The sequence below is a fragment of the Streptomyces sp. x-80 genome (assembly GCF_046549095.1).
In the GTDB taxonomy this organism is placed as follows: Bacteria; Actinomycetota; Actinomycetes; order Streptomycetales; family Streptomycetaceae; genus Streptomyces; species Streptomyces celluloflavus.
In genome coordinates this window covers 111,615-169,285 of the sequence record NZ_JAJPWM010000017.1, presented here as the reverse complement: position 1 = coordinate 169,285, position 57,671 = coordinate 111,615, and the positions used below count along the sequence as shown (strand labels likewise).

The window sequence follows — 57,671 nt, the reverse complement described above, 5'->3', positions numbered from 1 at the left end:
CGGGCCTTTCGGGTGTGGACGACGGTACGGCGCGGGCTGAGCGCGGTGCGCGGCCCGGGTGAACGCGCGGAAGAGGGTGGGAGCCGGTCACGCCGAGGCCGGTCGCCCCGGCGCGGTGCCGTTACGGCGGCGTCGAGGTCATTCACGCGCACCGCACCACACCACACCACACCACCAGATCATAAACTATCGAAATATTTACGATCGTTTTCAATGGATCGTCGGCCGGTGCGGTGTCGCGATCGGCGCGGCGTCCTGGCCTCACCCGCTACGCGCTGGTGCGCACCGCGTACGGCACACGGCACACGGCACACAGCGGCAGCCGGTCCAGTCCGCCCAGAATTCGTCAGGCACGGCGGCGGACTCCGCGGCCCGTTCGATCTGCGGCAGATGGCCGGGGCAGATGGCCGGTGCGGGCGAACAGGTGGGTGCGGGCCCGGGGGGGGCGGTCGCCGCGTTGGTGAGGTGGGTAACGGGCAGGATGCGGTCCTGGGCGCCCCGGACGACGAGGGTGGGGATGTCGAGCGCCTCAAGTGCGGCCAGCAGGCTCCCGCGCCAGTCGGCGCGCACCCCGCTCAACGAACCGAAGGCACGGGCCACTTGGCGCATCGCCTTTGCCGCGTCCGGTCGCCGGGCCCGTTCCCGGGCCAGCGCGATGCGTAGGGGGTGGCGAAGGCCGGGTGGCGGAAGAGGGAGCGCTCCGTCGTCCGCGCGCCGTACTCGTCGGGGCGCAGCAGGAGCCGCCAGAGCACCGGCAGGTCGAGGGCGCGCAGCATCCAGGTGACCTCACGGCCGATTCCGGCACTGTCGGCCAGAGCCGGCGAGGTCACCCGGGCGGGGTCGTGGACGGCGAGCCGCATCGCGACGGCGCCGCCCGGCGAACTGCCCACCACGTGCGCGGGAGCGGTGACCCCGAGCCGGTCCAGGGTCTCCGCGACATGCTCGGCCAACGCCCCGAGCCGGAGGTCCGGCAGGGGCTGGGACCGGCCGGAACCGGCCAGGCCGGAACCGGCCAGGTCGGGGGCGAACAGCCGCCGCGCGGACAGCGTGAGCGTGCGGCGCAGCGGCTACCAGCCCTCCAGGCTGCGGCCGATGCCGTGCGGCAGGACCACCGGCCGCCCGGTGCCCGTGGCCCGGTAGCGGACGCGGTACCCGTCCACGTCCACGAATGCCGCGAAGGACTCACTCGTCACGGCCGGCCTCCGCCACCTCGGCGATCGCACCGTCGTGGCCCGCCCCGGTACCGACGAGGGTGGGCACCTCACGGGCCGGACCGGCGAAGAACCGCTCGGCGGGCGCTTCCGGTCCGGGAGCCGGGAGCCGTCCTTCCGGGGCACGGGTTCCGCGCCCCGGAAGGAACCTCGGCGGGTACGGACTCCCCCGCGGTGCCGTCAGCCCAAGAGGCCCCCGTCGTCGTACTGGCCCATCCACCAGCCGTTCCGGCAGACCCGGCCCTCGGGGTCGATGTCTCCCTCGGCGTAGTTGCCGCTGCCGGTGGTCTCGCCGTTCGGACCGTGGAACCAACTGGTGTAGTAGTACCGGCAACCGGCTGCGGCCGTACCAGGGGCCGCCTGCGCCGCCGGGACGAAGGACAGGGCGGCACCGGCCGCACACGCCACGGCCAGCGCGGCACGTGTGAACACTCGCACGCGAATCACCTCTCGTTGGCGGGCACGCGTCACGCACCCGGGGGAAGCAATGTTCCGTGGATGCCGGGAAGTTATGGGGGAAAGCCCTTCAAATCACCTGAAGGCAGGTGTCTCTTTCCCCGGCGGAAGATGCTTCTCCGGATGCGTCCCGGCGCCGCGGATGACGGGGAAGGCGGGCGGCGAACGGAGCGGAACGGCGCGGGGCGGGGCGGTTTACGGGCGGTTCCGGTACGCGGCGGACGGCTGTCCCCATGGGACGTATGTCCCGGGCTGCCCCGGGGTCGGCCGGCGCCCCGCCGTCCACCGGTACACCGGCCGTCCTTCGCCGCGTCACCCGTCCTGCGGCGGGCCCGCCGTGTCGAGGGCCGTGCCCACCTGGTCGGCGAGGGTCACCGCGACGAGGCGAGCCGGCAGTGGGGGCACCGAGCCCGGTGTGGGGGTGAGCATGAACCGGCCGTAGTAGCGGCCGCGGGCGCTCGCCCGCAGTTCGATCTCACCCGGGGGCCAGCCGGTGTGGTCGAGGTCCCAGCGTCTGCGGCCGACGGCCACGCCGCCGTCCTGCTCCAGGCGCGGCGGCCGGCCCATCAGCGTGCCGTACTCGAAGCGGCAGCCGCGCAGCAGGAGCAGTCCGGTCAGTTCCTGTCGTACGTGGTCGACCACCGCGTCGGGCGAGGCCGCGGTCCGGGCCAGGGCGGCGGTGTCGTGGACGCGTGCCAGGTGCGCCGCATCGGTCACCGTGATCACCTTCAGCCGCCGTTCCCTGGCGGCCAGCTGCGAGACGATCAGCCCGACGATCAGGAGCAGCACGGCGGTCGCGACATCGACCGCGTCGGTGATGGCGAACCGCTGGTACGGGCGGGTGAGGAAGAAGTCGAACCACACCGTGGCCGACAGCGCCGCGAGTGCGCCCGCGACACGGTTGCCGGCGGCCGCCACCGCGACCACCACCACGACGAGTATCAGCGCCGCGTTGGTGTCCGAGAGGTCCGTACGGAAGGGCACGAGTGCGAGCGCGACCAGGAACGGGCCCACGAGCGCGGCGAGCACCGCGATCCGGTCCCGCAGCGGGTATCCGGTCCATCCGGTCACACACGCCACCTCTCCACCTCTCCATCTCTTCGGATCGGTCCGTCGGCGTACTGCTCCGTCTTCGCTCTGGGTACCACGGCCGCGGGGCGCACGCGCGGCGGAAGGGGCGGCCCGGCGGCGGGAGAGACGGTGCCGGTAACGGTGGCGGTAACGGTGGCGGAGCGGACGGCGGTGGGGCGGCGGGCCGGTGGCGGGACGACGTATCCGCGTGGCGTCTCGGCATCAGCCCAAGGCCCCCGCTTCCGGGCTGCGCACGGTTCCGGCGGTGCTCGGCACGCGCCCTCCATCGGCCCGTACGGATACGTCGTCCGCCCCGTGTTGCCCAGTCTGGGACGGACGTGTCCGACTCCGGGACGCTTTGACGCCGTGCTGACGCGGATGACGGCGGTCTTGACGGAGCGGTGACGGGGGCCGGACGACGCTCGTCCGGCGCGCGCCGGACGACGCCCGAAACGCGCGCGGAACGACCCCCGTAACGCGCGCGGAACGACCCCCGTAACGCGCGCCCCGGACTACCGGTCGCCGCCGGTGGCCCGCCAGACGACCGGCTGCGCGCCCTGCCCCTTGCCCTGGAAGACGACGGTGACCGGGCGGTCGCCCCTCGGCAGCAGGTGGATGGAGCATTCGGTGACGGTGGCCCGCGGCCGCACCATCCGGTGCGGGACGGACTCGGGGCACTGGCCGACCCCGGGGCCGCCGATGTCCAGCAGCAGCATCTTCTTCGCTTCCCGGCCACCGGCGCTCCGCAGCACCACGCCGTCCTTCATGCTCGGCAGCAGGTCGTACTTGCCGTTGTTGCGGTACTCGATCGTGACGTAGTACGGGACCATCTTCTTGGTCTCCGCACTCAGGTCGAAGCGGCCCAGATCGGCCAGTGTCCCGGTCCGTACGCCCTTCGGCGTGATGTGCACGGGGACAGAGTGGTCGTAGGTGTCCTGCGTGACGGAGTCGGCGGGCCGGCCGGCGGGGAGCACCCCGGCGGTATTCCCCTCGGCGGCGACGCCGTCGATGTCCCAGAGGAAGGTGTCGCCCCCGTCGTCCTTGTAGGAGACGGTCGCCACCTGCCGGTCCTTGGGCAGCATGAAGATCTGGCAGAGCGCCGCGGTCTCACCGGCGGCCAGCTGCGCCCGGCCGCTCTCGCGGCACTCGTCGGGCTGGCCCGAGCTGGTGGCCAGCGGATTGGTCCGGAAGAGGGAGACCGGCTGCCCGGCCCGCCCGTCCACACCGTTGACCGAGAAGTTGCCCGCCGGGTCCATCTTGCTCACCGGAGCCTTGCCGGTGTTGGTGTACGAGAAGGTGAGGTAGTACGGCACCATCCCCTTGAGGTCGTCGTCCAGCCTGACGTTCTCAAGGTTGGCCGCGTCGCCCCGGGCCAGCCGGGTGGGCGTGACCCGCAGCGGGTGCGCCTGATGGCCGGAGTCGGTCCAGGTGACCGCACGCGGCGTGGGCGGCAGCGGCAGTGGCTCGGCGGCCACGACGGAGGCGGATGCCCCGGGGGACGCCTTCCCTCCGGTGGCCGCACCGGCACACCCCGCGGCCAGCAGCATGACCACACCCGCACCCACGGCACCCGTTGTTCGCCTGCGCACCCGCACCATTCCCCCGTTGATCCCGGACCGCTGTTCCGGGTCCCTGTTCTCGGACCGTTGTTCTCGGACCGCTGTTCTCGGCCCGTCCGTGCCCCGCTCCGGGCAGGCCCGACAGACTAACCGGCCGGGGGCGGAGCGCCCGGCGCCGCCCCCGGTCGCGCACCGGCGCCTCCACCAGCCCCCGCCTGCCCCCACCTGCGATGACTCCGCCATGGCGGACGGACCGCCGGGAAGACGTACGGCAGCCGTGAAGTCGTACGGCACCTCTTCAGGACGTACGCGTCGCCTTCAGCGAGTACATGAGGGGGATGCGGGGACGGTCGGCGGGGAGGCGGTAATAGCCGTCGGCGCCGCGGCGCAGGTCGGCGAAGCGCTGGAAGAGCGTCACGTCGTGCTCGTGCAGGAAGTCGATGCGCAGCCCGGCGGCGGCCAGGGCGGTGACGACGTCGCCGAGGGTGTGCGTCCATTCGACGCTGCGGTTGTGGACCGTGGGCGCGTCGATATCCGTGTAGGTACCGGAGGTCTCGTCCACCCAGGCGTCGTGGCGGAAGTAGTCGTGGGTGATGCGCGATCCCGTCCCGTCGTCGAGGGCGTCGCACAGCGGGTGGAATTCGGCGAGGTAGAGGAAGCCGCCGGGGGCGACGAGGGAGGCGGCCGTCGCCGCCCAGCGGCCCAGGTCCGGGAGCCAGTTCAGCGCGCCGATGCCGGTGTAGACGATGTCGTAGGAGGTGTCGGGGACGGCCTCGACGGCGTCGTAGACATCGGCGGTGACGAAGGACGCGCGGTCGGGGCCGTAGCCGAGTTCGGCGGCCAGTTCGCGCGCGGTCTCTGTCGCCCGTTCGGAGAAGTCCAGGCCGACGACGCGGGTGGCGCCGCGGTGGGCCCAGGAGAGGGTGTCCTGGCCGAAGTGACACTGGAGGTGGAGGAGGCTCCGGCCGGTGACGTCGCCGACCTCCGCCGCCTCGAAGTCCCGGATGACGTCCCGGCTGTCGCGGAAGCCCGCCTGGTCGTAGAAGTCGCTCAGGGTGTGGATGGCGACGCGTTCGTCCCACCTCGCACGGTTGGCCTCGCGCCAGTCGTCGGGTCCCGTATGTGCACGCATGCCGCGAAGTTATCCACAGGCTCACGGCCTCGCCAACGGAATTACGGCGGCCAGGCGCAGAATGGGGCCATGACTGACGAGACCAAGGGCTCCGACCACGCCATCGCCCGCGACCCCGGCCACACCACCACTCCGGCCCCTTCCCACAACTCGACCGGCCCGGCCGGATCAGCGGGAGCCGGCATGCCGGACTGGGAGAAGCGGTTCCGCGCCCCGCGGATCGGGCTGCCGGACTGGGCCGAGGACGCCCCGGACCGGTCCCTGTTCCTCTCGAATGCCACGGGCACCTACGAGCTGTACGCGTGGGACCGGGCGACCGGCGGTCAGCGGCAGGCCACGGACCGGCCGAACGGCACGACGGACGGCACGCTGTCGCCGGACGGCGAATGGATCTGGTGGTTCGCGGACACCGACGGGGACGAGTTCGGCGTCTGGATGCGGCAGCCGTTCGCGGGCGGCGCGGATGAGCCCGCCACCCCGGGGCTGGCCGCCTCGTACGCGAGCGGGCTGGCGATCGGCCGGGACGGCACGACGGTCGTCGGGCGCTCCACGGACGAGGAGGGCTCGACGATCCATGTCGTACGGCCCGGGGAGCCACCGGTGGAGATCTACCGCCACCGCGAGTCGGCGGGCGTCGGCGACCTCTCCCACGACAGCACCCTGATCGCCATCGAGCACACCGAGCACGGCGACGCGATGCACTCCGCGATCCGCGTCGTCCGCCCGGACGGTTCGACGGTCGCGGAGCTGGACGACACCAAGGGCGGCACCGAGGAGCTGGGCCTGTCGGTGATGGGCTTCGCACCGGTGGACGGTGACACCCGGATGCTGGTGGGCCATCAGCGGCGGGGCCGCTGGGAGCCGATGCTCTGGGATCCGCTGACGGGTGTGGAGACGGCGCTGGCGATCGAGCTGCCCGGTGATGTGGCCGCGGACTGGTATCCGGACGGTTCGGCGCTGCTGGTGGAGCACGAGTACCAGGCCCGCAGCGAGCTGTGGCGCTACCAGCTGGGCGGGGCCGGTGACGCGGCCGGCCCGCTGCTGACCCGGGTCGAGACCCCGGCGGGCACGGTCTCGGGCGCGACGGCCCGGCCGGACGGGACGGTGGAGTTCCTGTGGTCCTCGGCGGCGCAGCCGTCCGAGGTCCGCTCGACGAGCGGCGCGGTCGTCCTGGACCCGCCCGGGATGAAGGCGCCCGCTTCGGTACCGGTGACGGACGTCTGGGTGGACGGCCCCGGCGGGCGTATCCACGCCCTGGTGCAGCAGCCGGCCGGCGAGGGGCCGTTCCCGACGGTCTTCGACATCCACGGCGGCCCGACCTGGCACGACAGCGACGCGTTCGCCTCGGCCCCGGCGGCCTGGGTGGACCACGGCTTCGCGGTCGTCCGCGTCAACTACCGCGGCTCCACCGGTTACGGCCGCGCCTGGACGGATGCGCTCAAGCACCGCGTCGGGCTGATCGAGCTGGAGGACATCGCCGCGGTGCGCGCCTGGGCGGTCTCCTCCGGGCTGGCCGATCCCGGGCGGCTGGTGCTGGCGGGCGGTTCGTGGGGCGGCTATCTGACACTGCTGGGGCTCGGTACGCAGCCGGAGGCGTGGGCCGTCGGTCTGGCGGCGGTCCCGGTCGCGGACTACGTCACGGCGTACCACGACGAGATGGAGGCCCTCAAGGCGATGGACCGGACGCTGCTGGGCGGCACGCCGGAGGAGGTACCTGAGCGTTTCGAGGCGTCCTCGCCGCTGACGTACGTGGACGCGGTGCGGGCCCCGGTCTACATCTCCGCGGGCGTCAACGACCCGCGCTGCCCGATCCAGCAGGTGGAGAACTACGTCCAGCGGCTGGCCCGGCGCGCCCACCCGCACGAGGTCTACCGCTACGACGCCGGGCACGGCTCCCTCGTCGTGGAGGAGCGCATCAAGCAGGTCCGCCTGGAACTCGACTTCGCGCGACGGCACGTGGGCGGCCCGGGGGCCTGACCCGCACCGGGCGCCGGGCCGGCGCCCGGCCGGGAGCGGCCGTCCCCGGCCGGGCGGCCGCTCGGCCGTCCGTGGCCCCGCGCGGCGGCCGGACGGTCGCCCGGCGGGACGTACCGGCTCAGACGTGCGGCACCGGTGTGCTCTCGTCCGCTGCCCGCGCGCCCGCGTCCGGTTCCTCCGCCGCCGGCGTCCCCGGTGTCTCGTCCGCCGGCACGATGCCCAGTGCCGCGTCCCTGGCGGCCTCGGCCTCGCGGCGGAAGAGGCGGAACCACATGAAGACGACGAAGCCCGCGAAGACGAACCACTCGCCGGTGTAGCCGAGGTTCTGGAACGCCTTCAGGTCCAGCCCGGTGCCCTGGGCGGCAGCCGGCGGGACGGCGCGCAGCGGGGCCTGGGTGTCGGTGAGCGTGATCCACGCGTCGTAGACGTCGTACGGCACGATGTTCACCAGCGACGCCGCGCTGATCATGCCGAGCTGGCCCGGCGGCAGTCCGCCGTCGGCGTGCACCCCGGTGCTGCCCTGGTTCTCGGACGCCTGGAGCGCCCCGGTGACCGTCACCTCGCCCTTCGGCGGGGCGGGCACCTTCGCCGCGTCGGCCCGGTTGCCCGGGTCGCCGGGCAGCCAGCCCCGGACGACCGGGAGGGCCTTGCCGTGGTCCGTCCGCAGCAGGGTCAGGACGTAGAAGCCCTGCCGCTTGCCCTGCTTGTCCTCCACCGTACGGCCCGGTACGAGGAGTTGGTGGTCCGCGTCGTAGCGCCCGCGGGCGCCGGCCTGGTGCCCGGAGGTGACGGTGTCGACCGGCAGCAGGCTGTCCAGCGGGCGGGCGGCCGCGGCCTTGGCGTCGGCGGCGCGGACCTCCTGCTGCTGGTGGGTATCGACGCGCGCCTCGAAGCGGCTCAGCTGCCAGCTGCCCATGAAGATGCAGAAGGGGATCGCCAGTACGGCGAAGACGTTGATTCCCCACCACCGCGGGGTCAGCAGGAACCGGTACACGCCTTCAAAGGTACGGGGCCACGACGGCGGCGCCACACCGCCCCCTCCCCGGCACCGCCCCGGCCACCGGGCGGGCCGGCCGTCACTTCGCCGCCAGCACCCCGGTGCGGTACACCGTGCCCGCGCAGGCGTCCGGGATCTTGGCATCGGCCGCCGCGGGCTCGCCCGCCTCGGGCGTATGGCTGAGGAGGACGGCGCCGGGCACCGCGCCGCCGTCGCCGGGTCCGTCGCTGCCGCCCGCCTGGCCGCCGCCGTCGCCCGCGACGGAGGAGGCGGCCGGGGTCTCCCCGGCCGCCTTCGAGGGGACGGGAGTCGGCGAGGGACCAGGGTTGACGCAGCCGGTGGTGGAGCCGCCGGACTCCGGGATCCAGGCGAACTTGATCTCGTACGCCTCGCCCGGTTTGAGGACCAGCTTGCCGGGGGCGGTGGCCGGATCGGGCAGGCCGGAGGCGTCGTCGCCCGAGGTGTGGTCGACGATATGGACGCGGTCGGGCTTGGTGGCGCCCTGGGCGACCAGGCCGACCGCGCCGCCGCCGTCGACCGTGCAGGCGCTCCCGGAGGTGTTGACGACGCGGAACGCGCCGTAGACGCGGCCCGCCGAGTCCGCCGCGCCGACCGTGCCAGTGCCGTTGCCGAGCTGCTGGCGTCCGCAGACGGGCGAGCTGACGTCCATGGTCGCGTGCGGATCGGGGGTACCGGCGCCCGCCTCGTGGCCCTGGCCGTCCCGCTCCTTCGCCGCGCCCTTCTCCTCGGGCGCGCCGGCGTCCGGCTTCCGGCCGTCCTTGCCGGCCGGCCGCGTCCCCGTCTGCTCGGTGCCCTCGCCGTGCGCGCCTTCGAGGCCGCCGTGCGCGCGCTGGCTGCTGGCGGCGTTGGCGGGCCGGTCCTCGGGGCCGTCGCCGAGACTCACCACATGCACCATGGCGGGGATCGACGTACCGCCGAGCAGCAGCGCGGCGGCGGCGCCGACGACGAGATGCCGACGGCGCTGGCGCCGGGCCGGTACCGCGCGGCGCAGCCGGTCCAGCGCGTCGGCGGCGGGCTCCAGCTCGCCGACGCGGGACTGCAACAGCCGCCGCAGCTCGTCCTCGCCGCCGAAGCCGCTGCCGTCCCCGCCGCCGAAGCCATCGCCGCCCCGGCCGCCGTCGCCCCGGCCACCGTTCCCGGCCCCGCCGTCCCGGCCGCTTCCGCCGCCCGTTGCGGCACCGCTCGCCGCACCACCGGCACCCTCGCCGACAGCGATGTCATCCCCGGGCCCGGCACCCGGCCGGCGGCCGGCCGACCCGTCCGACGGGTCCTGCCGACGGCCATTGGCCGCGTCTCCCGCGCCCTGAACCTCACGCGCCACGTACAGCCCACGCACCTCACCCGACGCACCGCGCAGACCGGGTGCGCCACGTCGCGCTCCCCGCTCGCCCAGCGCGCCACACTCACTCGACGCACCACGCCCACCCGGCGTACCGCGCTCACTCAGCTCACCCGCATCACGCGAGATACCTGTACCCAGCGGCCTCAAAGAGTCGAACGGATCAGAGCCTCCCGAGGCGCCCCACGAGGCCCCCCGCGCCACACCCGAGCCGCTCTCCCCATGGGCACCCCCATAGCTCCCATGGAATCCATAGCCCTCATGGGTCCTACGGGCCTCCCGGTCCCCCTGAAGCCCGTGGGCGCCCTGGCTCCCCCAGCCGCCACGACCGCCCCGGCCCGCCCGCGGCTCACGCCCCTCACCCCGGCCGGGCCCGTCACCGCGGCCGAACCAGTCACTCCGGTGAGACGGGTCGTGCGGGTCGTACGGGCCGAACGTCTTGCCACTCATGCCGGAGCCTCCATCGCGACGCGGAGCGCCGCGATGCCCCGCGACCCGTACGCCTTGACCGAGCCGAGCGAGATCCCCAGCGTCTGGGCGACCTGCGCCTCGGTCATATCGGCGAAGTAACGCAGCACCAGCACCTCACGCTGCCGTCGTTGCAGACCGCGCATCGCCTGGATGAGCTGGTCCCGCTCCAGCAGGTCGTACGCGCCTTCCTCGGCGCTCGCCATGTCGGGCATCGGCTTGGAGAGCAGCTTGAGGCCGAGGATGCGGCGGCGCAGCGCGGAGCGCGAGAGGTTGACGACGGTCTGCCGCAGGTAGGCGAGGGTCTTCTCGGGGTCGCGCACCCGCCCGCGGGCGGAGTGCACACGGATGAAGGCTTCCTGTACGACGTCCTCGCAGGAGGCGGTGTCGTCGAGGAGCAGTGCGGCGAGACCGAGCAGTGAACGGTAGTGCGCGCGGTAGGTCTCGGTGAGATGGTCGACTGTGGTGCCCGCTGCCATCGCCTCGTCAGTGTCCCCACGCTGAGAAGGAATCTGCGCGGGACGCGTGGCGGACCAGGGAGCGATCACCGGCATACCCCCGGGCGCCCGGGAGCGCGGCGGGCGCACTGCCGCGCCGGCTGTCCCCCCTGGGGCGATGCTGAATCCGAGTACCTCTGCCACGCTTGTTGGACACGCTTCCCCCCATCAGGGTTGTACGCGCAAGGCACCGCCTTTGACGGTGCATCAAATGCCCTCATGCGTACCAGCTCTTCCCCAATGCCCCATTTATCCCGACGCATCTGCCCCGGTATCCAGGGGCATCTGAAGCGATCCCGAACACCCCGGACCGTCCTTGCGGAGTGGCCACAAAGACGCTCCCCGTCCGACTGCCGGTTGCAGTACGACGGGGAGCGAATGGTCGAACAGACCATCGGCCCAGATCAAGTGGTTTGGACCGACAACTCGCTCACGGGATCTTCACACGTCCCTCAAAGTATGTCCTAAGCAGTCAAGTCCGCGACGGTCAATTCCGCCAAGTCACGCGCGCCCCCGCACCGGCTGCCCGAGCGCGCCGCCGGAGCCGGACGGCCGGGCCGAAGGCCGCACCGGACCACGGCCGGACACCCACCCCAACCCGGAGGAAACCCCTTTACCCGCCCAGTTCTCCCGCGACCAACTCACCGATCTGCGCCGTATTCAGCGCCGCCCCCTTGCGCAAGTTGTCGCCGCTCACGAACAGTTCGAGCGCCCGCGGGTCGTCCAGCGACCGCCGGACCCGCCCGACCCACGTCGGATCCGTCCCCACCACGTCGGAAGGTGTCGGGAACTCGCCCCCCGCCGGGTCGTCGCTGACCACCACGCCGGGCGCCGCGGCCAGGATCTCGTGCGCACCGGCGACGGTGACCTCGTTCTCGAACCGCGCGTGCACGGTCAGCGAGTGGGTGGTGAGCACCGGCACCCGGACACAGGTCGCGGTGACCGGCAGCCCCGGCAGTCCCAGGATCTTGCGCGACTCGTTACGGACCTTGAGCTCCTCGGAGGACCAGCCGCCCTCCTGGAGCGAACCCGCCCACGGCACGACATTGAGCGCGATCGGCGCCGGGAACGGCCCCAGCGTGTCGCCGACCACCCGCCGCACATCGCCGGGCGTCGTGCCCAGCTCCGTACCGGACACGGCCGCCAGCTGCGCCCGCAGGGTGTCGATCCCGGCCTGCCCCGCACCCGAGACCGCCTGGTACGAGGAGACGATCAGCTCGCTCAGGCCGTACTCGGCGTGCAGCGCGCCCAGTGCGACGATCATCGAGAGCGTCGTGCAGTTCGGGTTCGCGATGATGCCGCGCGGGCGCACCCGCGCCGCGTGCGCGTTGACCTCGGGCACCACGAGGGGCACGTCCGGGTCCATCCGGAACGCTGCGGAGTTGTCCACGACCACCGCGCCCTTGGACACCGCGACCGGCGCCCACCGCGCGGAGATCTCGTCCGGGACGTCGAACATCGCGACGTCGATGCCGTCGAAGGCGTCCTCGTCGAGCGCGATGACCTCGGTCTGCGCGCCCCGTACGGTCAGCTTGCGGCCGGCCGAACGGGGGGAGGCGATCAGCCGGATCTCGCCCCAGATGTCGGCCCGCTCGGACAGGATGCCGAGCAGCACCGAGCCGACGGCACCGGTGGCACCGACGACGGCGAGATGCGGCTTACGGGCCGTACGGGCGTCCGCCCCCGCGGTGACCGCATGGGACGGACGGCCCGCCTCGGCCGGAATCATCGTCCGGTGCCGCCATAGACCACGGCCTCGTCGCTCTCCGAGTCGAGACCGAAGGCGCTGTGCACGGCCTGCACTGCCTCCTTGACGTCATCGGCGCGGGTGACGACCGAGATGCGGATCTCGGAGGTCGAGATGAGCTCGATGTTCACGCCCGCGTTCGACAGCGCCTCGAAGAACGTCGCCGTCACGCCCGGGTTGGTCTTCATACCCGCGCCGACCAGCGAGATCTTGGCGATCTGGTCGTCGTAGCGCAGCGAGTCGAAACCGACCGCCGCACGGGTCTTCTCCAGCGCGGCGACGGCCTTGCGGCCCTCGTCCTTCGGCAGCGTGAACGAAATGTCGGTCAGACCCGTGGCCGCGGCCGAGACGTTCTGGACGACCATGTCGATATTGACCTCGGAGTCCGCGATCGCCCGGAAGATGCGCGCGGCCTCGCCCGGCTTGTCCGGGACTCCGACAACCGTGACCTTCGCCTCGGAGGTGTCGTGCGCGACGCCCGAGATGATCGCCTGCTCCATCGGCTGGTCCCCTTGCGGTTCGTTGCTGACCCACGTGCCCTTCAGCCCCGAGAAGGAGGAGCGGACGTGGATCGGGATGTTGTATCGGCGTGCGTACTCGACGCAGCGGTGCAGCAGCACCTTGGAACCGGAGCTGGCCAGCTCCAGCATGTCCTCGAAGGAGATCCAGTCGATCTTCCGGGCCCTCTTCACGACCCGCGGGTCGGCGGTGAAGACACCGTCCACATCGGTGTAGATCTCACAGACATCGGCGTCCAGGGCGGCCGCCAGCGCGACGGCGGTGGTGTCCGACCCGCCGCGCCCCAGCGTCGTGATGTCCTTCTTGTCCTGGGACACGCCCTGGAAGCCGGCGACGATGGCGATATTGCCCTCGTCGACGGAGGTCTTGATACGGCCGGGCGTGACATCGATGATCCGTGCCTTGTTGTGCACGGAGTCGGTGATGACACCCGCCTGGCTGCCGGTGAAGGACTGCGCCTCGTGGCCGAGGTTTTTGATCGCCATCGCCAGCAGGGCCATGGAGATCCGCTCTCCGGCGGTCAGCAGCATGTCGAACTCGCGCCCCGATGGAATCGGGGACACTTCCTGAGCGAGATCGATCAGCTCGTCCGTCGTGTCGCCCATCGCCGAAACCACGACGACCACTTGGTGGCCGTTCTTCTTGGCTTCGACGACTCGCTTGGCAACGCGCTTGATGCCCTCGGCATCCGCAACGGATGAGCCGCCGTACTTCTGCACGACAAGGCCCACGTGCGCTCCTCGCAACTGTCTCTTCGGGAGTTTCCTCCCGGACCCCCGGAAATGGGGGTACTGCGGTCGGCTCAGTCTACCGAGCAGGCGGATCCCGCCTCGCCGATACCACATCATGAGACACGGGACTCACTCTGCGGTCGCACCGGTCACGGCGGTCGCTACGGCCGGTGGGGCCGCTGCGGCCAGTGCGGTCACGGCTGTCCCGGTGACCGACGTGATCGCGGTGCCCGGCGACCCACCGTCACCGGGCCGGCCACCGCGCCCGGAGGCGGATCCGCGCGGCGCATCGTCGCGCCCGCTCGGCGAACGCCTGCCCCCTGCGAACCGGCGCACACGGGAACGTAACCCAGGTCACACACCCCGGCTCGCGGGCCTGCCGCCGGACCTGAGCCCGGCATCCGGGCCGCCCGCGGACGGCTCACACCCGCCGCAGCCCCAGCGGCCCCGCGATCTCCTCCGACATGACCCGGCCCGCCTGCTCGGCGAGGAGTTCCTCGTCCACGCTCGCGGTGCTGTCGGTGTCCAGCCCGTCCAGCTCGTCCAGCGGCTGGTCGAGGCGTACGTGGGCGACCAGCGACTGGATCGCGCGCAGGGCGGCGGAGGCGGTCGGCCCCCAGTTGGAGAGGTAGGAGAACTGCCACCACCACAGGGCCTCGCTGACCCGGCCCGCGCGGTAGTGCGCCAGGCCGTGCCGCAGGTCGGTGATGATGTCGGCGAGGTCGTCGGAGATCCGGGAGGCGACCGGCTCGCTGCGCGGCACGTACGGGTCGAAGACCTCGGAGTACACATCCACCGGTTCGAGCAGGGTCGCGAAGCGCTCGCGCAGTTCGTCCACGTCCGGTTCCGGGCCGGTGTCCGGCTCGTACCGCTCGTCCGGGACGATGTCCTCGTGCGCCCCCAGCCGGCCGCCGGTGAGCAGCAGCTGGGAGATCTCCAGCAGCAGGAACGGCACCGCGCTGTCCGGTTCGTCCCCCTTGGCGACCTCTGTCACCGCGACGATGAAACTCTCGATCGAGTCGGAGATCTGTACGGCGAAATCGTCCGGATTCTGGGTCGCGTTGTGCAGGGTGGCATCAGACATCGAGAAGTCTCCTCCCTTCGAAGGCCCGCCCGAGCGTGACCTCGTCGGCATACTCCAGGTCGCCTCCGACCGGCAGTCCGCTGGCCAGTCGCGTGACTCTCAGCCCCATGGGTTTGATCATGCGGGCCAGGTATGTGGCCGTGGCCTCGCCCTCCAGGTTGGGGTCGGTGGCCAGGATCAGCTCGGTGACGGTGCCGTCCGCGAGCCTGGCCAGCAGTTCCCGTATCCGCAGATCATCGGGGCCGACGCCCTCGATCGGGCTGATCGCCCCGCCCAGGACGTGGTAACGGCCGCGGAACTCGCGCGTCCGCTCGATCGCCACGACGTCCTTGGGCTCCTCCACGACGCAGATGACCGCCCGGTCGCGCCGCGGGTCGAGGCAGACCCGGCACTGCTCCTCCTGCGCGACATTGCCGCACACGCTGCAGAACCGGACCTTCGCCTTGACCTCCATCAGCGCGTTGGCGAGCCGGCGGACATCGGTCGGCTCGGCCTGAAGAACGTGGAAGGCGATCCGCTGCGCGCTCTTGGGACCGACGCCGGGCAGCCTGCCCAGCTCGTCGATCAGATCCTGAACCACGCCTTCGTACACGGAACGTCTTCTCTCTTCTGCCGCGCTGGGTACGTCTGCCGTGCTGAGTACGCTAGTTGGCCGCTCCTCAGAAGGGGAGGCCGGGGATTCCGCCGCCGCCGAGTCCCTGGGCGAGCGGGCCGAGCTTCTGCTGCTGGAGCTGCTGGGCGCTGGCGTTCGCGTCCCGGACGGCGGCCAGGACGAGGTCGGCGATCGTCTCGGCGGTCTCCTCCGCGGAGCCGGCCTCCGGGTCGATCACCTTCGGGTCGATGACCAGGCTCTGCAACTCACCGGAGCCGGTCACCGTCGCCTTGACCAGACCACCGCCCGCGGACCCCTCGACGGGCGTCTCGGCCAGCTCCTGCTGAGCGGCCGCGAGGTCCTGCTGCATCTTCTGAGCCTGCTGAAGCAGCTGCTGCATATTGGGCTGACCACCGGGGATCACGACGTGACTCCTGCCGTACGACAACATTGATGCGGTAGCCCGAGCCTACGTGTTTCAGGGGCGGCGCGCCCTACGCCGTACGGAGGAGCCCGGAAGTACCCCGCAGGCCCCCGCCCGCGCCGCGCCCGCACCGCCGGACCCTGCCCGGCCCGGCGGCAGCCCCGCTCCCGGCTGCCCGCCTCTCCACGCCACTCGCTACTAACTGCTCGCTGCTCGCTACTCGTTGTTGTACTCCTCAACCACTGTCGCGCCCAGCTCGCGCATGATCAGGTCGTGGCCGCTGAGCGCGGAGTCGACGAGGTCGGGGTCGTCCTCGGCCGGCATGTCGTACTCGATCGACATCGGCGGCGGCTCGGGCGGGGTGTACGAGGGCTCCGCAGCGGGAGCGCCCGGCCCGCCCCCCGCGGACGCCGACGGGGCCACGGCCTCCCGTGCCATCCGTGCGCCCTGGCTGCCGCCGGCGGCCCCGCCGCCCTGTCCGGACGGTCCGCCAGGGGCCGCCGGAGCGCTGGGCTGGGCCGGCGACTGCGGCCCCGCGGCGGGCGCCCCGCCGCCGAAACCACCGCCGCCGCCGAAGCCGCCCCCGCCGCTACGGGGTGCGCCCCCGGCCGGCGGATTGGCGCCGCCCGACGGATCGACGATCGCCTCGACCCGCCACTGCACGTGGAACTTCTCGGCCAGTACGTCCTTGAGCACGTCCTCGCTTCCGCCGTTGGCGAAGCTGTCGCGCGCCCCGGCGTTGGGGAAGCCGATCTGCAAGGTGGTGCCGTCGAACCCGGAGACCTGGGCGTTCTGACTGAGCAGGATCCACGTGAAACGTCGACGTCCCTTGACCGCCTCCAGGATCTCCGGCCACATCTGCCGCACCTGCGCGGCCCCCTGTGCCATGCCCGGCGCGGCCCCGGCCTGCGGCGGCTGCGGTACGGGCGCGGGCTGCGCGGGCCCGGCGGCGGGCGGCCCGGCGGGTACTCCGCCGCCCCCGGCTCCCTGGCCGCCCTGTCCCGGTGCCACGGCCGAAGGCCACCCGCCGGGCTGCCGTCCGGCACCGCCACCACTGCTCGCGCCGCCACCGCTTCCGGGCCACGCCCCGGGCCGCGCCGGAGCGCCCTCGCCACCGGAGGGGCCGGGTGCGCTCTCGGCGGCGCCGGGAGCCCCCGGAGCACCACCGGAAGAACCCGTCGCACCACCCCCCGCAGCACCCGGCCACGCTCCGGGCCGGGAAGGCGCGCTTTCCCGCTCGGCCGGCTGCGGACCGGCCTGCGGCGCCGCCGCGCCCCCGGCCTGCGCCCACTGCTGCTCGCCACCGGAAGGCCCGCCCTGAGCGCCCTCGGGAGCCACCGGGGCCTCCGGGGCAGCCGGCCCGCCGGCACCGCCATTGCCGCTGCCGCCGCCCGCCGCCCGTACCGCCGCGCGCGCGGCGGCCGGCCCGGACGGTCCCGACGGCGGCGCCACCGCATGGGCCTCCGGCCCCGGCACGTACCCGGCCGCGGGCCCGCCCCCGGAGTCCACGACCGGCGCCCCGGCACCGGCACCGCCCCTGGCGCCCGCACCGCCCAGCGCCGCCGCACCCGCACCGCGCTCCAGGCGGTCGAGCCGCGCCTGCACCGACCGCTCGTCGCCGTACGCCGCGGGCAGCAGCACCCGGGCACAGATCAGCTCCAGCTGGAGCCGCGGCGAGGTCGCCCCGCGCATCTCCGTCAGGCCCGTGTTGACCAGGTCGGCGGCCCGGCTCAGCTCCGCCGCCCCGAAGACGGACGCCTGCGCCGTCATCCGCTCCACCACATCCGCGGGGGCATCGATCAGCCCCTTCTCCCCCGCGTCCGGCACGGCCGCCAGGATCACCAGGTCCCGCAGCCGCTCCAGCAGGTCCGCCACGAAGCGCCGCGGGTCGTTCCCGCCCTCGATGACGCGGTCCACGACCTCGAAGGCCGCCGCGCCGTCCCCCGAGGCGAACGCCTCGATGATCGAGTCCAGCAGCGAGCCCTCCGTATACCCGAGCAGCGCCGTCGCCATGGCATACGTCACACCGCCCTCACCGGCACCGGCGAGCAGCTGGTCCATCACGGACATCGAGTCACGCACCGACCCGGCCCCGGCCCGCACGACCAGCGGCAGCACGCCGTCCTCGACTCGGCTGTCCTCCTGCCCGCACACCTCCGCCAGGTAGTCGCGCAGCGTCCCGGGCGGCACCAGCCGGAACGGATAGTGATGCGTACGCGACCGGATCGTCCCGATGACCTTCTCGGGCTCCGTCGTCGCGAAGATGAACTTCAGATGCTCCGGCGGCTCCTCGACCACCTTCAGCAGGGCGTTGAAGCCCGCCGAGGTGACCATGTGCGCCTCGTCGATGATGTAGATCTTGTAGCGGCTGCTCGCCGGCCCGAAGAACGCCTTCTCGCGCAGCTCACGCGCGTCGTCCACACCACCGTGCGACGCCGCGTCGATCTCGATCACGTCGATCGATCCCCGGCCGTTCCTGGCCAGGTCCACGCACGACTGGCACTCCCCGCACGGTGTCGGAGTGGGACCTTGCTCACAGTTGAGGCAGCGCGCCAGGATCCGCGCACTCGTCGTCTTGCCGCAGCCCCGGGGCCCGCTGAACAGATACGCGTGGTTGACGCGATTGTTCCGCAGCGCCTGCTGCAACGGATCGGTCACATGCTCTTGCCCGATGACCTCGGCGAAGGTCTCGGGTCGGTAGCGGCGGTACAGCGCGAGGGACGACACGCATACGACGATATCGGCCCCCACCGACAACCGGCCCGTCCGCAAACGCAAGCGCCCCCCACGCACCCGCCAGAGCCGACCTACCCTTGCTGCCTTCCGGCCCTGGGGGAGTTCAGTCAGATAGCGCCACGTGAGGGGCTGCGCACCACAGTAGCGGATCCCTCACCCCCGAAACGACCCGGGCCCGCACCCGATCCCGTCCCCCCGGATCATGTTCGCGAGCACTCCCCAACGTCTTGTATTGTTTGCGGCGGAGGATTCGCCTAGTGGCCTAGGGCGCACGCTTGGAAAGCGTGTTGGGGGCAACCCCTCACGAGTTCGAATCTCGTATCCTCCGCCAGTGCCTCACCGGGCACGATGTTGAAGGGCCCCGCTGCTTGCAGCGGGGCCCTTCAACGTTGGTGGTCTCAGTTTTGGTCTCAGTTGGCGTCCGAACTGGCCTGCCCTCCCCCCCATCCAAGATCTTTTCTCTGAGGCTGAGCGGCATGCCGCGCTTCCGGGCACCATCGGACCATCCACACGGAGGGGACATCGTGAGCCTGGCCCGCACAACCGCCCAGCAGTTGGTTCCGCACATGACTCAAGCGCGATCGCGGATCGCGTCCTGGCGCCTCCGCGTCAACCAGAGAGTGGTCGGCAGCCGACTCCGGGAGTTGGGGGCATCACTTCAAACGCTTGCTGTGGCTGACCGGGCTCTGCCCCATACTCGGCGGGCGCTACGGGACACGCGAGCGACACTCGAAACAATGCCCTATGGGTCGATCGCCTGCGCGATTGCCGCGACCTGGCTTGGCATAAGGCTTCTCAAGGTTCAAGCACTCATGATCCGCGATCTAGCCGCCTCCGCCGGGGTCGAATCCGTCCGGCGAGCAGCAGCCCACTTCATCTGGCTGTTTCGCCCTGGCACTGCCAACCAACCCCTTCACGGCTGGGACGTGCCGATCTTCCTCATCACAACCATCGCGGTCATCGTCACCCCTTTCTGGTGGCTGGCGTCTCGTCGGCCGGCCAGAGGAGTCGCCTATCGCCATCGCGTCACCGTCCAGATCGTGGAAGCCCTCAGGCGCTGCGCCGAGGCGTACAGCAGGGCCCCCGGAGACCGATGCGTCCAGCTCCGAGACCTTGACCGCAGCCTCCAGGAGACAGAGGACGCGATCCTGCGAGCGCACCGCTACGCGAGGACCATCCCTCGGCGGTCACCCAGGCGTGCGGCAGCCCGATCTCACGCGGCGAAGGTTGCCGGCGCATTGCGCGCAGAGGGCTTACGGATCGACGCGAACCCCGACGAGGCGCTGCCCCGCCTAGGGGCCATGCTGACCTTGATCGGCGAGCGATGTGCGGAAGGCCGGATCGGGGCCCTGCTTCCCGAAGAGTCCCTGGAAGAGATCACGCCGGTGTCCGCGACCCGCACCGCGATCCGGGAGTCAGCGCACGTGGCAGTAGTCATCCTCGTCGCGATGGCGGCGGCCATCGCCGCTTCCGCGCTCCTACCGTCTTTGGGCGTCAAGGACGATCTTCGCCCGTGGCTCATCGTCGGATGCTCTGTCCTGGCGGCGATTATGGTCGGGGGCTGGCACCGCGTTGGCCGAATCCTGGACCTGTTGCCAGGAAAGTGAACCGTCGGTGGTACGGCTTAGCGGCCAAGCCGTACCACCGACGGCAGTGCTGCAGCTCACCATTCGTCGATGTCGCCGTACTTCCCCGGGTTCCTGGCCCGGTCCACAGCCTGTGCACGCGCCGCGATGAAGGCCGTCTCCACAGCGGCCTTGTCCGTGCCTCGCACCTGGGCCTCGACCTCCTGGCCCGTACCGGTGCGTCGGGCCGTGCGCCAGGCTGAGGCGCGGTCGGTGTAGCGGTCGGTCTCGAAATCCCAGGCGGGCACCGACCACTGCTCCGGGCCCCCGGTCGCCGCGCGCTCCCCGCCGGGAAGGAACAGAGCTCGGGCGTGGAAGACAACGGCCCGCTCCGGCACCCGGTCGCGGATGGCGCTCGCCCCACCGGGGCCCTGGCTTTCGCAACGCCAGCGGTCCCACTCCTCGACCTCGGCGGCATAGTCGGGCCAGTCCTCGCTCCACCGTGCGACGACCTCGTCGGCGTGCTCACGGTGAAGGAAGGCAATGCGCCGCTCGCCGAGGCGGGCGACATGGACCACCAGCTCGGCGGGAACGGGGCTCTGCCCGGCCTCCGGCACGGGACTGCCCTCGGCCTGGTCCGTGCCCCACAAGAGGCCGCCGACCTTGGCCGCGGTGTCCTTGAGAACGCGGCTGGTCAGATGCTGGTAGCGGCGGCGCATCCGGGCGGACTTGCCGGGTTCCCAGCCCATGATGGCGTCGACGACCGCGTCGGAGACGCCGAGAATGAGCAGGACGGTCGCCGCCGTGTGACGGGCGTCGTGGAGGCGGGCATCGCGGACGCCTGCGGCCTTCAACAGCTCCTTCCACTTGTGGTAGTCCGTGTTCGGGTTCAAGGGCTCGCCGATGGGAGAGGTGAACACGTACCCCTTCTCCGTCCACAGGTCGCGGGCCCTGGTGCGCTCGCGGTCCTGCACCTCCTTGTGCTGGCGCAGGAGCTGGAGCAGCTCTTCGGGGACGCCGATGGGGCGTTGACCGGCGCGGGACTTGGCGTTCTTCGTCTCGCGGCGGGTGTTGATCTTCTGGGGGCAGAAGCCGGGCTTCCGGCCGCAGCGGTCGCCGCAGCCGTGCTTGTAGCGGGGCCGCAGGCGGCCACGCCGTACGCGGATGACGCCGAGCTCGAAGTCGACGTCGTCCCACTGCATGCCGAGGACCTCGCCCTGGCGCAGGCCCAGGGCGAGCGCGATGACCCAGCGGGCGGTGTTGCGGTGCTTGCCCGCTTCGGCGAGGAGGCGCTGGACCTCCTCGACCGTGTACGGCTCGACCTCCTCCTCTTCGACCTTGGGGGCCTTGGCGATGGTTGCCGGGTTCGAGGTGAGGTGCTGGCGGCGCACGGCCTCGTTCAGTGCCGTGCGGATCGTGCGGTGGGCCTGGTGGGCGGTGCCTGCGGCGCTGCCGTTGTCCTGCATCTTCTTGTAGAAGCGCTCCAGGTGCTCGGGGTCGAGCTTCTCCAGGCGATGGGCACCCAGGCCGGGGATGAGGTGGTGATAGACCGCCACCCGGTAGCCGTCGATCGTGTTCTCCGAGACGTGCGCGGCGGCGATGTTCTCGGCCCAGTGGGTGAGCCACGTCTTCACGGTCCACGACTGGCCGGCCTTGCGGACGGCGCCCTTGTCGCGCTGGCGCTCCAGCTCGCGGACGACCTTGGTGACCTCGGCGCGGGTCTTGCGGCTGACATGGCGTCGGTCCGGGGTGCCGTCGTCCTTGACGCCGACGGTGACGCGTCCGTGCCAGCGACCGTCCTTGCCGAGGTAGATGGACGAGGCGCCATTGGGCTGACGGGACTTCGGTGCGGAGGCTCGCGTCACGCGGCGGCCCCGAAGTCGGTCGCCGACAGGCGGCGGGCCAAGAAGTCATTCACTGCCTCGGCCGGGATACGGCGCAAGCTGCCGATCTTGACCGAGGCGATCTCGCCGGAGGAAACGTACTCGTACAACTTGGTGCGGCCGATGCCGATCCGGCGGGCGGCCTCGGCGACGGTGAGGGCGACCAGGGTCGTGTCGCCGGTGGATCGCCGCTCGGCCAGCAGGGTGCGCAGGGCGTCTTCGGGGACGTCCAGGAGCTGGGCTATCTGGGAAATGGGCAGGGCGGACTGCGGCAAGGGGTACTCCTCCCGCCGGCATGGCGGCGCCACGGGAGCGGCAACTCCCGTGGGCCTGGCCGGTGGTGTCGTTCAGGGATGGATGGCTGGATGGTTGATCGTCGGCAACGAAGGTCGCCGTGCGTGAGGCTCTTCGGCGTTCGTAGCGCCGGGAGAGGAACGATGGCCGACTACTCGCCAGTGGGTGGCTGCCCCTGGTTTCGCAGGTGCGCCTGGGACGGGTGCAGGCTCCTCCGCAGCGCTCGTTCTTCGAGCTGGAGGAGTTCGTCGACCTGTCCTCTCTGCTCGGGTCCCTTGTCCCCGTAGGCGTTGAGTTCCATCTCGATCTCGTGCAGGTGCATCTGGTTCCGGTCGATTGCCGCACGCAGTTGGCGGTACTCCAGCGTCATCTGGACGTACTCATGGGCGAGCTGGCGGATGCGGGGGGTGGCCAGCTCTCCTGGTGGTCCGGTCAGGTCCTGCATGGTGATGTCGAAGACCTTGCAGAAGCCGAGCGCCTCGTCGAGGTTGACCCTGCGACGCGGCTTGCCGCTCTCGATGCGCCAGATCGCCGACTGGTTGATCGGATGGCCGGCAGCAGCCATCTCCTCGGCGAGCTTCACCGTGCTCCAACCGCGGACCTCGCGTTCCAGCTTGATGCGGGCGGCGACGTGATCCTCCGGCACCGGACGACCGGGACCGGCGCGCTCCGCACCTTCCTCGCTGCTCATGCGCACCTCCCTTCACGCGACAACGGGTCCACCGGGGCCAGCGTCCACAACTAAACATCGTTGCGGAGTGAAATGCAAGTCGTTGCGTTGCCGAAAATCTCGGCTATGGTCGTGGTCCGCCGTACAGCGGTGGACGGATCCGCACACGCAAGCGGCCCCGGTGCTACGAACACCGGGGCCGAAGTAGAGGCTCCACCGCACAACCATCCATCCCTGAACGATCGAAACCGGCATCGGCCGGGGTTGCCGCCCCGTAATGGCCTGCCGGGTGAGGAGCTCTATGCCTCAGGGTACGACCCTGCCTCCCGAGATGCCATCCCACTTCGGCGAGGGCCCCACGCCGATGGAGCCTCCGTTCAACATCGACGCCGAGCGCGCGGTCCTCGGCGCGTGCATGCACAAAGCCGACCTCATCGACGCGGTCCGGCCCATCCTCGGGGACGACGCCTTCTACCGGCCGGCGCACGAGACCATCTGGCGCGCGCTCCTCGCCCAGCGCCGCGAGGACAAGCCGACCGACCCGATCGTCCTCACCGAGCTGCTCCAGCAGCAAGGCGACCTCCAGCGGGTCGGTGGTCACGCCTACGTGTTCCAGCTCGCCGACACGCCCTACGGGACCGGCAGCGCGGAGCACCACGCAGGGATCGTCCGCGAGAAGGCCGACCTGCGCCGCCTGGTGACTTCTGCCGTACGCACTCTCCAACAGGCCCAGGAACCAGGCGCAGACCCCGAGGCGATACGCAGCGAGGTCGAAGCCGACGTACGCGCCGAACGCGAGCGCGCCCTCGCCTCGGGGCAGGGACGGCTGTCCCGCTTCGCCACCGACGGCTGGTCGTTCGTCAAAGAGAGCGGCGCGGACGCCGAACCCCTGTGGGGCACACGCGAGAAGACCCTCTGGGCCCCCGGCGAGAGCCTGATGATCGTCGGCGCTCCGGGCGTCGGCAAGACCACCCTGGCCCACCAGGTGATCTTCGCCCGACTCGGCTTGCAGGAGACCGTCCTGGAGATGCCCGTCGCCCCCAGCAGGCGTGTGCTCTACCTGGCGATGGACCGGCCCAAGCAGATCGCCAAGGCCATGGCCCGCCGCGTCTTCGCCAGTGACGAGAAGACCCTGCGCGAGCGGCTCGTCGTCTGGGAAGGCCCCCTGCCCGCCACCCTCGACAAGGAGCCCGACCTCCTCGCCGACCTCGCCGCCGCCCATCAGGCCGACACCATCGTGATCGACAGCCTCAAGGACGCGGTCAGCACGATGGTCGACGACGGCCTCGCGGTCGCCTTCCACAGCGCCCGCATGCGCGCCCTGCGCAACGGCGTGGAGATCCTTGAGCTGCACCACCAGCGCAAGGCCACCGCCGACGCGCCGCGCGGTCAGCGCCCGAGCCTCGACCAGGTCTACGGCTCCGCCTGGATCACCGCCGGTGCGGGCAGCGTCCTGTTCGTCACCGGCCGGGCGGGCGACCCCGCGGTCACTCTGCACCATCTCAAGACCCCCACCGGTGAAGTCGGACCCCTGGACGTCACGCACGACCACGTGCGCGGCACCACCACCGTCGACCCCACCAAGGACCCCGCCGTCCTGCTGCGCAACGCCCCCAACGGCCTGACCGCACGAGATCTGGCGACCGTCCTTATCGGCGGAGGCGACCCCGAACGCGCCGACATCGAGAAGGCGCGACGCCACCTCGGCCGCCTCGTCGACAGCGGCCTGGCCACCAAGGCCGACGGCATCGCCGGAGGAGCCGGAGGCGGCCAGCAGGCCCGCTACTACGCCTCCGCCCGCCACCTCACCGCCATCGGCTGACCCCTTCACCAGCCCTTGCGGAGCGTTCACGCGACCGTACACGCGGCCCCTGCGCCCAAACATCGCCGTGAACCGCTCACAGCGCACACGCTCACCGCAAAACCGCAGGTAGAGCGATCACGCGACCGTCCACGCCGTACACGCACCCAAGCGATCACGCGCGGGGCCCCCTCTAGAAGGGGGCCCCGCGTGTACGCCCCCTCCGTGAACGCCGCGATCGCCTCCGCACCACGCCTCGGAGTAGCCCCGTACATGCCGCCCGCGATATCCGACACGCTCGCCACCGCTTCCTTCCCGTACACCGATAGTCCGCTCCTGCCCGTGGCCGCCTTGGCCGTCGCCGTCGGCGTACTGCTGGCGGGTCTGAGGGCCCGACGCAGCCAACACCGCCCCCACGAGCGGAAGCGGCGCCTCTCGGCCGCAGTCATCGCAGCGGCCGTGGCGGCGCTGGTGTGCACCGCCTACAGCGCGGACACGAGCTGGCGGTTCGCCGCCCACTACCTCGACATGCACGACACCTCCGAGCGCATGGCGATGTTCGCCGCCGCCGAACTTGCGCTGTTCTCGTTGGCGCTGATGGCCCGCCAGAACCTGCACGGCCCGAGGCAGGCAGCTGGCCTGCCCGGAACCCTGGTCTGGGTGATCACCGCCATGCAGGCCATCCCCGCTTACGCCGAATCCGGCCCGGTCGGTGGCACCGTGCGTGCCTTCACCGGCCCGGTGATGGCGGCCGTGCTGTGGCACGTGGCCATGGGCATCGAGCTCCGCCAGCACACCCCCGACGCCGCCTCCCGCGGGCTCGCCACCGTCCTCGCACGGCAGGCCCGCGAGCAGTTGCTCGCCCGCCTGGGGATCGTCGAGCAGGACCAGGGCGCCGCCCAGATCATCCACGAAAGGGCCACGCAGCGGGCCGTCGCCCTGGCCGCCCGCCTCGCCGAGATGACGCCCGAGCAACGCACCGGACGGACGGGCCGACGCATCGTGCACCGCCTGTCCAAGGCCCTCGCCCGCTCCGGCATCGACGCCGACCCGCGCCGCAATGAGCAACTGCTGCGCCAGCTCGCCACCCGCCGTCAGGCAGCCGCTCTGGCCACCATCGATCTGCCCGGGCGCTGGACTGCCCTCGCCGAGCTGCCCGTCAGCCCGCCCGCGGCGCGGCCCGACCTCTCCCGGGCGGACGCCCACGAACGGGCAGAAGGCAACGGGCGGGCAGAAGACCGCGCCCGCCCGCACCCATCGGATCCGGGCGAAGAGAAACCGCACGCGGGCGCCCGCCCGCAATCCGCCCGCCCGGACCCCACCGCCCGCTCCGGCCCGGAAAGGACAGCCCGCCCGCAGGAGGCGGCTGCGCCTTCCACGGGCAGCGGTTCGCACACCTCGCCGGGCGAGCGTGCTACGGCGGAAACGAAGCGGCCGGGCCGCAAACCGCGCGCCACCAGCACCGTCCTTCGCAACTACGCCCACCAGCTCCTCGACGAGCACGGCCGACTGTCCCGCGACCTCCTGGAAGAGGCCGTACGCAGCAACGGATACAGCGTCGCCAGCGACGACGCCGGCGACATCGTCCGCGCGATCAAGGCCGAACTGAACGCCTCACGCGAAGGCTGACAAGCGCCTCGCCCCGCTTCCCGCCCCTCCCGGAGAACCCCATCGTGACGCACGACCCCCACCACACCGATCAAGACCCCGACGTACTTCCGTCGCTGGCGAAGTCGCCTACGCTGCTGGGGCGTTTGCGGCGGGCGTTCGGACGGACGGCCCCTGGCGGAGCCAGTAGTACCCCGAGTCCGACTCAAGGCCGGACTTCGGGGATCTCCGCCCCGGGGGTGGCGGAGACGGTCCAGCACCAGGGGGCGCCGGACCGTGAGGTCGGGACCGAGAGCGGCCCTGACCTGGACGAGCTCCATGCCGCTCAGCAGCAGATCCTCCGCCCCGCACCCGCCACCGAGCCGACGGCCAGCGAGCGGGCAGTGCAGAGCATCCAGCCAGCGATCCGCCGTTTCACCGGTACCAAGCGGACCGCCCGCGTCGGCCCGCTGCGCTTCACCGGCGACGAGCACGCCGCCCTCCAGGAGGCCGCTACCGAGCACGGCTACAAGGGGGAATCCGGCTTCGCCGCCGACATCGTCCTCGCCTTCATCACCGGCCGGTTCACCGCCAACCTGCCGCTGTCCGAGGACCGCCGCCGCACTCACATGTTCCGCGCCCAGGTGCTGCGCGAACTCAACCGCATCGGCGTCAACGTCAACCAGATCGCCCGCGCCCTCAACAGCGATCTCACCCCACCCGACATCCGTCGGCGCCTTGGTGAGCTGCACGACCTGCTGGAGCTGATCGCCGAGGCCCTGCGCGAACCCGCCGACACCAGGAAGGACGAGGCCGCGTGATCGCCGCCATCAAACCGGCCGGGGCCAACACCCGCGGCCTGCTCGCCTACCTCTACGGCCCCGGTCGGCACGACGAGCACACCGACCCGCACATCGTCGCCGGCTTCGCCATGCTCGGAATGTCCGACCCCGGCCGCGACCAGGACGCCACCCTCACCCAGCTCGCCCGCCACCTCGACGAGCCCGTGCACCTTCGGAACAGCGAGTTCGGCAAGAAGGTCACCGACCACGTCTGGCACTGCCCTGTCCGCACCGCCCCCGAAGACCGGCAGCTCTCCGACGCCGAGTGGGCCGACATCGCGCAGCGCATCGTCGAAGCCGCCGGCATCGCCCCGCCCGGCGACGACCTCGGCTGCCGGTGGATCGCCGTACGCCACGCCGACGACCACATCCACATCCTCGCCACCACCGTCCGCGAAGACGGCCGCCGCCCCAAGCTTCACGACAGCGGCATCCACGTCGGCGATGCCTGCCGCCAGATCGAGACCGATTACGGCCTGCGCCAACTGAAGAAGGGCGACCGCACCGCCGGGCGCCGCCCCACCCAGGCCGAGATGCACAAGGCCGAACGCCTCGGCTGGGAGCAGACCAGCCGCGCGTGGCTCCAGGACCGCATCCGCTCCGCCGTCCCCCATGCCAGCAACGCCGAGGAACTCCTCGCCTACCTCCAGGCCGACGGCATCGCGGTCAAGCCGCGCCGCGGACCTTCCGGAGACCTCCTCGGCTACGCCGTCGGCCGCCCCGGCGACCTCAACAAGGATGGCGAACAGATCTTCCACCCCGGCGGAAAGATCGCCCCCGACCTCACCCTCCCCAAGCTCAAGGCCCGCCTGGAGACCACCACACCGGAGGAACACCCCACCGCCCGCCGCGGCCGCCCCACCACCCCCTGGCACCGGGCCACCGACGCCCTCGACACCCTCCACACCGACGTGGTCGACGACACCCACAACCAGGCTCGTATCACCGCGCTCGGCGAACTGATCGAAGCCACCGCCCAGACGGCCCCCGTCCACCTCCGGGTGGAACTGCGTGTGGCCTCGAAGGCGTTCGCCCGCGCCCAGCGCTCCCAGATCCGCGCCGAGAACCAGGCCGCCCGCACCCTTCGCCAAGCAGCCCGCGACATCGCCCACACCGCCACCGGACCCGACGACAGTGCCCTGGCCACCCTGCTGGCTGCCCTCGTCTGGGCCACGATCGTCGCCGCCCGCTGGCACGAGGCGAAGAACCACGCCCACCAGGCCGAAGCCGCCCGTCAGGCCGTTCACCACCTCCAGACCGCCGCAGACCACGCCCTCGCCCCGGTCGTCGACAGCCTCGCCGCCCGTCAGCCGAGCGACCAGGCCCGCCGGACCCTCGCCCACGACGTCCGCGCCGCCGTCCCCGAGCACGCCGACCGCATCCTCACTGACCCCGCCTGGCCCGCCCTCGCCACCGTCCTCGCCGACGCCGAAGCCGGCGGCCACAAACCCCGCCAACTCCTCAAGGAAGCCGCCGCCAGGCGCGAACTCACCACCGCCCGCCAACCCGCCCGCGTCCTGATCACACGCATCCAGCACACCAGCCGGAACCCCGCACCCAATCCGCGCGCCGAAGCCGCCCGCCTACGCACCACCACGCAGGCATATACGACCGGCCCCGCGGCGTACGTGGCACAGCCCGCAGCAACTCCTGCACCCTCGAATCCGGCCAACCGACCACGGCTGTGAGGAGGTCGGCCCAGCCGCGCCGTCACTACGCTGCCGGTCATGCACGAAGTCGAATACAAAAGCAGTGGCGTGCCGTTGGAGACATACGAACTCGCTCGCGGAGATCACCGCCGTCAGAAGCAGGGTGAGGAGACCAGTCAGTGGGCTCAACGGCAGATTGATGAGGACATCGCCAAATGCCGGGCAGATCCGGCGAGGGCGGAGCGCCGTCGCCAGGCGTTTGAGGAAGCCGCCAAGCTGATGCGGTCCTTCAAGAAGGCCGACCACGAGATCATGCGGTGGCGTATCCGGCTCTACTGCGGCCATATCGTCGAGAAGCAGGCGCACTACACATACGCCGACCCCGTCTCGGCTGGTGTGGGTAGCGAGCGATGCGACGAGTGCAAGGGAAAGCAGTCAACGATCGTGGCCTTCGAGCCGATCGGTCTGCGTGCCGAGCCGCCGAAACTGACAGTGCCCATGCCTCCGCCGCCCCCGAAAAAGCCGACACGAGCCGAGCTCGAACGACGCGTCAAGGCACTGGAGGAGGAGAACGAGCGTCTTCGCGCGAAGCTCACCACTGGTTGAGAGCGGGCCCCGTTCTGAGCACACTGGTCGTAGCAGCCCATGCCCCGCTTCGCCGTATCTCAGGACGGCGAAGCGGACATGACCGTGTTCCCCGGGGCAGTCAGGAAACGAGGGCCGAGTCCAGGTACTCCTGCACCGGCTCGAACAGCCCGTACGGCACATACTCCGCGATCTCGCCATGAGCCACCCACGCCAGCTCGGCCAGCTCCTCGGTGTCCGCGACGTACGCCGTACCTTCCAACACTTCGCAGGCGGTGTACGACATCAGCCGGCCCGTCTTCGGGTGGACCCGCTCGCCGAGCAGCTTCACAGCCGCCACGGTCAGCCCGGTCTCCTCCTGGGTTTCCCGCACAGCGGCGTCCTCGCGGGTCTCGCCGGGCTCGACCTCTCCGGCCGGGAACTGCCAGGAGAGCTGCCCTTCGCTGACCCGGCGGCGCACCATCAGCACGTGCCCCTCGTTCACGACGATGGCAGCGGCGATGCCCGGCCGCTCGTCCGCGTTCTGCTGCGTCACGTCTGCTCCTCCAGGGCGGCCAGGGTGGGTGGGAAGATCGTATCGACGGGGATGAAGCGGGGCACTGCATTTCCGGGCACCCACATGACGTCGATGTTCTCGGCCGCGTCGCTGTTCGTTGCCTCGCCCGCCAGGTACTCGCACAGGAAGTACTCGCACAGCACGCCGGTCACGGGGTGAAGCCGACTCCCGAGGTGCTGCCGGACCGCGCAGTGGATACCTGTCTCGTCCAAGGTCTCCCGCACGGTGACGGTCTCCGCTTTGTTGCCCGGCTTGATGACACCGGCCGGGAACTGCCACGTGATTCCAGCAGCACCATCATCTCGCCTGCACACCAGGAGGACATCGCTGCCGCGGACGACCACCGCGATGGCCACCCGTAGGGCCTGGACGCCCGGAGGCGTCGAGTCCGCTGGGGCCCGCTCCTTCGCCAGCAGGAGCGCGAAGCGCTGTCGCGCGCCCGGAGGAGCCTGCTCATACGCCGTGTCAAGGAGTTGCTGCATCTCTCGCCGCGGCACGACGGACGCATCGGAGTGCCAGGCGGCCACGGTCCGTACCGCGATGCCCAGATGGCCGGCGAACTGTTCGTTGCCGAGCCGTAGGGCGGACTGCAACAGGCAGGCGTACCGACCGCTCCAACGCTCGATCACGTCCACAGGATTGTCCCCTCGTCGCCGCCCCGGTGCAGGAATCCGCGCGCTGAAAGTGCACTCCCACTGCACCGGCACTTCATGGTCGCGCGAGAAGAGCCCCGGAAGAATCAGAGTCACCGGGGGCCGAGGAACCACCCGCCGAAGGCACAGTCCCTGGGAGGCGCATAAGAGGCGCAAGAGCGCCGGACGACCACGAGGAGATTCTAGGTGGGTACGACCAGAGGATCGCGAAGAAGGAGAAGTTGGCCGAATCGAGGGCCTTCGGTCGGCTGACCGGAGCACCCTGGCCAGGGTTCGCCTGTTTGGGGTATTGCCCGCACGCCCGAACCGCCCCGCCGGCGCCGGTAGCCTCAGCGGATGACGGCTGATCATCCGTCATGTTCGGTTGCCAGCAAGGCGAAAGGGAGTCAATGTCCGAGGTTCAGGCACACACTGTCGAGCGCACGCTCGTCCTGCTCAAGCCCGATGCGCTGGCGCGTGGCCTGGCAGGAAGGGTCATCACGCGGTTCGAGGATGCCGCGCTGAAGATCGTCGGCACCAAGATGAAGTGGATGGACGAGGAGTTCACCCGTCGGCACTACTTCGACCTTGAGGAACGGCTGGGTTCGGAGGTCTACAACCTCACGTCGACCTTCATGCAGCAGGGGCCGGTTATTGCCCTGGTACTCGAAGGCTTCGACGCCATCGCCACCGTCCGCAAGATCGTCGGCAGCACGTACCCGAACGAGGCTCCTGCCGGCACGGTGCGAGGCGATCTCTCGCACTACAGCGCGGCGGCCAGCGTCGCCTCGGGCAAGGCGGTCGCGAACCTCGTGCACGCCTCCGGAAACGCGGAAGAGGCCAAGCAGGAGGTGGAGCTGTGGTTCGACAAGGACGAGCTCCAGGACTACAAGACGCTGGCCGAGATCTACACGTACTAGCAGGGGGCCACGGCGTCACCGCGGATACGCCGCGGCGTTGATCACCACTGGGGCACGACCGTTTGAATCGAGAGGGCACCATGACCAATCAAACCCGCTTGGCCTCCACCGACGAGCTGGAGTCGATCTTCCAGCGTGAGCTGACCACCGACCGGTGGGCGGCCACCGAGACCGCATACGCCCTGGCAGCGCGCCATCGCGACCTGGGTGACTGGCCCGCGTCGCAGGAATGGGCCCAACAGTGCCTGCGTCTGCTGGAGGGCTTCCCCGGCGAGACGGAGGAGCAGGCCGCCACCGGCCGCACATCGGTGGGAGGCGTCCAGCTGCCGACCTACCTGCACCCGGGCGTCGTCGAGAAGCGCTTCGGCACCCTCGACTGACACCCACCGATCCACTGGGGTGATGCGGCCCCTACACCGGCCGCATCACCCCCGCTCGACCACCAATCCCATAGTCATCGCCCGACCGGACAGCCCCCGCGCGGCAGGGTCCGGCTGGCTTCGCCATGCCTGAAACGAGGAGGCAGCAGCCCCGTGGCCGTCGAAATCGAGATGCGAGCCCGCTTCACCAAGGAGATCCACGACCAGCTCGTCACCCGCCTGAAGGCGGACGGGGAGGACCTGGGCCCCGACGACAAGCACATCTACTTCTACGTATTGCCCGACCAGCTCCTGAAGGTCACCGACAACACCGCCGCCGGCACCGCCAAGGTCACTCTCAAGGGCAGCAAGATCGGGCAGGGCGCGGCCTTCGCGGAGACCGAGTTCGCCATCGCTCCCGCCGACGTTCCCGCCGCGGTGAAGGTGTTCAACGCCCTCGGGTTCGAGACGGCGATGCACGAAGCGTTCAACTTCCGCCACAACTTCCGCTTCGACGAGGTCGAGATCGCGGTCAAGTGGAGTGAGGCGTGGGGCTACCACGCCGAGTTCGAGGTCCTGCTGGAGGACGGCTCCTCGGACGCCGCTCGCACCGAAGCGGAGGCCAGGATCACGGACGTCGCCACGGCGCTCGGGGTCACGTTGATGACGGAGCAGGAGCTGGCCGACTTCACCGCCGCCTTCGAGGCCGCGGAGAAGGAGCGCAAAGCGCGCGAAGAGCAGGCCGCGCCGATCCGGTAGACGACATCACCGCGGAGACCACCAGGGGGGTGGGCACGAATGAGCACGACCCCGTTGACCGCAAGTCTGATCGACCTGGCTGCCCGTGGGCAGCTTCCGCTCCACCAGCACATGGACCACGCCACCCTCGCGTGGATCAGCGACAACAGGCCCGACCTCCCGCCGACGCCGGCACCGGTCCTGCGCCCGCAATCGAAGGACCTGCTCGCCCACGGCGGACTGCCCACCCCATGGTGGGCCGACCCCCACCTGTACACGTCGCTCCACGGCGTCCGGCACGCCATGAGGACGGCGGCGCTCGCTGCCGTCCTCGTCGAGGCGAACGGCCTCGACGAAGGCGACACGGCCGCGGCGATCCTCGCCGCCGCCGTGCACGACTGCCAGCGACGCCACGACCAGGACGACCGCGGGCATGGCGCCCGCGCGGCCATCTGGCTCGCCGCGAACGCCGACACCGTCTGGGGCCACTTCGGCCTCATTGCCACACCACGGCGAATCGTGCAGGTGGCGACCGCCGTACGACTGCACGACGTCCCGTACGAGGCGTTCACCGCCGACGACCGGGCCGATCACTCCCGGGCCGAGCGCATCACCGACGTGCTCAAGGCCGCAGATGCCCTGGACCGCTACCGCCTGCCGAAACTGAAGTGGTGGCCGGACGCCCGGTACGTTCGCGAACCCGCCTTCGACCAGCAGCGTGACCTCGCCTTCGACCTGGTCCTCGCCTCTGAGAGGGCCTACCTCGCAGGGGCCAGTGGCACCGCGGCCGTCCGCTACGCGCTCGCCGAGAAGGGCCTGGTCTGACCATGGACTTCCTCGACGCCTACCACCTGTGGGCCGACGCCCACGCCTTCTTCGACTCCACCCTCGCCCCCAGCCCCACCGACCACACCGACCCGCTCGCCACTCAGACTGCGGATTGGGAACGACGGCTCGCCGAGGAGACGCCGAACGGCCACCTGCTGCGGCAGAACGCCCTCTTCGAGGCCCTGAGTGGCAACGGCAAGCTTCACCTGCTGCACGTCACCCACGCCTTGGAGGAGATCAGCCGGCAGGGCGTGCTCTACCCGTCGGGCGGCTGCCTCGTCGGAAGCATCTACTGCGCGCCGCTCACCGCGACCGACCAGGGCTTCCGCATGCACAACCTCGGCGCCTACGTCCTGACGAAAGAAGCGCCGGGCTTCCTGACCAAGCTCGGCGTCACCGACCGCGTCCCCACCCCGCTGATCTTCGAGATCAACACCCCGCCGCACGCGTACCGCGGGCTCGCCGGTGTGGACTACCTGCGGCTGGGCCTCATCCACCTACAGATCTACAGCCACCTCGAATACCTGCTGAGCAAGAACGAACGGCACCAGCTGCGCGAGACCGTCGTCAGCCGGGTCAAGAACTCGTCCGCGCTCCTCGCCACCGCTGCCGGCGTCGCCCACCAGGGCACGCAGGTCGATGCCGAGCCCTTCCTGAAGCTGCTCGACGAGACGATCCCGCGACTGCCGATCCTCGGCTACCTGTACTTCGAGGCGGTCGCCGAGTACTTGATGCTCCACTCCACCTCGCACCGCACCCGGCGCCTGGCCGAGCTCGGCGAGCTGAACAACTGGCTGTACAAGGAGATGCTGTTCGCCTCCTTCCCCGCCATGGCCGGCAAGTTCGACCTCGCGAGCTTCCGCCCCCGCCCGAAGCAGCTGGCCGGGCTCATCCACCACGTCGACCCGACCATCGACACCGGTCACGCGAGCGCGTACCTCGTTGAGCGGATCAGCTACCTCGTCGCCGCCCGCCTCTTCGCGCCCGGCGACGCCCCCGAAGCCTGGCACCACACGCGCTGGGAGTTCGACTCGCTGGCCACCCAGCTCGGACCGCTCCTGGGCCACCTCATCCACCGGGAACTGCGCACCTTCGGCCGCTACCCCGACTTCTACTTCTACTTCGATCAGTACAAGGCGCTGCAAGCCTGGAACTACTGGAACCACATGGACATCGTCGCCCCGTTCAACGGCACGATGCCCAAGGGCGAGATCGGCATTAACCCGGCCTACCCCAACCTCGACTACCGCGTCTGGCGCGCCGAGCAGGACGTCGCCGGCCACCTCCACCCGGCCGAAGAGCTCTCGCTGACCATCGCCCCGCGGCTGGTGGACATCAAGTACACCCTGATGCGCAACAACCAGTGGACGGCCCCCGCGCCCAGCGCCGCCTGACCACCGCCGCCTCTCGCGGCCCACACCACCCCGAGCAACCTCACACGCAGGAGATCCGTGATGAGTCCCTCCGGCATGCCCTCCGCCGACCTTCTCGGCGAACAGATCGCCTCTGTCCTCGCCGACCCCGCCACCACCCACGGCCTCGCCCGTAGCCTCCGGACCGCCGCCAAGGAGATCGAACTCCACCGCTACCACCACGCCAGCCGGCGCGCTTGGCCCCACGGCCGGATCGACGCCAAGCCCACCAAGGTGCAGATCGGCGGCGGGGCCCACCGCATCGACGGCTTCTTCAACATCGACCTCGTCCCACCGGCCGACCTCCTCTGGGACATCCGCGAAGGCATCCCCCTCCAGGACGACAGCGCCGACGAGATCTTCTCCGAGCACTTCCTGGAGCACATCGACTACCCGCGCTCGGCCAAGCACTACGCCCGCGAGGCCCACCGTGTCCTTGTGCCGGGCGGCCGGATCATCACCGGCGTCCCCGATGCCGCCTTCGCCCTCAACCAGTACCCCGGCCCTCTGGACGCCGTCGACGAGACGATCGAGCGCTGGTACGCCAAGCGCGACTGCCGGGGCGACATCAACACCCGCCTCGACCTCGTCAACCTCGTCTTCCGCGACCAGGACGACGACCCCACCTACACCCCGCACCTGTGGGCCTACGACCACGAGAAGCTCGTCCAGCTCTTCACCGAGGCGGGCTTCACCAGCGTCGAGCCCTGGACGTTCGACCCCGCCATGGCCAATCCGAAGCGCCGCTGGGGCAGTGTCTACGTGGTCGCGACGAAGTAGCCCCTCAAGCAGCCCGCGAGTCCGGGACGCCCCGTCCCTAGCCGCCCCGGGCTCGCGGGCATCCGCCCACGCCACGGCGCCACTCACCCACCAGACAGCGCCGCCGAGGGAGCCACCCCGATGAACCAGGCCCTCCCGCCCATCAGCGAGCTGACCCTCGCCGCCACTCCCAACGCCGTCGCCTGGGCACGTCGCCACACCGTCGACGTCCTCCAGCGCTGGCGCTTCCCCTCCGATGGCATCGAAGTCGCCCGACTCGTCATCTCGGAACTGGCCACCAACGCAATCCGGCACGCCCAGTCGGCGGGGGCTACTGAGCCGACCGATTCCGGATCCATGGGTCTCGGCATCATCGTTCTCGGGCTCTGGCCCACCGACGACGGCATCATCCTCGCAGTCAGTGACCCCGACCCGCGACCGCCGACGCCTCGCCCCCATGACGCCAGCGCCACCGAAGGCCGCGGACTCGTGCTCATCCAGGCCATGGCCGATCGCTGGGGCTACTCGCCCGCACAGATACCCCCCGGAAAGATCGTCTGGGCAGAGGTCCCCGCTTGCCCCACCGGCGACCTGAGTGAGCCCGGCATCGGCAGTCAGCAAGCCGCGCCCTTGGTCATAGGACGAGTCCTGACCGGCCTGCGCGAGCTGTAGCCGCATGGCCTGGTGCGCCCTCGGCCAAATATGCGCTGCCCGAATCGCGTTGGCTCTCGCGTTCGATGGCTGGTACTCCGCGCAGATCAGCAGACGAAAGATGCGCAAAACCCTATGGCCGCACGATCTACCCGGCACCCTGTATGACGTCCCCCGTGCCGATGTCTGTAGCCCTCCGGAGCAGAGTGCATGACCGAGCAAACTGTCTACCTCGACCCTCCCCCCTACAACTGGCGCACCCGGAAAATCGAAGTCCGTCCTTCCCGTTGGTACGCCACAGTCCAGCTCAACCGCGACGGGTATGCCGAGGTCGCGCGGCGGCAGGGCCTTGACCCCGAACTGCCCTCCGCCTACCAGGAAGCCATCGATGCGGCGCGCGGTGCGGCCATCGACCGTCTCCGGTACGACGGCAGCTCGGACAGCTTCTCGTGGAGCAACGGGCCGAGCTGGGTCACGTTGTTCGTTCCATTCCGGCAGGTCAAGGCCGCGGTCGAGGCCCTGCACGTCGCCGAGCTGAACCACGACTACGGTGCTGCCAGGGCACTTGCTGACCAGCTGGCCCTGCCCGTCGACGACTGGCTGGCCCCTGGCGAGCGGGAGCTGATCCGTGGTGTCGACTTCGATCCGCCGCCCCGTGTGTTCCTGAGGTTCCTGCGGGGCAAGGCCAGGCAGCAGGGAGTGCGCCTCAACGGGCGGGCCACGGCCGGCAGCGTGTGGGTCCGCCCGACGCTGTCGCCCGTCGAGAAGCTGCTACGGGAGAACCGCCCCGAGCGGTACCCCGGCTGGGTGGACCGCTGGTCCGAGTATGACGAGCCGGACAGTATGCCCATCCGACCCTGGGTGGGCGGACAAGACCAGGACCTCAGTTACGGGGCGACCCGCGTCGAGTTCCGCGAGGTGACAACACCAGACCGCTCCGGATGCCCTTGCGGGATGAGCCTGCGAGACCTGGCGGACGGCGATAGCCAGCACACCACCCACCACACAGCATGGACGTTCGGCATCAGGGCGCCCAAGAACCTTGAATGGCACAGCGACCTGGCCGTCGTGACGACGCAGTCACCCATCTCGTGGCGCAGGCTGGCCAACCGGGTAGCGCGGATGCCGCAGAAGGAAGAGCACTACGACTTCAACTCGTGGAACCACCTTGGCGAACCTGAAGCAACCTCGGACAACGTACGGGCCTACCTACTGAAGGCGAACGGGCACGTCATCGGCTACCTGGCCGCCAACGACGCCAGCGAGCATCTCCGTTGGGACCTGGTCGACGGTTCTCCTGACGGCGACCACGACAGCACCTTGCGCCCGCGCATCATCCTGATCTGGGTCGCGGACATCTATCGCCGCCAGGGCGTCGGCGCCATGCTCGTTCAAGCATTGGCCGACGACTTCGGATGCCAAGTGGCCGACGTGTCCTGGTCGACCCCTGTGAGTGACGCCGGCCAGCAGCTCGCCCGCCGGGTCTCGCCCCAGGGGATCTGGATCAGTTAACGCGGGCCTACTGAAAGGAGCCCGGAAGGCAAGCGGCACACGCAGGATCGACTTGCAGAGCAGCCCCAATCCGGTGACGCTCGACGTGCACGGGTCGGGCCCACCCTTGTTGTGGGCCCGACCCGTGTCCCTTCAGATCAGTGCCGCGCGGTGGCCCTCGACGCCTTCCGGCCTTTTGCCGATGCGGTAGACGTCTTGGATTTGACCTTCGAGGTCTCCGCTGCGGCCTGAGCAGAGAAGCCTGCCTCCTCCAGGAACTGCATCGCGGCGAAGATGTCCTTGCAGGTCTTGGTCAGCAGCATGATCGACAGGTCGCTCTGAGCCTCTGGCGGAAGATTCGCCAACGAGCATTTGTAGACGCGCACAGCCGACCTGTACAACGACTCCAGCCGTATCGTTGCGTACAACTTGGCCTTGTCGACATCATTCGAAGCCGCATAGCGGCCGTGTACCAGCGTGAAGTTGGTCTTCTTGTTCGCGCATTGGTGGTCGCGGATCCACGCCTTGCCCCGCTCGAACTGAGAGGGCGTGTTGCGGCCAATCGCATCCTCCCGCTCAAGGCCGTCCTCGCCTGCCTCGACCACTCGGTCCCAAATATCCTCTCCACTGTCGTGCGCCGCCTGGCGGCGCTGCGTGGCCATCGTTACTCTCCTTCTTCGTCCTCCAGCAGGCTCGCCAGCGCCTTGTCCATGTCGGTACGGCCTGTCCTGATGGCGCTCTCGCACCAATCGAGGAGCATGCGTGCCTTGAGGACGTTGTCGAGTACCGCTGCCTTCGTCTCCTCGTTGTAGTCCTGGGCGTGGATCTCGGGAATGATCCGCTGCAGGGAAACGAAGAACGATGCGAAGCTCCCGATCAGCCGAAGGATCTCCAGGGGCGCCTCCTTGTAGTCGACCGCCGGGGCTGCCGTCTCCTCGGCAACTTCCTCGACTTCCCCAGCATCCTCTGTGGGGGCGAGCTCAGCCTCGGCCTCGATCTCGTGATCGACTTGCTGCCAGTGTTCGTACTGGGCCTCACGCAACAGATTGCGCGAGCGCCGGTCGGCCACGACCCGGCCTCGAACCTCCGGTCTGGTGATCATTTCCTTGACGACCTCTGCTGCATCCTCATCGCTGTGCAGGAGCCGTCGGGTCCGGGCCAGCCGTTCGTCCTTGTTGCTGGGCGTGTCAAAGGCGTGGTTCGCGACCTTCTGGGCCTCGTTCTCGGTCCAGCGGTTCTCCTTCGAGATCGGGTCGTACGGATCCTTCCGGATCAGGATGTAGCGGCTCCGGACGTAGGAAAGCTCTCTGTGGACGGAGTAGCAGACGTCCGCGCGACGCTTTTCTTTGGGCCACTGCGATGCAACCGCGTAGTGGTTTCGGAGCGTGGCCGCGTTGATGCCGATCTGATGGGCGAGGAGTTCGATGACCTGCGCCACCTCACCGTGTCCACGTGAGTGGCCGACCAGGGAATCGATCACGAGATCGCCCAGCGCGAACTGAATGCTGGACTTCTGCTTGATCAGCTTCCGCCCCTTGCGGACGATCGGCTCCCATTCGGCCTTCGTATAGCCAGGAGGGAGGGTCAGGGTTGCCACGAGGAGCCTCCTCACTCGTGTGCCAGGCACGTGTGCCCTTGAGCCGGTCCGTGCCCGCTCGTCTAACGCTGTACGGGGCCGTTAAGCAACAACACCAGCCCCCGGCGGCTCTTAACCGTCTACCTACCAATCTACTCCGCTGGTCATCGCCCTGCGGGTGCCTGGAACGGCACAGCTCCCGACTCCCCAGGAAGCGACAGGAGCGATGCTGGAAGGAGAGACGCACCCTGCGGCATCAAGGAGGTGCCTTTATGTGCGAGCACCCCGGTGCCCCTCAGACTGGCCATGCCCCGGGGGAGGAGAGTGTCCGGCGCGGCGGGCGGTTGGCGAGCGAGAAGCGCCGGCCGCAAGTCGACCTTGGTGATCTCGCGCTCAGGGCGCTGAAAACGCGAGTCAGGGACAACAAGGTGCTTCGGATCCTTGCACGCCAGATAGACATCAGCCCCTCCATCTTGGCCAAGTACATGCAGCTCGCGGGCGCCCAAACGACAGAGGGGCGCGCCGCCGTCCTGCCTCCCGCTCGTTCAGTGCTGCCAAGACTGCGCCCACCATCTGTGGACCGGGGAGGTGACCGTTGAGCTATGACCCGCCGCAGGCTGATCCCAGAAGTCTGGTACTGCAAGTACTGCTACCGCCGTCGGCGAATCGGCGTCGGCCCGGACGGCAGCCTTATCGTCTGCACGGTGTGCGGCTACGGACTCGCCCCGTTGGAAGATGTCATCGCCGCCGGCTCCATGCGCACCTGGTACGAAGGAATCTGCGATGCCTTCTACAGCAAGCTCGAATCCGACTACGAGCCCCACGGACGGCCTCGGCAGGGACCGGAGCAAGATCCGTCTCAGCGGTGAGCAGAAGTTCGGTATCGGAGACCTAGCTGTTTCCCTGACTCAGCAACTGGGCTGTACCCGCCGTCAGCGCCACGCCATGATGGTCCGCTTCGCTGAGGAGATCGGGCTCTCGGTCCAACGGCTAGAGCGGTATCGCAGGGTCGCAGTTGCCTGGCCGCCGGAGAAGCGCCATCCAGAGGTCTCGTGGACGGTTCACGAGATCCTCGCCCCGCATCCAGAGCGGTTCAGGCTTCTGGGTCGACCGCCCTCGGTGTCCCTACACAGAGACTGCTGGACGACGACAACTGCGGAGATCGCCGTGCGGGGCTGGTCCCGCCGTGCGTGAGCAATGCGTGAGCGGACGTACTGGGATATCTGGATTGGATACCAAGCCGTATCTTTCTGACCAATCTGGTCTGTGTGAGTGAGGCACGCTCCCGGTCTCAGTCCTGGTCTCATTCACCCCCGTCCGGGACCGTACAGACCAAGCCACGCCAAACGCTCCGCCGCAGGTCAGGACGGGCACGACCCCCGCCGGACCCCCATACGAACATTTGGAAAGCGTGTTGGGGGCAACCCCTCACGAGTTCGAATCTCGTATCCTCCGCCAGTGCCTCACCGGGCACGATGTCGAAGGGCCCCACCGTTCGCGGTGGGGCCCTTCGACGTGTGTGGTTGCGGTTTTGGCTGCTGTTGCCTCGCGTGGGTACGGGCGGCGCCGTGCCGTCTCACCGGGGCATTCGGGAGGCGTGGGTGAGGTGGTCCTGGAGCCGGGCGTGGCGGAACTGGTAGACGGCGCCGGACTGGCGCAGTACGCCGCGCCGGTGAGCGTCCTTCAGGAAGGCGTGCACGGCCCAGGGGAGCCGGCCGGTGAGCGGCAGCCAGATGCGGGACAGGGTCACCCACTGGCCCCATGCCGTCAGGCTGAGTGCGTAGGCGAGCCCGCCGCCCAGGCCGCCCACGGCCCCGATCGAGATCCAGTCGACGATCCTGATCAACTGGGTCCAGCACAGGATCCCGCCCCCGATCCCGGTGAAGAGCACGAACACCAGCAGGTGGAAGAGCACCATCACACGGTTGGTGCGCAGCAGGTCGGGGGGACTGACGGCGGTGTCGATATCGATGGGGGCTTCGAACACAGCCGTGAGCGCGAACGTGAGACCGGCGGCGAGTCCGTACATGAGCCTGTTGATGAGCCCGGTTCGCGCCCCGTGGGCGAGAAAGGTCAGGAGCCCGTCCCCGGACGGTCCCGCCAGTCCGATCACGAGTGTGTCCACGGTCCAGGCCATGAATCCGAAGCCGAACCCGCCGACGAATCCGATCAGCAGCCTGGGGACGATCTCCTTGCGCAGCTCCTTCGTGCCGCCGAGCAGCCGCACCCGTACGCGCGACGGCTCCGGTGCCGCGTTCCCGTACATGAGTCCGTACGCGAGTCCGAAGGCCAGACCGGCTGCGGACCCGAACGAGAGCCCGTTCAGAAGTCCGGTCAGGAGTCCCGGCACAGGTCCGGCCCCCTCGTACCAGAGCACGAACCACATCAGCAGCGCGTCCATGAGTCCGAAGACCAGCGCGGTCACGAGCCCGATGACGCACATGCGCGACGAGCGGCGCAGGGTGCTGCCCAGCTGCCACCAGGCGAGGTCGCGGGTGCCGAGCCGGTCCAGGTGCTGGGCGAGATAGCCGAGCCGGTGCGGGATGCGTGCGCGGTGCGCCGGGGCCTGGTCGCGGTAGACCGTGGGGATGAAGTTGTCCAGGAGGTGATCTCCAAGAGCCTCGGGGGTGCGGAACCCGTCGGTGTCCAGCAGCTCCGACGGGTCGCGGTCCGGAGTGTCGCGGTAGATGGTGCGGGCGAGCGCGCCCATCAACGGAGTCGCCAGCACCGTGGTGAGACGGACGCTGGCCGGGTGCCGAGGATGGTCGCGCAGGTGTTCCAGGACGGGCTCCCACCCGGTCGAGGTGGGCGTCGCCTTGCGCGTGGTGCGCGGCAGGTAGTTGTTGAGGTCGGTCAGGGAGAGGGCGGTCAGGGAGAGGGCGGTCAGTTCGACGACCGCGGCGGAGTTCAGGGCCTTGGTTCCCGTCACCGCGGCGGCGTATTCGGTACGGCGGCTGGTCAGCAGCAGGGGCATGTCGGTGTCGTTGAGCGCTTCCAGCGCGGGACGGTGCAGACCGTCGGCGATCTCGTCGAACCCGTCCAGGACGGGCAGGATGCGGTCGTTGCCGACCAACGCGGCGGCCCGTGTCCACCTGCCGGGGCCGGCCCTGGCCAAGCCGGGCTGGTCGCGCTTGTCGGCCAAGCGGGGGTGGTCGCGCTCCAGTTGGCTGGTCATCCAGCCGCGCAGCGTCGTGGTGGACGGATTCCACGACGCCAGGCTGAAGAGCACCGGCACGGGGTCGGCGGGGGTGTCGCGGGCGGCCAGCCGGTCCAGGACGAACCGTATGGTCAGGATCGTTTTCCCGATCCCGCCCGGCCCAGCACCACCAGCCGCCGGGAGGGAATCCGGCGATGGACCTCCAGGATCTCGTCCAGCCGGCCGGCCAGGGACAGCGGGTGGCAGACGCTCCCGGTGGCAGACGCTCCCGTCCGAAGAGCGGTGGATGTTGGACCAGTGGTCCATCAACTCGTCGGGCGCCAGTAGCCAGCGGACCGGCAGCGGGATCGGGTCCCGGATCTTGCGCTGCTCCTCCTCCGCCCGCCACTGATTGCGGAGCGATTCCGCGAGCAGGTCCGCGTCGTTGTCCAGCGCCTTCTCGAAACGTGAGCGCGGGCGGCCGCCGATGGTCACGGTGTGGGCCTGGATCACGGGCCCGTGTACGGTAGCCGCCCCGCTCACTGTGTTGTACGTCGGGCCCTCATGACTGCACGGCGGGTTCTCATGACCGCACGGCGGGTTCTCATGACCGCACGGCGGGCCCTCATGACCGCACGGCGGGCCCTCAGGGTGGTACGCCGGGTCCTTGCCGCGCCGTCCCTTCGTCATCGGGTCCCTTCGCTATCGAGCCCCATCGCCGTCGGGCACCACCGGCGTGCCGGTCGCGACGGTCACGGATGCCGCAGCCGCTTCATGAGCAGCTTGACGAAGTCGTTCATATCGGCCTGGAGGCAAGAGGGGCGAGAAGAGCAGGGGGAGGGGCCGATTGCGGGGGTTTCTGGGGTTTCAGGGGGTTCTGGGGACGTACGGAGTCCGCTCTTCGTGCCCGGTGCGTATCCCCGGCTCGGCCCCGCGATGCGGGCCGGCGCCGACCCCTGGGATCTCGACGCCTTGTTCGTCTCGGGTCTCGCCGGCGTTCTGGACGGCATCGCGGCCGATCTGGCGAGGCGAGGCATCGAGAGCTGAGCTTCGCGTGACCGGTGCACTCGGCGTGAGTGACAGGTGTGAGCCAGTTCCCGGAATTCCCGTCAGTTCCCGGAATCCCCGTCAGTTCCCGGGTTTCCCGTCAGCTCTCGGCTGTTACGGGAGAAGGCCGAGTGCATGAGAGGGAGGACCGAATGCGTGAGGGAGGGCCGGGTGCACCGGCCCTCCCTCACCTCACCAGGGTGGCAGGGTTCAGCGCAGCCGCAGGGCCGTGCGGAGGGTGGTGAAGAGGTCGGTCTGGTCGGTGACGCCGAGGACCCGGTCGGCGTTGGGGCCCTGGGCGGCGATCCGGACCTGGGTGCCGGTGTGCTCCTGGGACTGGCCCGGGGTGTTGGTGGAGTAGTTGACCTTCAGCTTCCCGCCCTCGTTGGTGACGAGGGTGGCGGAGAGGCCGGGCGGGGTGGCCTCCAGCGGCACGATCTGGCTGGTGTGGCCGTGGTCGGCGGTGGTGACCACGAGGGTGTCGGGGTGCTTGGCGGCGTAGTCGCGGGCGACCTTGACGGCGCGGTCGAAGGCGGCGGTCTCACCGATCTGGCCGCACGGGTCGGCGGCGTGGTCCTGCTTGTCGATCGAGGCGCCCTCGACCTGGAGGAAGAACCCCTTGCCGTTGCTGCCGTGCTTCTTGCTCTGCTTGGTCTCCAGCAGGGCGAGGGCCTTGCGGGTCTGGTTCTCCAGGCTCGGGGTGCCGGCCGGACGCCCGGCGTTGCTGGTGGTGCAGCGCTGCGGGTCGGTGCCGCCGACGGCCGCGGGCTTGCCCGTCCACTCGACGGGCACGTTGCCCGGCGCGAAGAGGCCGAGGACCGGCTTGCCGGGCTTGACGGCGCTCAGGCCCTTGTCGTCGGTCACGATCTGGTAGCCGAGCCGTCGGGCCTGCTCGGTGACCGTCCTGCCCTTGTACGGGCCTTCGGTGATGGTCTGGTCGAAGCGGGCCTTGCCGCCGCCGAGGAGCACGTCCACCTTGTGGTTGACGCTCTGCTCGGCGATCGAGCCGAGGCCGCCGTTGCGGAGGGTGTCCGCGGAGCACTTCTTCATGTCGGCCGGGCCCTGGCAGCTGCGGTCGCCGACGTGCGAGGCGAGTACGGCGGGGGTGGCGTCGGTCAGCTCGGCGGTGGTGACGCTGCCGGTGGCCAGCCCGTTCTTCTGCGCCAGCTCCAGGATCGTCGGCAGCGCCTTGTCGGTGCCCGGGGTCTTGGAGATCCGGCCGTTGACGGTCTTGTGGCCGGTGGCCCAGCCGGTGCCGCTCGCGGCGGAGTCGGTGACGTAGTCCGGCTTGCCGTTCTTGTCGACGGCGTAGGTGGTGTACGCACCGGTGCTCGGGAACTTGTCCATGTTCAGCCGGCCCGCCGCGCCCACCGTGTAGTCGCGGGCGAGGGTGATCTCGGAGTCGCCCATCCCGTCGCCGATCAGCAGGATGACGTTCTTCGCCTGCTTGCTCTTGGCCGTGTGCGCGACGCTCTGGCCGGAGTCGGACGCGTACGCGACGGCGGGCACCGCGACACCGGCGACCAGCAGGGCCGCAGCGCCCCAGGCCAGGCCGCGGCGGTGCATACGGGAACGGGACATGCGATCTCCTCCTAGACGGAACGGCACACGCCGCCTCCGGCTCAGAGCACACCAGGGCCGCGGATACCGCGGGTGACGCGGAGATGGCGTACGGGACAACTGACGTGGGGCCTGCGGTTCATGCGGGTCCGTGCTCCTCGTACGCCCTGACCCGCGGCAGCCGGTCGGCGCCGGACGCTCCGCGAACCGCACCGGCGCGGGCGGACGGTCCCGCCGGCACCCGCGCCGGCGCCCCGGCGTCCCCCGACCGGCCCCGCTCCGGCCGCGCCGTGCGGTGCGGGGGAGTAGGACGGAGGGGACGGGTGGCGCCGAGGCGTGGATCGGACCGGGATGCAGATCGTTGTCGACCTCAATCGGTGTCAGAGCTATGCGCAGTGCGTGTTCCTCGCGCCGCGCGTGTTCGAGCTGCACGGTGAGGAGGCCCTGATGTACGCGCCGGCGGTACCGGGCGATCAGCGGGAACACGTACGGCGGGCGGCGGCGGCCTGCCCAGTGCAGGCCATCCTCGTCGGCGAACCGGCGGGGGACGGTGCCGCGCCTTCCGGTGCCGGTGGTCCGGCGGCCGGTGCCGGTGGTGGACGGGCGGGCGTCGATGGCCGGTGAAGCGTGGGGCGGGCACAGTGGGCGGATCGTCATCGTCGGTGCGTCGCTGGCCGGGCTGCGGGCCGCCGAGACGCTGCGCGCGGAAGGCTTCGGCGGTTCGCTGACGCTGGTCGGGGATGAGCCCCATCCCCCGTACGACCGGCCGCCGCTGTCCAAGCAGGTGCTGCTCGGGCGGGTGCGCGCGGCGGACGCCGGGCTGCCGCGCCGCCACGCGGTGGACGCGCGGTGGAAGCTCGGGGTGCGGGCCAGCGGGCTGGATCCGGTCGAGAAGCTGGTACTGCTCGCCGACGGCGAGCACCTGCCCTTCGACCGGCTGCTGATCGCCACCGGAACGCGGGCCCGGCCCTGGCCGCGGCCCGACCAGGCCCGGCTGGACGGGGTGCTGACGCTGCGCACGCTCGACGACGCGGCCCGCCTCGCCGAGCGTCTCGACGCCCGACCGCGCCGGGTCCTGGTGATCGGCGCCGGGTTCACCGGCTCGGAGATCGCGTCCGCCTGCCGGGAACGCGGTCTGGCGGTGACGGTCGCCGAACGCGGACCCGCGCCGCTGGTCGGCGCGCTCGGCGGGACCCTCGGCGCCTTCGCCGCGAAGTTGCAGCGCGCGCACGGAGTCGATCTGCGCTGCGGGGTGACGGTCACCGCGCTGCGCGGCAGCGGCGGCAGGCTCACCGGCGCCGACCTGTCCGACGGCACCCGGATCGACGCCGAGATCGCCGTGGTCGCCCTGGGCGCGGTCCGCAACACCGAATGGCTGGCCGGATCGGGGCTCGCCGCCGGCCCCCGGGGCGTGGCCTGCGACGCGGGGTGCCGGGCCTTCAACATGTACGGGATCGTCACCGACGATGTCTTCGTCGCCGGTGACGTGGCCCGGTTCCCGCATCCGCTCTTCGAGTACCAGATGCTCTCCCTCGAACACTGGGGCAACGCGGTCGCGCAGGCCGAGGTGGCGGCCCACAACATGGTCAGCCCGGGGCCGCGCCGGCGCCCGCACCTGACGGTGCCGGCCTTCTGGTCCAGCCAGTTCGGCCTCAACATCAAGTCCGTCGGCGTACCGACGTTCTCCGACCAGGTGGTCATCGCCCAGGGCTCGTTGAAGGAGGGCCGGCTGGTCGCGGTCTACGGGTACCGGGGCCGCATCACCGCGGCGGTCAGCGTGAACCGGGCCAAGTGGCTGGAGCACTACCAGACGCTGATCGAGTCCGCGGCGCCGTTCCCGCCCGCGGCCGGTGCCGCCGACCGGCCGGAGTCCCCGGTCCCCGTCCCCTCCGACGTACCGGACCCCAAGGTGCTCTCGCACGGCCCGACCGTCACCCTCACGGGCCATCTGCCGGACCGGCGGCTGACCGTGGTGGTACGGCAGAACGGCTGACCCGCCGCCCTCAGCACACCTCCCCCGCCCCCGCCCCCGATGAGGAGCCCGCGCGCATGTCCACGGACACCCTGTTCCACCGGATCACCGACTACGCCCACCGCGCCGACCCCTATCCGCTCTACGCCGAGCTCCGGGAGAACGGGGTGGCCCGGCAGGACGACGGCAGCTATCTGGTGGGCACGTACCACGAGATCGCCGCGCTGCTCCACGACCCGCGGATCAGCTCGGACGTCCGGCACCGTACGGACCCGGGCGACGCGCTGCTCAGAAGGGGCGATCTGCCGCCGGCCTTCATCGGGGTGGACGACCCCGAACACGACCGGCTGCGCCGCATCACCATGCGGCCGTTCGGCCCGCCGCACTCCCCCGGGCGGATCGACGCCCTGCACGGTGACATCACGCGGATCGCCCGGGAGCTGATCGACGCCTTCCGGGGCAAGGACCGGATCGACCTCGTGGACGACTTCGCCTATCCGCTGCCCGTCACCGTGATCTGCGGGCTGCTGGGCGTGCCCCAGGAGGACGTGCCCCAGATCCGCGCCTGGACGAACGCGGTCATCGCCGGTTTCGACTTCACCCCCGGGACGGACCCGGAGCGGCGATGGCGTGCGGCCGGTGAGGCCCGGACGGCGATGGCGCACTATCTGGCGGAGCTCGCCGGGTCCCGGCGCGGCCACCCGTCCGGCGATCTGCTCTCCGCCCTCGTCAACGATGCGGGCCCCGAGGGACGGCTCACCACGCCGGAGCTGATGGCGACCTCGGTCCTGCTGCTCATCGCCGGGCACGAGACGACCGTCAACCTGATCACCAACGGCATGCTCACCTTCCTGCGCCACCCGGACGTGCTGGCGCGGCTGCGCGGGGCGCCGGAGCTGATGCCGTCGGCGGTGGAGGAACTGCTGCGCTACGAGCCGCCCGTGCAGCTGCTGCCGCAGCGGACCCCGCTCACCGACGTCGAGGTCGGGGGCATCACCGTCCCCCGGGGCGCACCCCTGATCCTGGTGCTCGCCGCCGGCAACCGGGACCCGCTGCGGTTCGAGGATCCCGACCGTTTCGACCCGGCCCGGCAGGACAACCAGCACTTCGGCTTCGGCAGCGGTATCCACAACTGCTTCGGCGCACCGCTCGCCCGGGTCGAGGCCCGGATCGCGCTGACCGAGCTGCTCCGCCACCTCGACGCTCCCCGCCTGGTCGAGGACCCGCCCCCGTACCGGCGCAGCCCGGTGCTGCGCGGCCCCCGCCACCTGCTGGTCGACCGGGCGGGCGGCGGGTGAGCCGACGCCCGCGCGGGCCGCGCCGGTACGCGGGGCCCGCCGGCCCGGTTCGCGGAGGCGCGGTCACGGCTGCCGGGCCAGATCGTGGTTGAGCTCGACGATGTTGACGCGTTCCTGGCCCAGGAAGCCGAGGAAGCGGCCCTGGACGTGGCCGCCACCGAGGGCCGCACCGTCCGACGCCTCGACAAGCCGGCCGGACAGCTGGTGGGGCGGCGCGCCTGACGACGGACGGGGCTCCCGGCGCCGGACCGTGGCCGGAGCCGGGGACCGTACGCGTGCGTCGCTGCGTACGCGCTCCGTACCCGTACGGTCCGACGCCCCTCCCCTACCCCACGCTCACGGCCGACCGGACCAGGCGGGCGGCCGAGGTGCCCAGTCCGGTGGGGCCCATGAGCCGCTGCACGGAGCCGGGGCCGTGGCGCAGGTCGGCCTCGCGGTAGCGGCGGCATTCCCGGTGCCAGGTGAGGATGCCGGCCAGCCAGTTCTCCAGCTCTTTCACATAGCCGTCGAGGGCCGCGCGCGCCTCGGCCGAGAGCTGGAAATCGTCGTACAGGACCGGGAGTTGATGGGCGGCGACATGCTGGAACTCGCTCATCCGGGAGGTCATCAGATCGTGGATGACGGCGAGCGCGGTCGGGTAGTCGCAGTGGAAGAAGTTCTGGACGACCAGGATGCCGTTGTGGACCTCGCCCTCGTACTCGATCTCCTTCTGGTACGAGAAGACGTCGTTGAGGAGGCAGGCGTAGTCGGCGGCCGCGTTCTCCAGGGAGCGCATCGGGCCGGTGCGGTAGATCTCGGGCGGGACCTGCCGGCCGTGTCCGATACGGCTGAGGCTCATGGTGAGTTCCGAGCCGAAGGTCGACCGGCGCATCTCGATGTAGTCGACCGGGTCGGGGATGCGGTGCTGGGCCTGGTTGTCCAGTTCCCAGAGCCAGCTGGAGGTCATCGACTCGATGGCCGTACGGAACGCACGGCGCGCGTCGGGCGACATCGGCCGCGCCGTACGGGCCCACAGGTCCGCCAGGGCGTGTTCGAGGGCGCAGGCCGGTGCGAGAGCGGCGGAGGGCGAGCCCGGTACCGGCTCAGGGCCCGATGCGGGGGTCGCGAGGTCGAGGGGCATGAGGGCCGACAGGCGGGCGGTGCACACCTTGGCCCCCGCCAGGTCACGGGTCCGGCCGAAGACCGCCGGGTAGTAGTCGTCCGCGTACGTGCCCCAGGTCAGCCACTGTGTGCCCAGGTCCAGTTGCTCCGTGTCGGCGTCCGGGTGGAGGCCCGCCGCGCACAGGGCGAAGTCGAACCCGACGAGTGCGTCCTCGTCCCAGATGTCGGAGAACGGCACACCGGGCTGCGGCCGCAGCAGGCCCATGCGGTGCGCCCAGGTGACGACATTGCGGCGCGCCAGGTCCAGATGCGGGCTGAGCTTCGTGGTGAACGGCATGACGAAGTCCGGCAGTTGGGAGGGGCCGACCTTCTGGAACGGGATGTGGGTGTGGCGGCGGAGGCGCTGCGTGACGGCCGTGGCGAGGACGGTCTTCAGATCCGCCGCCGACGTGCCCAGCCCGCTGAAGGCGAACGGCGACCAGGGCAGCGCGGCGGACAGCGCGGCGGGCCCGGACAGGGCGGGCGAGGGCGCCGAGGAGGGACGCGTGGCCGGGGAGGCGCCGGCCGCCGCGCCGCTGCCGTTCATATAGCGGCTGGAGCGCAGATGCCATTCGTGGCCGCCGGCCTGCCAGTCCTGAAGGCCCTTGGCGTACGCCAGGACGTCGGCGCAGGCGTGCGGGTCCAGGCCCTGCTCCACGAAGAGGGCGGGGAGTTCGGTCAGCACGGTGTCCTCGAACTGCTGCAACCGCGAGGTGATCAGGTCGTTGACGGCGTCCGCGGCCTCCTGCGTCGTGCAGCGCAGGAACGTCTCCAGCACCAGCACGCCGTTGCTCAGCTCGCCCTCCTCCTCCGTCTCCCGCTGGTAGGAGAAGAGGTCGTTGCGCAGGTGTACGCCGTCGGAGAAGGCGTCCTTGAGGACCCGCAGGGGCCGGGATCCGGCCACGGCCGCGGGGACCTCGGCGCCGGTCGCGTACTCCACCAGGCCCGCGGACCACGGTGCTCCGCCGACCTTGCGGCGCATCTCGATGTATTCGACGGGGTTGGGGACGCGGTTGATATGGATATTGGACAGTTCCCACAGTGATTCATTGAGCAGGTTCTCGGTGCTCTCGGCGAACCGCGCCCGCCATTCCACGGACATGTCGGGCACGGTGCGCGCCCACAGATCGGCCAGTCCCGCCTCGACGGGGTTGGTCGGCTCGGGCACGGGCGTGGCCAGGTCCATCGGCATGAAGAGCGGCAGCCGGTCCAGGTATTCCTTGCCGCCCTCGCGGTCCAGCGTCCGCTTGAACTTCTCCAGGAAATGGTCGTCGAAGAAGAAGACCCACACATACCAGTCGGTCACCAACGACAGTGCCGCTTCCGGGGCGTCGGGATGGGTGTAGGAGCAGAGCAGGGCGTAGTCGTGGGCGTCGAGATCCCGTTCCGTCCAGATGCCCGAGCCCTCCAGCATCTCCATATCGCGCGCCCACTTCCTGGAATGTTCCCGGGCCGCCTCCAGATGCGGATTCAGCCGCGCCGGATGGGGAGAATAGAAGTCCGGCAGTTCGAATGGCTGTGTCACCGTTCCTGGCCTCTTTCTGGGGTTTCTGGGGTTTCTGGGGTTCCTGGGTTCCTGGGTTCCTGGGTATGTACGGCAGCCGGGAGGCGCGGACGTCAGCGCATACGCCCCTCTTGGCTGGTCGGCACTACCCCGGCCCGCGAGGTCCTAGGCCCTTCCCCGATGGCGAAATGTGTTCGATTCGGCTGCTTCTGGCGGCGCCTGTCCGGCCCCCGTACGCCGTGGCGGTTCCCCGCTCCCACCGCGGCGGCGCGCAGCTCTCACCGCGGCGGCGCGCAGCTCGCACCTCGTCGGCGCCGTGCGAGGATCGCCAGCCATGACACACCGGCCCGCCGAACCCACTGAACCGACCGCATCCGCTGCAACCGCCGGATCCACCGGACCTGCTGGATCTGCCGGACCCGCCGAGCACACCGCGTCCGCCACGTCCGCCACTGCCGCCATGCCCGCCCGGCCCACCACCGTCCGGCCCGCCCGGTCCCCCGAACCGGCCAAGCACGCGCCCTTCGACGAACTGGACCGCAAGATCCTCGCCGCGCTGATCGACAATGCCCGGACGAGCTTCGCGGAGATCGGTACGGCCATCGGGCTGTCCGCGACCGCGGTCAAGCGCCGGGTCGACCGGCTGCGGGAACACCAGGTGATCACGGGGTTCAGCGCGACGGTCCGGCCCGCCGCGCTGGGCTGGCTGACCGAGGCGTACGTCGAGGTGTACTGCGACAGCGCCGCGCCGCCCCGGCGGCTCGCGGAGGTCGTGCGCAACCATCCGGAGATCGCCGCCGCCATGACCGTGACCGGCGGCGCCGACGCGCTGCTGCACGTCCGGGCGACCGATGTGCAGCACTTCGAGGAGGTGCTGGAGCGCATCCGGGCCGAACCGTTCATCCGCAAGACGATCAGCTATCTGGTCCTCTCTCATCTGCTCCCGGACAGCCCAGAGGCCGGCGCACGCGTCTCCGCCCAGGACTGACGCAGCGAACCAGCTCTCCCGCGCCGTTCTACGCAGCATTCCTGCGCCTGTGCGCAGCCTTTGTTGCTTGTCGCGCGTCGCGGTGGCTGCCTACCGTTGAGGACGGCCCGGCGATCACCCCGAGCGGTGGTCGTCCGTGGCCGTGCCGGGTGGTGGTCGCTCGCGGCCGCCCCCGGGGCGTCCAGGGCGGCCCCCCGGGTCGTCCCGAAGGAGACGGAGGGAGCGTTCTGTGCCGACGAGCGTGGTGCCCACGGGTCCGGTGTCCACGGACCCCGCACCGATACCCCGTACACCGTCGCCGGGCCCGGTGGCGCGCCCCCGGCGCTATCTGGTCTGCGAGCCCCGACACTTCACCGTGCGGTACGCCATCAACCCGTGGATGCGCCAGGACACGGAGGTCGATACCGCACTCGCCGGCCGCCAGTGGGCGGCGCTGATCCGCGCCTACCGCGACCACGGCCATGTCGTGCAGTGCGTGGAGCCGGTGGCCGGGCTGCCGGACATGGTGTTCGCGGCGAACGCGGCGCTCGTGCTGGCGGGCCGGGTCTTCGGAGCGCGGTTCCACGCGCCCCAGCGCCAGCCCGAAACCGCCGCGTACGAGGCGTGGTTCGCGGCGGCGGGGTACGACGTGCACCGGCCGGAGTCGAAGTGCGAGGGCGAGGGCGATCTCGTACCGGCCGGGCGCTTCCTCCTGGCGGGTACGGGCTTCCGGACCGCGCGGGCGGCGCACCACGAGGCGCAGGAGTTCTTCGGCGTACCGACGATCGGCCTGCAACTGGTGGACCCGTACTTCTACCACCTGGACACCGCGCTCTTCGTCCTCGACGACGCGAGCGGCCGGGAGAACATCGCCTACTATCCGGCGGCGTTCTCGGCCGGCAGCCGGGCGGTCCTCCGGCGGCTCTTCCCGCGGGCGGTGATCGCGACCCGGGACGACGCCACGGCGTTCGGCCTCAACTCCGTGTCCGACGGGCGGCACGTCTTCATCGCCCCGCAGGCGCATGACCTCATCGCCCAGCTCACCGACCGTGGTTACGTCCCCGTCCCCGTCGACCTGTCGGAGCTGCTCAAGGCCGGCGGTGGCATCAAGTGCTGCACCCAGGAGGTCCGCCCATGACCGCGCCCACCCGCACCGCCGGTACCGCTTTCGCCGGCAACGCCCCGGCCGGTACGCCCCGTTCGTCGGCGGAGCTGATCCGCGCCGAGGCGCCGGTCCTCGCGCACAACTACCACCCGCTGCCCGTGGTCATCGCCCGCGCCGAGGACGTCTGGGTCGAGGACGTCGAGGGGCGCCGGTACCTGGACATGCTGGCCGGGTACTCGGCGCTCAACTTCGGCCACCGGCACCCGGCGCTGGTCGAGGCCGCGCACCGCCAGCTCGATCAGCTCACCCTCACCTCCCGCGCCTTCCACCACGACCGGCTCGCGGGCTTCGCCGCGGGGCTGGCCGAACTGACCGGCCTGGACATGGTGCTGCCGATGAACACCGGCGCCGAGGCGGTGGAGAGCGGGATCAAGGTCGCCCGCAAATGGGCGTACGACGTCAAGGGCGTCCCGGCCGACCGGGCGACGATCGTGGTGGCCGCGGACAACTTCCACGGCCGGACGACGACGATCGTCGGCTTCTCCGACGACGAGACCGCCCGCGCCGGCTTCGGCCCCTTCACCCCGGGGTTCCGCGTCGTGCCCTACAACGACCTCGCCGCGCTCGAAGCGGCCGTGGACGAGACGACGGCCGCCGTGCTGATCGAGCCCATCCAGGGCGAGGCGGGCGTCATCATCCCGGACGACGGCTACCTCACCGGCGTACGGGAGCTGACCCGGCGCCACGGGTGCCTGTTCATCGCCGACGAGATCCAGTCCGGCCTGGGGCGGACCGGCAGCACGCTGGCCGTCGACCACGAAGCGGTGGTCCCGGACGTCGTGCTGCTCGGCAAGGCGCTCGGCGGCGGCATCGTGCCGGTCTCCGCGGTCGTCGCCCGCCGCGAGGTGCTCGGCGTGCTGCACCCGGGCGAGCACGGCTCCACGTTCGGCGGCAACCCGCTGGCGGCGGCGGTCGGTTCGGCCGTCGTCGAGCTGCTGGCCACCGGCGAGTTCCAGCGCCGGGCCACCGAGCTGGGCGAGGTGCTCCGCGCCGGGCTGGCCGCGCTGGTCGGCGAGGGCGTCACCGGGTTCCGCGTCCGCGGGCTGTGGGCGGGCGTCGATATCGACCCGGCCCTCGGCACCGGCCGCGAGATCAGCGAACGCCTGCTGGACGTGGGCGTTCTCGTCAAGGACACCCACGGCTCCACCATCCGGCTCGCCCCGCCGCTGACCATCACCCGCGAGGTGCTGGAGTCGGCGCTGTCGTCGCTGGGGAAGGTGCTGGGGTAAGCGCGCAGGTGCCGGGGGGAGGGCCGGGGCTGACGCCGAGCGAGTGCCGGGTGGGCGTGGAGCGGGCGCGCCACCGCGGGGCCCACGGGGGGCGCCGGCCCCGCCCGCTCCCCCGGTGTACGCGGCGTACGCGGCGACCGCCGCAGGCGGGACGCGCGTGGCACGCACTGCGGGGTGCCGCGCCGACGCCCCGCCGTGAGTGACACTGAGCCATGTGTCGGATACGCATCGAAACCAGGGCGAAAGCGGCAGCACGAGCGGAGCACCCAGCCCGGCCGCCCTGTTGCCGGGACTCGATGACGAGCAGCTGGCGGTGCTGCGCCGGGTGGGGCACGAATGGGGGCGGGTGTCGGGCGACCCCGGAGTGCGCCGCCGCGCCCTACCGGTCGACCCCGACCTGGGCGTCTTCCCCGCACCCGCGGAGATCCGGCCGGCCCGTATCGGCCGCCTGGTCAGCATCACCCCGCTCAGCGGGCAGCCGCCGGCGATCGAGGCGGAGGCGGCGGCGGAACTGCCCGACGGCCGGCTGGGCCGCTTCGGCTACCGCGTCCGGCGGGTGGTGCTCGGCGCCGCGCTGAAGAGCACCGCGCTCGCGCAGGAGCGGATGCGCAAACTGGTGGCGCTGCCGGTACTGTCCGCCGACGCGCTCTCCTCCGTCGCCTACGGCCCCGAGGCCATGCTCGCCATCCTCGTCCTGGGCGGCGCCGCCGGGCTGAGCTACTCGGTGCCGATCGCGGCGACGATCGCCTTCCTGATGCTGGCCGTCGGCGTCTCGTACCGGCAGACGATCCGCGCGTACCCGCACGGCGGCGGTTCGTACATCGTCGCCGGGGACAACCTGGGACGGGTACCGGGGCTGATCGCCGCGGCCGGCCTGATGACCGACTACATCCTCACGGTCGCCGTCTCGATCGCCTCCGGGGTGGCGGCCATCACCTCGGCGATTCCCTCGCTGGCCGACGCCGCCGTGCCGATCGGCGTCGTCGTGATCGCCGCGCTGCTCGCCGGCAACCTGCGCGGCATCCGGCAGGCCGGCTCGCTCTTCGCCGCGCCGACCTACGCGTTCATCATCGCGATGTCCGCACTCATCGCCGTCGGCCTCTTCGACGCCGCCGGCCGCGGGTTCCAGCCGGCCGCGGCCCCGCCGCTGAACGCCACCGAGAGTGTCGGTGTGCTGCTGGCGATGCGCGCGTTCTCCTCCGGTGCGACGGCGATGACCGGTATCGAGGCGATCTCCAATGCGGTACCGGCGTTCAAACCCGTGGCCTGGCGCAACGCCCGTACGACACTGACCTGGATGGTCCTGCTGCTCATCGCGCTGTTCGCGGGCACCATCGCCATGGTCCAGCTCGACGGTGTGGTGCCCAACTCCCGGGAGACCGTGCTCTCCCAGCTCGCCCACCGCAGCTTCGGATCGGGCGCGCTGTACATCTTCACCCAGGCGGCCACGGCGGCGGTGCTGCTGCTCGCGGCGAACACCGCCTACAACGACTTTCCCCGCGTGCTCTATCTGCTGGCGCGCGACGACCACGCCCCGCGGATCTTCCTGCGGCTGGGCGACCGCCTCGCGTTCAGCAACGGGATCATCCTGCTGTCGGTCGCGGCGATGGTGGTCTATGTGGCGTTCAGCGGGATGACCGGCGCGCTGATCCCGCTGTACGCGGTCGGCGTCTTCCTGGCCTTCGCGCTGTCGCAGGCCGGGATGGTGGTCCACTGGTGGCGTCTGCGGGACCGGCACTGGCGCAAGAGCCTGTTCTTCAACGCCACCGGCGGCCTGCTGTCGGCCCTCGTCTTCATCACCGCGGGGATCACCAAGTTCACCTCGGGCGCCTGGGTCGCGGTACTCGCCGTCGGACTGTTCCTGCTGGTGACGATGCGCATCCGGCACCACTACGACACCGTCGGCCGGGCGCTGCGGCTGCACCCGCGCGCCATCGAGCTGCCCACCCGGCCGGCCCCCGCACTCCGGCACCCCGCGTCCCCGGCCCCCGACGCGACGCGCGCGGCGGAGACACCGCCGGAAGCGCCGGAAGAGGCACGACGGGCAGCGGCGGCGGAGGAGAGCGAGGAGACGCCCGAGGAGATCCGCCATCTCTCGGTCGTCCCGGTCGCGTCGCTGGACCTCGCCGCGATGCGGGCACTGGCGTACGCGGCCTCGCTCCAGCAGCCTGTCCTCGCACTCCATGTCAGCCCCGCCGAGGAGGAGGCCGAACGCTTCCGCGGCTACTGGTCGCTGTGGGGCGATCATCTGCCGCTGGAGGTCGTGGTCTCCCCGTATCGTGCGATCGTGGCGCCGCTGGTGCACTACATCGAGGCGCTGCACCGGCAGCGCCCCGATCTCACCCTGACCGTGATCCTCCCGGAGATCGTGCCGAGGCACTGGTGGCACCGCGTCCTGCACAGCAGGACCGCCGCCCGGCTACGGCACGCGTTGCGCCCGCTGCCGAAGATCGTCGTCACCACCGTCCCGTTCCATGTGTAGCCGCGCGCCCGTGCGGCCGGGCGTTCGGGGGCCCTGCCCTGCGCGGCCCTTCCGTGCGCAGCCCTGCCCTGCGCGGCCGATGTTCCACGTGAAACCATGCGCCGTTGCCGCGCCGGAGTACCGTGAAAAGGAGAGATTTTCTCGCTCGTCGGCTTCGGGCCGACGGCGTCTTTTGATGAGCGACAACGCCGGACGGCCACTCCGTACCGGGGACAGGTTCGCGTCATGGATGGAACGGCTGGACACCCCACCCCCGCCTCGACGGCCTGCGGGACCACCCTCCGTACCTCCCCCGCGCGGCTTCGTTCAGGAACGGAAAGTTCGCGTGAGCGCGACGGATGACGCGGACTTCAGCCCGGTCGGAGTGATCGGGCGGGTGACCGTCTCGATCCCGTCCGACGGGCCGGGCGAGGTGCTGCTGCCCGTACGCGGCGGGACCGAGGCGTACGCGGCCTGGTCCGACCGGCCCATCGCCCGGCATACGCAGGTCATCGTCACCGACCGCACCTCGGCGCGGTCGGTGATCGTCGAGCCCCTGCCCACCACGTGACCCTTCCCCCTGCCGTCCCCGCTCGGAAACCGAGGCCGGTCGTATCGGACCAGGAGCTTTCCCATGTTGTTCTGGCACGTTCCCGCGCCGAACCAGGCGCTACTCATCGCCGGCTCGAAACGCCGGACCGGAGACGCACAGTTCCGTATCGTCACGGGCCACGGCTGCTGGGTGATGCCCGTCAAGCAGAAGGCGAGCCTGCTCTCCCTCTCGCTGCGGGAGTCGGAGATAGCCGAGGAGTGCGTCACCCAGCAGGGCATCC

At 70.7% G+C, this 57,671-nt stretch carries 53 protein-coding genes, 1 tRNA gene and 1 other RNA gene (1 of these 55 only partly in view); 28 read left to right on the top strand and 27 right to left on the bottom strand.

The genetic code is table 11. The annotated features are described in order from the left end of the window. Positions 1-261: 261 nt before the first annotated feature. The 7 genes from ACLJWH_RS30145 to ACLJWH_RS30115 form a co-directional block, all read right to left on the bottom strand. Positions 262-600: a hypothetical protein gene (locus tag ACLJWH_RS30145; RefSeq protein WP_411144935.1), complete on the bottom strand. Its 339-nt coding sequence runs from the start codon at positions 598-600 to the stop codon at positions 262-264. Continuing rightward, on the bottom strand, positions 576-1,001 hold the full coding sequence (locus ACLJWH_RS30140) for an alpha/beta fold hydrolase (RefSeq protein WP_411144999.1): 426 nt from the start codon (positions 999-1,001) through the stop codon (positions 576-578). The genes ACLJWH_RS30145 and ACLJWH_RS30140 overlap by 25 nt, the downstream gene beginning before the upstream one ends. A 66-nt stretch (positions 1,002-1,067) precedes the next feature. Further along, positions 1,068-1,193, bottom strand: coding sequence for an alpha/beta fold hydrolase (locus ACLJWH_RS30135; protein ID WP_411144934.1), 126 nt, complete (start codon positions 1,191-1,193; stop codon positions 1,068-1,070). Positions 1,194-1,391: 198 nt separating this feature from the next. Then, entirely contained in the window at positions 1,392-1,649 is a 258-nt protein-coding gene (locus ACLJWH_RS30130; RefSeq protein ID WP_411144933.1) for a hypothetical protein, read from the bottom strand. A gap of 330 nt (positions 1,650-1,979) precedes the next feature. Then, the gene (locus tag ACLJWH_RS30125; RefSeq protein ID WP_411144932.1) at positions 1,980-2,738 is read right to left on the bottom strand and encodes a DUF4118 domain-containing protein; all 759 of its coding nucleotides are present in this window, start codon (positions 2,736-2,738) and stop codon (positions 1,980-1,982) included. Positions 2,739-3,250: 512 nt separating this feature from the next. Further along, the gene (locus tag ACLJWH_RS30120; protein ID WP_411144931.1) at positions 3,251-4,303 is read right to left on the bottom strand and encodes a hypothetical protein; all 1,053 of its coding nucleotides are present in this window, start codon (positions 4,301-4,303) and stop codon (positions 3,251-3,253) included. 292 nt (positions 4,304-4,595) lie between these two features. Beyond that, complete coding sequence (locus tag ACLJWH_RS30115; protein ID WP_411144930.1) at positions 4,596-5,429, bottom strand: methyltransferase domain-containing protein; 834 nt, start codon at positions 5,427-5,429, stop codon at positions 4,596-4,598. Between the two features lie 183 nt (positions 5,430-5,612). Here ACLJWH_RS30115 and ACLJWH_RS30110 point away from each other — a divergent pair, with 183 nt between their 5' ends. After that, entirely contained in the window at positions 5,613-7,406 is a 1,794-nt protein-coding gene (locus tag ACLJWH_RS30110; RefSeq protein WP_411144998.1) for a S9 family peptidase, read from the top strand. A gap of 118 nt (positions 7,407-7,524) precedes the next feature. Here the strand turns inward: ACLJWH_RS30110 and ACLJWH_RS30105 are convergent, their stop codons facing one another. The 10 genes from ACLJWH_RS30105 to ffs form a co-directional block, all read right to left on the bottom strand. Further along, entirely contained in the window at positions 7,525-8,400 is an 876-nt protein-coding gene (locus ACLJWH_RS30105) for an SURF1 family protein (RefSeq protein WP_411144929.1), read from the bottom strand. An 82-nt stretch (positions 8,401-8,482) separates the two neighbouring features. Continuing rightward, a complete protein-coding gene (locus ACLJWH_RS30100) occupies positions 8,483-9,745 on the bottom strand; it encodes a hypothetical protein (protein ID WP_411144928.1) in 1,263 nt (420 codons plus the stop codon). A 464-nt stretch (positions 9,746-10,209) separates the two neighbouring features. Next, positions 10,210-10,785, bottom strand: coding sequence for a SigE family RNA polymerase sigma factor (locus ACLJWH_RS30095; RefSeq protein WP_205380142.1), 576 nt, complete (start codon positions 10,783-10,785; stop codon positions 10,210-10,212). A 556-nt stretch (positions 10,786-11,341) separates the two neighbouring features. Beyond that, on the bottom strand, positions 11,342-12,457 hold the full coding sequence (locus ACLJWH_RS30090) for an aspartate-semialdehyde dehydrogenase (RefSeq protein ID WP_411144927.1): 1,116 nt from the start codon (positions 12,455-12,457) through the stop codon (positions 11,342-11,344). Beyond that, complete coding sequence (locus tag ACLJWH_RS30085; protein ID WP_411144926.1) at positions 12,454-13,725, bottom strand: aspartate kinase; 1,272 nt, start codon at positions 13,723-13,725, stop codon at positions 12,454-12,456. The genes ACLJWH_RS30090 and ACLJWH_RS30085 overlap by 4 nt, the downstream gene beginning before the upstream one ends. Before the next feature lie 421 nt (positions 13,726-14,146). After that, a complete protein-coding gene (locus tag ACLJWH_RS30080) occupies positions 14,147-14,809 on the bottom strand; it encodes a DUF5063 domain-containing protein (protein WP_411144925.1) in 663 nt (220 codons plus the stop codon). After that, entirely contained in the window at positions 14,802-15,401 is a 600-nt protein-coding gene (gene recR / locus ACLJWH_RS30075) for a recombination mediator RecR (protein WP_052855568.1), read from the bottom strand. Before recR ends, ACLJWH_RS30080 begins: the two co-directional genes overlap by 8 nt. A 67-nt stretch (positions 15,402-15,468) precedes the next feature. Continuing rightward, a complete protein-coding gene (locus tag ACLJWH_RS30070) occupies positions 15,469-15,825 on the bottom strand; it encodes a YbaB/EbfC family nucleoid-associated protein (RefSeq protein ID WP_381678708.1) in 357 nt (118 codons plus the stop codon). Positions 15,826-16,041: 216 nt separating this feature from the next. Then, a complete protein-coding gene (locus tag ACLJWH_RS30065; protein WP_411144924.1) occupies positions 16,042-18,552 on the bottom strand; it encodes a DNA polymerase III subunit gamma and tau in 2,511 nt (836 codons plus the stop codon). Between the two features lie 44 nt (positions 18,553-18,596). Beyond that, positions 18,597-18,695: signal recognition particle sRNA small type (gene ffs / locus ACLJWH_RS30060), an RNA gene on the bottom strand. A gap of 109 nt (positions 18,696-18,804) precedes the next feature. Here ffs and ACLJWH_RS30055 point away from each other — a divergent pair. Beyond that, positions 18,805-18,892: transfer RNA gene (locus tag ACLJWH_RS30055), tRNA-Ser, on the top strand. A gap of 406 nt (positions 18,893-19,298) precedes the next feature. After that, positions 19,299-20,168 carry a hypothetical protein gene (locus ACLJWH_RS30050; protein ID WP_411144923.1) on the top strand — a complete coding sequence of 290 codons (870 nt, stop codon included), beginning with the start codon at positions 19,299-19,301 and terminating at the stop codon, positions 20,166-20,168. 56 nt (positions 20,169-20,224) lie between these two features. On the opposite strand, the gene ACLJWH_RS30045 is transcribed toward ACLJWH_RS30050, so the two are convergent. The 3 genes from ACLJWH_RS30045 to ACLJWH_RS30035 all read right to left on the bottom strand — a co-directional run bounded on the left by ACLJWH_RS30045 (position 20,225) and on the right by ACLJWH_RS30035 (position 22,994). Then, positions 20,225-21,991: a tyrosine-type recombinase/integrase gene (locus tag ACLJWH_RS30045; protein ID WP_411144922.1), complete on the bottom strand. Its 1,767-nt coding sequence runs from the start codon at positions 21,989-21,991 to the stop codon at positions 20,225-20,227. Continuing rightward, a complete protein-coding gene (locus ACLJWH_RS30040) occupies positions 21,988-22,284 on the bottom strand; it encodes a helix-turn-helix domain-containing protein (RefSeq protein WP_411144921.1) in 297 nt (98 codons plus the stop codon). Before ACLJWH_RS30040 ends, ACLJWH_RS30045 begins: the two co-directional genes overlap by 4 nt. 170 nt (positions 22,285-22,454) lie before the next feature. Further along, positions 22,455-22,994 carry a helix-turn-helix transcriptional regulator gene (locus tag ACLJWH_RS30035; RefSeq protein WP_411144920.1) on the bottom strand — a complete coding sequence of 180 codons (540 nt, stop codon included), beginning with the start codon at positions 22,992-22,994 and terminating at the stop codon, positions 22,455-22,457. 280 nt (positions 22,995-23,274) lie between these two features. On the opposite strand from ACLJWH_RS30035, the gene ACLJWH_RS30030 reads away from it, so the two are divergent. From ACLJWH_RS30030 to ACLJWH_RS30010, 5 genes are all read left to right on the top strand, one after another. Continuing rightward, on the top strand, positions 23,275-24,795 hold the full coding sequence (locus ACLJWH_RS30030) for a DnaB-like helicase N-terminal domain-containing protein (protein WP_411144919.1): 1,521 nt from the start codon (positions 23,275-23,277) through the stop codon (positions 24,793-24,795). Positions 24,796-25,047: 252 nt separating this feature from the next. Next, positions 25,048-26,403 (top strand): hypothetical protein, encoded by a 1,356-nt coding sequence (locus ACLJWH_RS30025; RefSeq protein WP_411144997.1) that lies wholly within the window; start codon positions 25,048-25,050, stop codon positions 26,401-26,403. A gap of 218 nt (positions 26,404-26,621) precedes the next feature. Beyond that, the gene (locus ACLJWH_RS30020) at positions 26,622-27,182 is read left to right on the top strand and encodes a MobC family plasmid mobilization relaxosome protein (RefSeq protein WP_411144918.1); all 561 of its coding nucleotides are present in this window, start codon (positions 26,622-26,624) and stop codon (positions 27,180-27,182) included. Further along, positions 27,179-28,891 carry a relaxase/mobilization nuclease domain-containing protein gene (locus ACLJWH_RS30015; RefSeq protein WP_411144917.1) on the top strand — a complete coding sequence of 571 codons (1,713 nt, stop codon included), beginning with the start codon at positions 27,179-27,181 and terminating at the stop codon, positions 28,889-28,891. Before ACLJWH_RS30020 ends, ACLJWH_RS30015 begins: the two co-directional genes overlap by 4 nt. 39 nt (positions 28,892-28,930) lie before the next feature. Beyond that, the gene (locus ACLJWH_RS30010) at positions 28,931-29,458 is read left to right on the top strand and encodes a hypothetical protein (protein WP_411144916.1); all 528 of its coding nucleotides are present in this window, start codon (positions 28,931-28,933) and stop codon (positions 29,456-29,458) included. Between the two features lie 100 nt (positions 29,459-29,558). Here ACLJWH_RS30010 and ACLJWH_RS30005 read toward each other — a convergent pair whose 3' ends face one another. Together ACLJWH_RS30005 and ACLJWH_RS30000 are read right to left on the bottom strand one after the other, a co-directional pair. After that, a complete protein-coding gene (locus tag ACLJWH_RS30005) occupies positions 29,559-29,972 on the bottom strand; it encodes an NUDIX hydrolase (RefSeq protein WP_411144915.1) in 414 nt (137 codons plus the stop codon). Then, the gene (locus ACLJWH_RS30000) at positions 29,969-30,628 is read right to left on the bottom strand and encodes an NUDIX hydrolase (RefSeq protein ID WP_411144914.1); all 660 of its coding nucleotides are present in this window, start codon (positions 30,626-30,628) and stop codon (positions 29,969-29,971) included. The genes ACLJWH_RS30005 and ACLJWH_RS30000 overlap by 4 nt, the downstream gene beginning before the upstream one ends. Positions 30,629-31,035: 407 nt before the next feature. Between ACLJWH_RS30000 and ACLJWH_RS29995 the strand changes: the two genes are divergently transcribed. From ACLJWH_RS29995 to ACLJWH_RS29960, 8 genes are all read left to right on the top strand, one after another. After that, the gene (locus ACLJWH_RS29995; RefSeq protein ID WP_411144913.1) at positions 31,036-31,545 is read left to right on the top strand and encodes a nucleoside-diphosphate kinase; all 510 of its coding nucleotides are present in this window, start codon (positions 31,036-31,038) and stop codon (positions 31,543-31,545) included. Between the two features lie 80 nt (positions 31,546-31,625). Beyond that, positions 31,626-31,925, top strand: coding sequence for a hypothetical protein (locus ACLJWH_RS29990; RefSeq protein ID WP_411144912.1), 300 nt, complete (start codon positions 31,626-31,628; stop codon positions 31,923-31,925). A 153-nt stretch (positions 31,926-32,078) separates the two neighbouring features. Continuing rightward, positions 32,079-32,663 (top strand): hypothetical protein, encoded by a 585-nt coding sequence (locus ACLJWH_RS29985; protein WP_411144911.1) that lies wholly within the window; start codon positions 32,079-32,081, stop codon positions 32,661-32,663. 39 nt (positions 32,664-32,702) lie between these two features. After that, positions 32,703-33,467 (top strand): hypothetical protein, encoded by a 765-nt coding sequence (locus tag ACLJWH_RS29980; RefSeq protein ID WP_411144910.1) that lies wholly within the window; start codon positions 32,703-32,705, stop codon positions 33,465-33,467. A 2-nt stretch (positions 33,468-33,469) separates the two neighbouring features. After that, positions 33,470-34,864: a hypothetical protein gene (locus ACLJWH_RS29975; protein WP_411144909.1), complete on the top strand. Its 1,395-nt coding sequence runs from the start codon at positions 33,470-33,472 to the stop codon at positions 34,862-34,864. Positions 34,865-34,924: 60 nt separating this feature from the next. Further along, positions 34,925-35,662: a class I SAM-dependent methyltransferase gene (locus ACLJWH_RS29970; protein WP_411144908.1), complete on the top strand. Its 738-nt coding sequence runs from the start codon at positions 34,925-34,927 to the stop codon at positions 35,660-35,662. Between the two features lie 120 nt (positions 35,663-35,782). After that, positions 35,783-36,313 carry an ATP-binding protein gene (locus ACLJWH_RS29965; protein WP_411144907.1) on the top strand — a complete coding sequence of 177 codons (531 nt, stop codon included), beginning with the start codon at positions 35,783-35,785 and terminating at the stop codon, positions 36,311-36,313. 189 nt (positions 36,314-36,502) lie between these two features. Then, positions 36,503-37,804, top strand: a complete 1,302-nt coding sequence (locus ACLJWH_RS29960) for a GNAT family N-acetyltransferase (RefSeq protein ID WP_411144906.1) — start codon at positions 36,503-36,505, stop codon at positions 37,802-37,804. Positions 37,805-37,941: 137 nt separating this feature from the next. Here ACLJWH_RS29960 and ACLJWH_RS29955 read toward each other — a convergent pair whose 3' ends face one another. After that, positions 37,942-38,445, bottom strand: a complete 504-nt coding sequence (locus ACLJWH_RS29955) for a hypothetical protein (RefSeq protein WP_411144905.1) — start codon at positions 38,443-38,445, stop codon at positions 37,942-37,944. A gap of 2 nt (positions 38,446-38,447) precedes the next feature. Continuing rightward, positions 38,448-39,380, bottom strand: a complete 933-nt coding sequence (locus tag ACLJWH_RS29950; RefSeq protein WP_411144904.1) for a DUF6192 family protein — start codon at positions 39,378-39,380, stop codon at positions 38,448-38,450. A 581-nt stretch (positions 39,381-39,961) separates the two neighbouring features. On the opposite strand from ACLJWH_RS29950, the gene ACLJWH_RS29945 reads away from it, so the two are divergent. Continuing rightward, on the top strand, positions 39,962-40,228 hold the full coding sequence (locus tag ACLJWH_RS29945) for a hypothetical protein (RefSeq protein WP_411144903.1): 267 nt from the start codon (positions 39,962-39,964) through the stop codon (positions 40,226-40,228). Positions 40,229-40,935: 707 nt separating this feature from the next. Here the strand turns inward: ACLJWH_RS29945 and ACLJWH_RS29940 are convergent. Beyond that, positions 40,936-43,008 carry a hypothetical protein gene (locus ACLJWH_RS29940; RefSeq protein ID WP_411144902.1) on the bottom strand — a complete coding sequence of 691 codons (2,073 nt, stop codon included), beginning with the start codon at positions 43,006-43,008 and terminating at the stop codon, positions 40,936-40,938. 390 nt (positions 43,009-43,398) lie between these two features. On the opposite strand from ACLJWH_RS29940, the gene ACLJWH_RS29935 reads away from it, so the two are divergent. Continuing rightward, positions 43,399-43,542, top strand: a complete 144-nt coding sequence (locus ACLJWH_RS29935) for a hypothetical protein (protein ID WP_411144901.1) — start codon at positions 43,399-43,401, stop codon at positions 43,540-43,542. A gap of 210 nt (positions 43,543-43,752) precedes the next feature. Here ACLJWH_RS29935 and ACLJWH_RS29930 read toward each other — a convergent pair whose 3' ends face one another. Beyond that, complete coding sequence (locus ACLJWH_RS29930) at positions 43,753-45,123, bottom strand: alkaline phosphatase (RefSeq protein WP_411144900.1); 1,371 nt, start codon at positions 45,121-45,123, stop codon at positions 43,753-43,755. Positions 45,124-45,453: 330 nt separating this feature from the next. Here ACLJWH_RS29930 and ACLJWH_RS29925 point away from each other — a divergent pair, with 330 nt between their 5' ends. The 4 genes from ACLJWH_RS29925 to ACLJWH_RS29910 all read left to right on the top strand — a co-directional run bounded on the left by ACLJWH_RS29925 (position 45,454) and on the right by ACLJWH_RS29910 (position 48,594). Further along, positions 45,454-45,726 carry a ferredoxin gene (locus ACLJWH_RS29925; RefSeq protein WP_411144899.1) on the top strand — a complete coding sequence of 91 codons (273 nt, stop codon included), beginning with the start codon at positions 45,454-45,456 and terminating at the stop codon, positions 45,724-45,726. Continuing rightward, positions 45,716-47,095 (top strand): NAD(P)/FAD-dependent oxidoreductase, encoded by a 1,380-nt coding sequence (locus tag ACLJWH_RS29920; RefSeq protein WP_411144898.1) that lies wholly within the window; start codon positions 45,716-45,718, stop codon positions 47,093-47,095. Before ACLJWH_RS29925 ends, ACLJWH_RS29920 begins: the two co-directional genes overlap by 11 nt. Positions 47,096-47,151: 56 nt before the next feature. Further along, positions 47,152-48,372, top strand: a complete 1,221-nt coding sequence (locus ACLJWH_RS29915; protein WP_411144897.1) for a cytochrome P450 — start codon at positions 47,152-47,154, stop codon at positions 48,370-48,372. 84 nt (positions 48,373-48,456) lie between these two features. Next, entirely contained in the window at positions 48,457-48,594 is a 138-nt protein-coding gene (locus ACLJWH_RS29910) for a hypothetical protein (RefSeq protein WP_411144896.1), read from the top strand. Between the two features lie 103 nt (positions 48,595-48,697). Here the strand turns inward: ACLJWH_RS29910 and ACLJWH_RS29905 are convergent, their stop codons facing one another. Beyond that, the gene (locus tag ACLJWH_RS29905) at positions 48,698-51,037 is read right to left on the bottom strand and encodes a terpene synthase family protein (RefSeq protein WP_411144895.1); all 2,340 of its coding nucleotides are present in this window, start codon (positions 51,035-51,037) and stop codon (positions 48,698-48,700) included. A 439-nt stretch (positions 51,038-51,476) separates the two neighbouring features. Between ACLJWH_RS29905 and ACLJWH_RS29900 the strand changes: the two genes are divergently transcribed. From ACLJWH_RS29900 to ACLJWH_RS29875, 6 genes are all read left to right on the top strand, one after another. Beyond that, a complete protein-coding gene (locus ACLJWH_RS29900) occupies positions 51,477-52,004 on the top strand; it encodes an Lrp/AsnC family transcriptional regulator (protein WP_411144894.1) in 528 nt (175 codons plus the stop codon). A gap of 307 nt (positions 52,005-52,311) precedes the next feature. Continuing rightward, positions 52,312-53,121 (top strand): dimethylargininase, encoded by an 810-nt coding sequence (gene ddaH, locus ACLJWH_RS29895; protein ID WP_411144996.1) that lies wholly within the window; start codon positions 52,312-52,314, stop codon positions 53,119-53,121. Continuing rightward, positions 53,118-54,377, top strand: coding sequence for an ornithine--oxo-acid transaminase (gene rocD / locus ACLJWH_RS29890; protein WP_411144893.1), 1,260 nt, complete (start codon positions 53,118-53,120; stop codon positions 54,375-54,377). The genes ddaH and rocD overlap by 4 nt, the downstream gene beginning before the upstream one ends. Before the next feature lie 280 nt (positions 54,378-54,657). After that, positions 54,658-56,859, top strand: a complete 2,202-nt coding sequence (locus ACLJWH_RS29885; RefSeq protein WP_411144995.1) for an APC family permease — start codon at positions 54,658-54,660, stop codon at positions 56,857-56,859. A gap of 325 nt (positions 56,860-57,184) precedes the next feature. Continuing rightward, positions 57,185-57,409 (top strand): hypothetical protein, encoded by a 225-nt coding sequence (locus ACLJWH_RS29880; RefSeq protein ID WP_052855590.1) that lies wholly within the window; start codon positions 57,185-57,187, stop codon positions 57,407-57,409. 63 nt (positions 57,410-57,472) lie between these two features. Then, positions 57,473-57,671, top strand: the 5' portion of a protein-coding gene (locus tag ACLJWH_RS29875) for an SPFH domain-containing protein (RefSeq protein ID WP_411144892.1). 1,028 nt of this gene lie beyond the right edge of the window; 199 of the gene's 1,227 nt are visible here — the first part of the coding sequence; the start codon lies at positions 57,473-57,475; its stop codon lies off the right edge, out of view.

Excerpts from the sequence above, each read along its gene's own strand:
- ACLJWH_RS30115 (WP_411144930.1), bottom strand. The coding sequence starts at position 5,429 with ATGCGTGCACATACGGGACCCGACGACTGGCGCGAGGCCAACCGTGCG.
- ACLJWH_RS30110 (WP_411144998.1), top strand. The coding sequence starts at position 5,613 with ATGCCGGACTGGGAGAAGCGGTTCCGCGCCCCGCGGATCGGGCTGCCG.
- ACLJWH_RS30095 (WP_205380142.1), bottom strand. The coding sequence starts at position 10,785 with ATGCCGGTGATCGCTCCCTGGTCCGCCACGCGTCCCGCGCAGATTCCT.
- ACLJWH_RS30090 (WP_411144927.1), bottom strand. The coding sequence starts at position 12,457 with ATGATTCCGGCCGAGGCGGGCCGTCCGTCCCATGCGGTCACCGCGGGG.
- ACLJWH_RS30080 (WP_411144925.1), bottom strand. The coding sequence starts at position 14,809 with ATGTCTGATGCCACCCTGCACAACGCGACCCAGAATCCGGACGATTTC.
- ACLJWH_RS30050 (WP_411144923.1), top strand. The coding sequence starts at position 19,299 with ATGCCCTATGGGTCGATCGCCTGCGCGATTGCCGCGACCTGGCTTGGC.
- ACLJWH_RS30035 (WP_411144920.1), bottom strand. The coding sequence starts at position 22,994 with ATGAGCAGCGAGGAAGGTGCGGAGCGCGCCGGTCCCGGTCGTCCGGTG.
- ACLJWH_RS30030 (WP_411144919.1), top strand. The coding sequence starts at position 23,275 with ATGCCTCAGGGTACGACCCTGCCTCCCGAGATGCCATCCCACTTCGGC.
- ACLJWH_RS30025 (WP_411144997.1), top strand. The coding sequence starts at position 25,048 with ATGCCGCCCGCGATATCCGACACGCTCGCCACCGCTTCCTTCCCGTAC.
- ACLJWH_RS30010 (WP_411144916.1), top strand. The coding sequence starts at position 28,931 with ATGCACGAAGTCGAATACAAAAGCAGTGGCGTGCCGTTGGAGACATAC.
- ACLJWH_RS29995 (WP_411144913.1), top strand. The coding sequence starts at position 31,036 with ATGTCCGAGGTTCAGGCACACACTGTCGAGCGCACGCTCGTCCTGCTC.
- ACLJWH_RS29990 (WP_411144912.1), top strand. The coding sequence starts at position 31,626 with ATGACCAATCAAACCCGCTTGGCCTCCACCGACGAGCTGGAGTCGATC.
- ACLJWH_RS29980 (WP_411144910.1), top strand. The coding sequence starts at position 32,703 with ATGAGCACGACCCCGTTGACCGCAAGTCTGATCGACCTGGCTGCCCGT.
- ACLJWH_RS29975 (WP_411144909.1), top strand. The coding sequence starts at position 33,470 with ATGGACTTCCTCGACGCCTACCACCTGTGGGCCGACGCCCACGCCTTC.
- ACLJWH_RS29970 (WP_411144908.1), top strand. The coding sequence starts at position 34,925 with ATGAGTCCCTCCGGCATGCCCTCCGCCGACCTTCTCGGCGAACAGATC.
- ACLJWH_RS29965 (WP_411144907.1), top strand. The coding sequence starts at position 35,783 with ATGAACCAGGCCCTCCCGCCCATCAGCGAGCTGACCCTCGCCGCCACT.
- ACLJWH_RS29960 (WP_411144906.1), top strand. The coding sequence starts at position 36,503 with ATGACCGAGCAAACTGTCTACCTCGACCCTCCCCCCTACAACTGGCGC.
- ACLJWH_RS29955 (WP_411144905.1), bottom strand. The coding sequence starts at position 38,445 with ATGGCCACGCAGCGCCGCCAGGCGGCGCACGACAGTGGAGAGGATATT.
- ACLJWH_RS29945 (WP_411144903.1), top strand. The coding sequence starts at position 39,962 with ATGACCCGCCGCAGGCTGATCCCAGAAGTCTGGTACTGCAAGTACTGC.
- ACLJWH_RS29930 (WP_411144900.1), bottom strand. The coding sequence starts at position 45,123 with ATGTCCCGTTCCCGTATGCACCGCCGCGGCCTGGCCTGGGGCGCTGCG.
- ACLJWH_RS29925 (WP_411144899.1), top strand. The coding sequence starts at position 45,454 with ATGCAGATCGTTGTCGACCTCAATCGGTGTCAGAGCTATGCGCAGTGC.
- ACLJWH_RS29920 (WP_411144898.1), top strand. The coding sequence starts at position 45,716 with ATGGCCGGTGAAGCGTGGGGCGGGCACAGTGGGCGGATCGTCATCGTC.
- ACLJWH_RS29915 (WP_411144897.1), top strand. The coding sequence starts at position 47,152 with ATGTCCACGGACACCCTGTTCCACCGGATCACCGACTACGCCCACCGC.
- ACLJWH_RS29900 (WP_411144894.1), top strand. The coding sequence starts at position 51,477 with ATGCCCGCCCGGCCCACCACCGTCCGGCCCGCCCGGTCCCCCGAACCG.
- rocD (WP_411144893.1), top strand. The coding sequence starts at position 53,118 with ATGACCGCGCCCACCCGCACCGCCGGTACCGCTTTCGCCGGCAACGCC.